Genomic DNA, 57,671 nt, shown 5'->3' with positions numbered 1-57,671 from the left:
GGTCGCGCAAATGGCGGATCAGGTTCAGCACCTCGGCGACCTGGCGCACCGAGATCGCCGCCGTCGGTTCGTCCATCAGCACGATCTTGGCCTGGGACAGCATGGTGCGGGCAATCGCCACTGCCTGGCGCTGGCCACCCGACATCTGCTTGACGAGGTCGCGCGGCCGGGTCTCGGACTTCAATTCGGCGAAGAGCCGGCCTGCGCGTTTATACATCGTCGCATAATCGAGGATGCGGAGCGGCCCCAGGCCGCGGCGCAATTCGCGGCCGAGATAGACATTCGCCGCCGCGGTCAGATTGTTGCAGAGCGCCAGATCCTGGTGGACGATCTCGATGCCGTGCTGGCGGGCTTCCGCCGGCTTGTGCAGGATCAACTCCTTGCCGTCCATTCGCATGGTGCCATGGCTCGGGCGGAAATTGCCCGCGATCATCTTGACCAGCGTCGACTTGCCGGCGCCGTTGTCGCCCATCAGGCCGACCACCTGTCCGGGCTCGATCGACAGCGAAACGTCGTTGACCGCCTGGATGGCGCCGAAATGCCTTGAGATGTTGGTGAGTTCGAGAACCGCCACCAGCCTTTACCTCCCCGTGCCTTGCCTGCTTTTCCGGTGGACCGGGCGCAGCTTTCGCCACGCTTTTCCAGCTCCTCCCGGAAACAGCGCTGACCTGCATCTACGCGAATGCCCGCGCAGGCGTCAATTGTCAGACGAATAAGAATTGCCAATAGTCGGGGAAATGCGGCCGGGGGCTGTTGCGGGACGGAGTTGAATCTTTCGAAAAATCAGTTTTGTAGGACAAATGGCATTGACGTTGGCCGCGAGCCGAGATTAGCTGAGCATCGGAGGACTAAATCAATATACCGATCCCATGCCGGCCTGCCGCGCGGGATCATCAGAGAATTGTCGGTCGTTGCCAGTCAGTTTTCGATCTGGCTGACCGAAATGAAAATACTTATCGGCCTGGCGTATGACATGAGCGCTCGCACAACGACCCTCTGTCATCACGCATCCGGTCGATCTGTGTGGCGGACACGCCGTGTCCGTCTGTTTCCAAGGGAGGACTGACATGAGGAAAACACTTTTGCTCGCCGCCGTCGCCGCCATGGCGCTTGGCGCCGGGCCGGCTTTGGCCAAGAAACAGCTTGTCATTGTCGTGAAAGGTCTCGACAATCCGTTCTTCGAAGCCATTCACCAGGGCTGCGAGAAATGGAACAAGGAAAACGCCAGCTCGGAATATGAGTGCTTCTACACCGGTCCGGCGTCGACTTCCGATGAAGCCGGCGAGGCGCAGATCGTCCAGGACATGCTGAGCAAGGCCGACACGGTGGCGATGGCGATTTCGCCGTCCAACGCGCCACTGATCGCGCAGACGATCAAGACCGCCAATCCGACGATCCCGATCATGACCGTCGATGCGGACCTCAGCAAGGAAGATGCAGGGCTTCGCAAGACCTATCTCGGCACCGACAACTATCTGATGGGCAAGAAGATCGGCGAGTACATCAAGAAGGGTAAGCCGAATGGCGGCACGATCTGTACCATTGAAGGCAACCCGGCCGCCGACAACATCCTGCGCCGTGCCCAGGGCATGCGTGATGCGCTTTCGGGCAAGGACGGCCTCGCCGCACTTGCCGGTGAAGGTGGCTGGACCGAAGTTGCAGGCTGCCCGGTGTTCACCAATGACGACGGCGCCAAGGGCGTACAGGCGATGACCGACATCCTCGCCGCCAACCCCAAGCTCGACGCCTTCGGCATCATGGGCGGCTGGCCGCTGTTCGGCGCGCCGCAGCCCTATCGCGATCTGTTCGGACCGCTCAAGGACCGGATTGCCAGCAACGACTTCGTCATCGGTGCCGCCGACACGATCGGCGACGAGGTGGCGATCGCCCGTGACGGCCTCGTGACCGCGCTGGTCGGTCAGCGGCCGTTCGAAATGGGCTACAAGGCGCCGTCGGTGATGATCGACCTCATCGAAGGCAAGCCCGTCGCCGATCCGGTGTTCACCGGCCTCGACGAATGCACCAAGGATACTGTCGACACCTGCATCCAAAAGTAGGTTGTCGATTTCGGGACGCCCGGCAACGGGCGTCCCGTCACTCCTGAACGGGACGCAATGCTCGGGGCGACAGGCTCCGGCTTTGGCGCGTCCATGGTCTGGATTTTTCGGCAACGAGATCGGCGCACCGTGCAGGTTCGGGCCAGCCCGGACGACAGACGGCCGACGCATTGGAACGTGAATGCCGGACGAGAAGTCAAAAGAGCGAGCCGATCGGACCAAGGCACAAGCCAGCCGCCGTCCGGCCGTCATGCGTACTGGTGCGGCGCACTTCGCGGGAGCGAGCGTGCATGTCTCGCTGGCCGGTGAGATTGGCTTGCGGATCGTGCGCGGCGACTATCCGCCCGGCACTATCCTGCCCAATGAGGCCAAATGGGCCGAGATGTTCAACGTCAGCCGTTCGGCGGTGCGCGAAGCCATCAAGATGCTGATGGCGAAAAGCCTGTTGGCATCGCGCCCCAAGATCGGCAGCTGGGTCGAGCCGAAGGAGCGCTGGAACCTGCTCGACCGCGACGTGCTGGCCTGGTACGCGACCGCGCCTGACCGCGAGGCTTTTCTGCGCACCGTACAGGAGTTCCGCCACATCATCGAGCCCGAGGCGTCGGCCTTTGCCGCCCTGCGTCGCAGCGACCAGCAGATGGAGGAGATCAGCCAGGCCTGCCGCGATATGAACGAGGCCCTGAACCTGCAGGACCGTATCCGCGCCGACACGCGCTTTCATCTCGCTATCCTGCGCGCCTCCGGCAACGATCTTTTGGTGCCGCTCGGCGTTCTGATCGAGTCGGCGCTCGACCATCTCTTCGCGTTCACGACGCAGCAGGTCGGCGATCAGCGGCAGGCACAGAAACTGCATGAGGCGATCGAGAAGAACATCCGCCTGCGGCGTCCGGTAGCCGCGCGCAGTGCCGTGCACAAACTGCTTGAAAACACCGACGATGGGATCGGGCGGTCAAGGCGGTGATCGGCGCCTCCGTCTGGCTCAGATCGTCTGCTTCTTGCCGTCCCTGGTCGGCATCAGGTCGACGCCGTTGACCTTGCCGATATGTGTCGCCAGCATCGGCACGAATTGCTCGGCCGGGCCGGTGGCATGGGCGCCGGCGAAGGAGTTCTTGGTGGCGTTGCCGAGCGGGTTGGCGATGCCGGCCGCACCCGCCATCGATTCCAGATAGGTCAGGTCCTTGAAGGCATTGGCGATCGAGAATTTGTGGGCGTCGCGGTCGCCCTCCAGCGTCCAGCGCATGAAGGTCTGGTAGAAGCCGCAATCCATGCGGCCGTTGCGGATGACGCTGTCGAAGCGCGGCGGCGAGATGCCGACCTTCTGTGCAAGCGCCAATGCCTCGGAATAGATAGCGGCGTAGCCGAGCGAGATGAAATTGTTGAGCAGCTTCATGCGGTGGCCGTCGCCGGTGTCGCCAATATGGACGATGCGGCCGGCCCAGGTTTCGATCACCGGTTTCACCCTGGCAAAGAGGGCGTCCGGCGCGCCGACCATGGCGTCGAGCGTGCCTTCCCAGGCTTCCTTCGGCGTGCGGCTCAGTGGCGCGTCGACAAAATCGATGCCGAGCGCCTTCAGTTCCGCTGCCAGCGCCACCGTCGAGACCGGATCGGAGGTCGAGCAATCGATCACGACCGAGCCTTTCTTCAAACCCTCCTTGAGGCCGCCGGGGCCGCGAATGATGGCTTCAACCTCGCGTGAGCCGGTGACGCAGATGAAGACGATTGTCGATGCCGCCGCCACATCGCGCGGGGTCGATGCTTCCTTCGCACCTCGACCGAGCAGGTCTTCCGCCGGCTTGCGGTTCTTGCGGCCAAGAAAGGTCAGGGCGTAGCCCTTGTCGACGATGTTCTTGGCGATCCCGTGTCCCATAAGGCCAAGGCCGATAAAGCCGATCTTTTCGCTCGCGGCGGTCGTATTCATGTCTTCAAGTCCTGTTGCAATGATTGATGATCGGCGCTGCCGTTTTGCAGGCGAAATGGTTGCGGATCGCGATATTGTCTGACAATACACATAAATCCCAGAGGATGTGGAGAGCAAAATGGCGAAGCGGATCATGTTCACCGGCGGCAGCGGCAAGGCCGGACGCCATGTCGTGCAGTATCTGGTGGAGCAAGGCTGTCAGGTGCTCAACATCGACACCAAGCCGCTCGACAACCCCAAAGTGCGCACGCTGATCACCGACATCACCGACAGCGGACAGGTGTTCAACGCGCTATCGAGCTACATGGGCCTGCATGAATTCGACCCATCGCTGCGCCCCCAGCCGGTCGATGCCGTGGTCCATTTCGCCGCCATTCCGCGCATCATGATCACCACCGACAACGAGGTATTCCGCATCAATGCGCTCGGCACCTACAATGTCATCGAGGCGGCGGTGAAGCTCGGCATCCGCAAAGTTATCATCGCCTCCAGCGAGACGACCTATGGGCTGGTGTTCGCCAACGAGCCGCGCGATCCCCAATATTTCCCGCTCGACGAGGAGTACGATGTCGATCCGATGGACAGCTATGCCCTGTCCAAGGTCGTCAACGAGAAGACAGCTCGCGCCTTTGCGCAGCGCAACGGCACCGACATCTATGCCCTGCGCATCGGCAACGTCATCGAGCCGCATGAATATTCGCTGTTTCCGAAATGGTTCGCCGATCCTGGTTTCCGCAAGCGCATCGCCTGGAGCTATGTCGATGCGCGCGACCTCGGCCAGATCACGTTGCGCGCCATCGAGAAGGATGGCCTCGGCTATCAGGTGTTCAATGCCGCCAATGACGACACATCGTCCGACCTGCCGACCGCCGAACTCTTGAAGCGGTTCTATCCCGGCGTGCCGGTCAAGGCCGAACTCGGCGAATACGAGACGCTGCTCTCCAATCGCAAGGCGCGTGACGTGCTCGGTTTCCGCCCGGAGCACAGCTGGCGCAAATACGTCAAGCAGGCCTGAGCCGCGGGAGCATCCGGGCTGATCTGTGCACAGCGGCCGGCTTTGCGGCCCAAGCCGCTTGCCGCGCTTGACAGCACCCTCAATCCGGACTTTCTGGAGCCTATGCGGGACGCGAAGCCGAACAAGGAAAAATCGCCGTCGAAAGCGGCCTCCACCGAGCGTCCCGCCGGCGCTCGCCGACCTGATGCGGCGCGCATTCCAGGGTCGAGCGTCCATGCCTCTCTGGCCAGCGAGATCGGCCTCAGGATCGTGCGCGGCGATTATCCGCCCGGCACCATCCTGCCCAACGAAGCGAAATGGTCGGAGACCTTCAGCGTGAGCCGCTCGGCGGTGCGCGAAGCCATCAAGATGCTGATGGCCAAGAGCCTCTTGGCCTCACGTCCCAAGATCGGCAGCTGGGTCGAGCCGAAGGAGCGATGGAACCTGCTCGACCGCGACGTGCTGGCCTGGTACGCGACGTCGCCGGATCGCGAAGTGTTTTTGAAGACCGTGCAGGAGTTCCGCCACATCATCGAGCCGGAAGCGACCGCCTTTGCCGCCATGCGGCGCACCGACGAACAGATGGCCGAGATCAGCCAGGCGTGCCGGGAGATGGGCGCGGCAACCAGCCTGCAGGAGCGTACCCGCGCCGACACCCGTTTTCACCTCGCTATCCTGCGCGCCTCGGGCAACGACCTTCTGGTGCCGCTCGGCGTGCTCATCGAATCCGCCTTCGATCATCTCTTTGCCTATACGACGCGGGAAATCGATGATCTCAATCATGCGCAGAAGCTGCACGAGGCGATCGAGAAGAACATTCGGCTGCAACGCCCGGATGCGGCGCGCAACGCGGTGCGAAAACTGCTCGCCAATACAGACGGCGTCATCCGCGCCCGGTAGACTTATCGATCGCAGCTAATCGTCTTTCTCACGCCCGAAGGCGGTGCGCAGCTCGTCCTTGGCGTCCTCGAGCACTTGCCTGCGCGCTGCAGGTAGGTTCTTGCCGGCGCGGTTGATGTAGAAGTTGAGCATCGACATGGCTGACTGGAACGGCTCGGCCTTGCGCCGGTGGCTGTGTTCGGCAGATCGCTTGAGCGAGGCAGCGATCTTCTTGGCGTCGTCGGATTCGAAGACGTGGTCCTCGAGATCCAACGCGTCGCTGTGCTCGGTCACGTTGGCCGACCATTTTTCCTTGGTGGCGGTCATGGTGGACTCCTTCGCCGGTTTGCTTGTTGGGAAACTCCGCATATTGGCATCGGTTCCTGCATTCGCCTTTAGGTCTGGAGCCACGGATTTGCCCGCTGTGGCGCTGCTGCGGCCCGAGAATGCGCCGATAGTGGCGAGAACGGCAGCCCATTTCGAGACCGCCGACAGGAAACCCCTTGACCCGAACCGAATTGAGCCGGCCGAGCCCCGGCATCGACAGCTCCTATGCCTGGATGCGGCTTGCCATCTCGATGCTGCTGGCGACGATCGGCGCCGTCGGCATGTGGGCGGTTGTCGTGGTGCTGCCCGCCGTGCAGGCCGAGTTCGGTGTCGACCGCGCCGCCGCGTCCATGCCCTACACCGCGACCATGGTCGGCTTTGCCGCCGGCAACGTGCTGATCGGGCGCGCTATCGACCGAATGGGCTACTGGATCCCGGCGTTGCTCTCTTCGATTGGGCTCTCCGCCGGCCTTCTGCTCGCGGCGCTGTCGACCTCGATCCTGCAATTCACCCTTGCCCAAGGGTTGCTGATCGGTGTCGGCACATCGGTGATCTTCGGGCCGCTGATCGCCGACATCTCGCACTGGTTCAACCGCCGGCGCGGTGTCGCGGTGACCGCGGCCGCGGCCGGCAATTACCTTGCCGGAGCGATCTGGCCGACCATCATGCCGACGCTGATGAAGGCAGAAGGCTGGCGCTTCACCTATGCGGCCATCGGCATCTTCTGCCTGGTGACCATGGTGCCGCTGGTGCTGATGCTGCGGCGCGATGCCCCGGCGGCGGCCGCCGCCGGCTCGCCGGGAAGCCGGCCGGTGCAGCCGATCTCGCTGTCGCCGGCGGCCTTGCAGGTGCTGCTGGTTGTCGCCGGCCTCGGCTGCTGCGTGGCGATGTCGATGCCGCAGGTGCACATCGTCGCCTATTGCATGGACCTCGGCTACGGCGTGGCGCATGGCGCCGACATGCTGTCGATCATGATGGCGGGCGGCGTCGTCAGCCGGTTGGCGTCGGGCTTTGTTGCCGATCGCATCGGCGGCATGAAAACGCTCCTGATCGGTTCGGTGCTGCAGTCTCTTTCGCTGCTGTTCTACATCCCGTTCGACGGACTTGCCTCGCTCTATGTGGTGTCGCTGGTGTTCGGCCTGTCGCAAGGCGGCATCGTGCCTTGCTACGCCATCATCGTGCGCGATTACATGCCCGCCAAAGAGGCTGGCCAGCGTATCGGCATCGTCATGATGGCGACCATCTTCGGCATGGCGATCGGTGGCTGGATGTCGGGCTGGATCTACGACCTGACCGGTTCCTATGCCGCAGCGTTTCTGAATGGCATCGCCTGGAATTTGCTGAACATACTGGCGATCGGACTGTTATTCTGGAAGGCACGGCGCAGCACCGCCGTGATGGCTTGAAGGCGAGCAGGATTGTTGCCGTTGCTTGACAAGGACAACAGGCCGCGCGACGCCAGAAGGCGAGTGGGTGCGGCAAAGCGGGCCGGTGGGATGGCGACAGCAAAAACGATCGTATCGCGACCGCGCCCTGCCAGGTGCATTCCCGAGCGAGCGCGTCCGTGATCAAGCCACGCTCACGCCGTGGCGGCGGCCGCCCGACCATATCAGATGTCGCGCGCAAGGCCGGTGTCGGCGCCATCACAGTGTCGCGCGCCTTGCGCGAGCCGGAGCGTGTCTCGGAAGAGCTGCGTCGCCAGATCCAGGCCGCCGTCGACGAACTCGGCTATATGCCGGACCCGAATGCGCGGGCGCTGGCTTCGGCGCGCGCCGAGGTGTTCGGCGTTCTGGTGCCGTCGCTCACCAACAACGTCTTCGCGGAGGTGGTGCGCGGCATCTATGACAGCTTGTCGGACAGCCCGTTCCGCATCCAACTCGGCAACACCCATTATTCCGGCCTCGAGGAAGAGCGGCTGCTGCAGGTGTTCGGCTCGCAGCGGCCGGCAGCGCTGATCGTCGCCGGCATCGACCAGACACCGGTCTCGCGAAAGCTGCTGGAAAGCGCCGGCTGCCCTGTGGTGCAGGTCATGGAGACCGGTCCCGATCCAGTCGACATGATGGTCGGCTTCTCGCATCTCGACGGCGGCAGGACGGCAACCGAACATCTGATCGAAGCGGGCTACCGCCGCATCGGCTTCATCGGCGCGCGCATGGACCCGCGCTCGCAGCGGCGCCTGGCAGGCTACCGCGCGGCGATGGAGGCCGCCGGCCTGTTCGACCCGCGCCTTGTCACCACCACGCCGGTGCCATCCAGCGTGTCGCTCGGTCGCGAAATGTTCCGCGACGCACTGGCCAAGGTGCCGACACTCGACGGTGTCTTCTGCAACAATGACGACATCGCGCTCGGCGTGTTGTTCGAGTGTCATCGCGCCTCGATCGCGGTGCCGAAGACGATCGGCATCGTCGGTTTCAACGACCTCGACATGATGCAGGTGGCGTTCCCGTCGATCACCAGCATCCGCACCCACCGCTATGAGATCGGCCGACGCGCGGTCGCCATGGCGCTGGCGGCGATCGCCGGCAACAGGCCGGAGCAACGGATCGTCGATCTCGGTTTCGAGCTCAAGCGCCGCGAGAGCACCGCCCGTTGAATACACAGAGGCGACTGTGCGAATGCCGGTTTACACGCCAATTTGGTAGCGCTACCATTCCTTCTGAACAGGTGGACGAGCAGCGGGGTCGCGCCTGTTTATTATACATAAGCGACAACTAAAACTTGTTTATTATGGATAATATGATAGTTTTCGCCCGGCTGGCGGTGACGAGGGGAGGAACCAGGTCGGCCGTCACGGGCGACTAAACGCGTATGCCATGGCAAGGAGGTGCCGGGCCCATCGCGTCAAAAACTTCGCAAAGCGAAACCATAATCAAGAACTGCAACTGGGAGGAATATCGATGATCAAGTCACTTGTTGGTGGCATCGTTGCCGCCACTGCATTCGTCATGTTGAGCTCGTCGGCAATTGCCGCGGGCCCTGAAGTCGTCAAAGGCCCGGCAGCGGAGCCGGATTGCTTCGTACCCTGGGCCGCGGATACGCAGTTCTTCAAGTTCCCCAAAAAGGCGGGCCCATACCGCATTGCGCTCGCCAACGGCTATATTGCCAATACGTGGCGCATCCAGATGGTGCAGACCGCGAAAGCCTATGCGGCACAGAAGGACGTCGCCGCGAAGCTGAAGGAATTCAAGGTCGTCTCGACCGGCGAAGACGTGCCGGCGCAGATTTCGGCGATCAACAACTTCATAGATTCCGGCTATGACGCGATCGTCGTCAACGCGCAGAACCCGACTGCCTTCGGGCCGGTGATCAAGCGTGCCAAGGAAGCCGGCGTCGTGCTGGTTGCTTTTGACAACATCCTCGACACCAAGGACGCGATCAACGTCAACGTCGACCAGAAAGGTCTTGGCGAGCTGTGGGGCAAATGGCTGGTCTCGCATGTGCCGAATGGCGGCAAGATCCTCGAAGTGCGCGGCGTTGCCGGAACATCCGTCGACACCGACCGCCACAATGGCATCCATGAGGCTCTCGACGCCTCCGGCAAGAAATGGGCCGTCACGGAGGTTGTCGGCAAGTGGGATGACGGCGTTGCGCAAAAGGCTTCGGCCGACGCAATCGCCACCAACGGCCCCTTTGACGGCGTCACTGGACAGGGCGGCGACACCGGCATCGTGCAGGCGATGATCGATGCCAAGCATCCGTTCGTGCCGTTCGGTGGCGAGACCGAAAACGGCTTCCGCAAGTTCTGCGCGGCCCATGCAGCCGACGGGTTGAAATGTTCGTCGGCCGGTACCGGGCCGGCGCAGGTGGCTGTTGCCATCAAGACGGCGATCGCAGCGCTTGAAGGCAATGTCGTCCCCCAGTCAATCAAGCTGCCGCTTGCCGTCGTCGAGGATCCGAACTTCAAGGCTGGTCAGGATTTCTTCCCCGACCAATCCGACAATTTCTTCGTCGGCAATTCTTTCCCGACCTGCGGCATCAATTTCACCGCACAGGAAATCATGGGGCAGACCAAGGAAAACCAGTAGGCCGCACACCCGGCGCCGTGAGATTGCTCATTGCGCCGGGAGTTCGATATCTTGGTGATCAAAGCGCCCCGGGAGGGCCGATGGACATTGCTGTTCCGCTCTTTCGTATGGAAGGCATATCCAAGCGCTATGGTGGCGTGCGAGCTCTGGAAAACGCCGAGCTTTCGGTCACATCCGGCAGCATTCACGCCATCCTTGGCGAAAACGGTGCCGGCAAATCAACGCTGATCAAGGTCATGGCCGGCGTCGTCGCGGCCGACGAGGGCCGAATGACGCTGGATGGCCGCGAGGTGACCTTCGCCTCGCCTGCTGCTGCCAACCAGGCAGGCATCGTCTGCATCTTCCAGGAGCTGTCGCTGGTTCCCGAACTCAGCGTCGCCGACAACATCGTCATTTCCGATCCGCCCAAACGCTTCGGCATGATCGACCGCAAGGCGCAGCGCCGCATCGCGGAAGAGGCGCTGGCGCGTGCTGGTGCCGCCGATATTCATCCGCTGGCACTGGTCAAGGACCTGCCCTTGTCGCGGCGGCAGATGGTGGAAATCGCCAAGGCGCTCGCCAGAAAGCCGCGCATCCTGATCCTCGACGAGGCGACGTCGGCGCTGACGGCGGCGGACGTCTCGAAGATCTTCTCGGTGCTGAAGCGGCTGCGCTCGGAAGGGTTGTCGCTGCTCTACATCTCGCACCGCATGAACGAGATCGCGGAGCTGGCCGACCAGTGCACGGTGTTCCGCAATGGCCGTAACGTCGCCAGCTATCCGGCCGGCTCGAAGAGCGACAATGAAGTGGTCGAGCTGATGATCGGCCGTGAGTACAGCCACATCTTTCCGCCGAAGCCCGCGGCCGTGCCTGCCACCGCCGCCCCCAGGCTCGAAGCCCGCAAGCTCTCGTGGACTAACCGGCTGCACGACATCTCGCTGACCGTCAGGGCAGGCGAGGTGGTCGGCCTCGGCGGCCTTGACGGCCAAGGCCAGCGCGAATTGCTGCTCGCCTTCTTCGGCGTGCTGCGGGGCCTCAGCGGCCAGATCCTGATCGACGGCAAGCCGGTGACGATCGCCAGTCCTTCTGCTGCCCGAAAGGACGGCATCGGCATGGCGCTCATACCGGAGGACCGCAAGACCGAAGGCCTGATGCTGCCGATGACTGTGCGCGAGAACCTGTCCTTCGCCGCGCTGGACCGGCTGTCCAAGGGCGGCATCATCGACCGCGCCGCCGAGCAGCGGCTGATTGACGATATGGTCGGCCTTCTGGCGATCAAGACGGCCGGTCTCGACATTCCGGTCGCGGCACTTTCGGGCGGCAATCAGCAGAAGGTGGTCATCGCCAAATGGATGATGCGCCAGCCGCGCATCATCCTGCTCAACGATCCGACACGTGGCATCGATGTCGGCACCAAGCAGGAGCTCTACCAGCTGATGCGCAAGCTGGCGGATGCCGGGGCGGCGATCCTGTTCTATTCGACCGACTATGACGAGTTGATCGGCTGCTGCGACCGAGTGCTGGTGCTCTATGACGGGGCAGTCAAGCGCGAGCTGGTCGGCGCCGAGATCACCGAGCGGGCGCTGATATCGAGCGCGCTCAACATCCATGGCGAGGACAGCCCCGTGAGCCTGGGAGCGGACGCATGAAGGATTGGCGCTACTGGCTTGCCGAGCAGCGCGGAACGCTGCTGGCGCTCGGCATCTTCGTTGTCATGTTCGTCATCTACACGTCTAACCATCCGGCGGGCTTCACCGCAAATGTCGTGCAGACGGCCTCGAACAAGGGCGTTCTGCTCGCCTTCGTCGCGATGGCGCAGACGCTGGTGGTGATCACCGCCGGCATTGATCTCTCCGTCGGCATGATCTTCCTGCTCACCAACTGTCTGGCCTCCTGGCTGGTTGTGGGCACACCGATGCAGACGACGTTCGGCGTCATCGCGGTGCTGGCGGTTGGTCTGCTCTGCGGCGCCATCAACGGCGCCATCGTCATCTATGGACGGCTGCAGCCGATCGTCGCCACCATTGCCACAGGGGCCGTCTATTACGGCATCGGCCTGTTGCTGCGGCCATTCCCGGGCGGTTCGGTCAATGAGGATCTGGCCGATGCGCTGACGGGCCGCGTGTTCGGCGTGGTGCCGGCAAGCCTCGTCGCGCTGTTGGCAATCGTGCTGGTGATCTGGGTGCCGTTCAGCCGCTCGGTGCTAGGCCGCGCCGCTTATGCGGCAGGGTCGTCGGAGACGGCGGCCTACATGTCCGGCGTGCCGATCCGGCGCGGCAAGTTTGCCGCCTACACGCTAGCCGGGCTGCTGGCCGCGATCGGCGGCTTGTTCCTGACCTTCTTCACCTATACGGGCGACGCGGCCTATGCCAGCGGCAATGCCTACACGCTGTTTTCGATCGCCGCCGTTGTGCTCGGTGGCGTCTCGCTGTTCGGCGGCAAGGGCAGTGCCATCGGCGCGATCTTCGGCGCGCTCGCCTTCCGCACCATCGGCGACCTGTTGTTTGTGTTCGATTTCGATCCGCTCTGGCAGCCGCTGTTCCAGGGCGTTATCCTGCTGGTCGCCGTCAGCCTCGGCGCCTTCGCCCTGTTTCGGGTCCGCAACCGGCTGGAGTGGTTCCTGTGAGCGAAACGACGCTTGGCGGCATTGCCGGCCGCATGCCCAGCTTCATCCGCCGCGCCGATCCAGCGGTGCTGACCGCCTTTGCCTGCATTGCGCTGTTGCTGTGTCTTGGCAGCCTTTATTCGCGCAGCTTCCTGTCGCCGGAGTACCTGCTGCAGCAGCTCAAGGTCGCCTCGTTCCTCGGCGTCATCGCCACCGGCATGATGCTGGTCATCCTGCTTGGCCAGATCGACCTGTCGGTGCCCTGGTGCGTGGCGGCGGGCGCGATGATGGCCTGCGCGGCGGCCGCCTATGGTCCGGCCGGGGTGGTGCTGGCGATCCCGTTTGGCATTCTCTGCGGTGTGCTGATCGGTATCGTCAACGGAATCGGCGTCGCCTATCTGCGCATCCCCTCGATGATCATCACGCTGGCCACCAACGCCGTCGCGCAGGGGCTGATGGTCGTCTATACCGGCGGCTTCTCGCCACAGGATTCGGCGACGGGCGCGATGCGCTACCTGGCGACCGGCTTTGGCATTCCGGGCGTCCCCAACGCCGTCATCATCTGGGCGCTGATCGGCGCTGCAATGGTGTTCGTGCTGACCCGCACCAGCTTCGGCCGCACCGTCTACGGCATCGGCAACCGCGAGCGCGCCGCCTATCTTTCCGGCATCGACACACGACGCGTGGTTATGATCGCCTTCGCGGCGTCGGGCGGTCTCTCCGCTTTCGGGGGCGTGCTGCTCGCCGGCTATGCCTCCAAGGCGGCGCAGTCGATGGGTGATGCCTATCTGTTGCCGTCGATCGCGGCTGTCGTGCTTGGCGGCACCTCGATCCTGGGCGGCCGCGGCTCGTATCTCGGCACCGTCGCCGGTGTCATCCTGATCACCCTGCTGCAATCCATCCTGTCGGTCATGCAGATGCCGGAAGCGGGGCGGCAGATCATCTACGGCGTCGTCATCGTCGCCATGCTGCTGCTCTACGGCCGCGCGCCGGCAAGCCGCTGACAATGGACGAAAAGGCAGCACAGGCGCCAACGGGCGCTCCCGGCTCGATGCCTCCGGCCATCGTGGTGATGGGCGTCGCCGGCTGCGGCAAGTCGGCCGTCGGTATTGCACTGGCGGCCGCGCTGGGCGTTACCTTTATCGAGGGCGACAGGCTGCACCCGCCGGAAAACGTCGCACGCATGGCTAGCGGCGAGCCGCTCACCGATCAACTGCGTGAAGGTTGGCTTGACGCGATCGGCGAGCGCATCGCGGGATCGGTGGGGCAGGGCGAAGGCGTGGTTGCCGCCTGCTCGGCGCTGAAGCGCGGCTATCGCGCGCGCTTGAGCGGCTTCTGCCCGGAGATCGTCTTCCTCTATCTGGAGATCGACCCTGCCACGGCCAGGCGGCGTGTCGGCAGCCGCAAGGGCCATTTCATGCCGGCAAGCCTCGTCGACAGCCAGTTCGCCATCCTCGAGCCGCCGACAGCGGATGAGAAGGCCTTGACGCTCGATGCGACCCGCTCGGTCAGCGAACTCGTCGCTGCCGGCGTCCACCGGCTACGCCGGTCATGAACCTTCATCATCAGTGCCGATACCGGTGCTGTCCTGAGCCTCGGTCAGCCGCTGCCGACGGGACCATTTCAGCATCTGCTCGGGGTAGAGCTTCAGCGCCTCCAGCAAGCGGTCGCGCTTGAGCAGGATGTAGTGTGCCTGCACGGCCATGTTCTTGGCTCCAGCCCTGATCGTATCCGTTGCCGGGGTGACGGACGCCTCCGGCGCCAGCGCAGGGCTGAGCACGGCCCGGTATTGCCTGAAGGGAACCACTTCGAAGGTCGACATGGCAAACAGGGCGGTCCTGCCCCTGGCCGCGAAATTCGCCGGCGCCGAGGCGAGGTGGGTCCAGCCGGTCTCGCCCATGGCGGCCTCCGTGAAGGTGGAGCCGGCATGGACGGTGTTGGTCATCGTCACCACGCCATTCTGCTTCAGGATCTTCTGGATGCGGATGGTGACTTGATAGGCATCGTCGCGATCAAAGGCGACCCGGCTTTTCAGGAACCGGTTCTCGACATTGACCAGCGGCGGGTTGAGGAAACGCAGGCCGAAGGCGCTTTCGGAAATACCGTGGGTGTTGACGCTCACCTGATGCGCCTCGATACCGGCCTCGTACAAAGCACGCTTGCCGATGATGGTCTGGGCGATGAATTGATCGCACCAGAGGATGGCGCCGTGGCCGCGCTGCAAAGCCGACCGCAGCCCGTCCAACCCCTCCAGCCGGATCGTCGGCGACCAGCGGCCAGCCACTAGATGCGCGGCGAGCTGCAGGCGGCGGCGATGGCGGGCCGCCAGCAACCCCTCGAATAGCTGGCGCGCATCGATGCCTTCGCCAAGCACAGCGCGCGTGGCGGCAGCGTAAGCGGGAAATTCCTTGCGCATATGGCGCTTCAGGCGAAACCTCGACACGCGGCCGCAGATCGGTGCCCACCAGCGCACCGGCAGTGCCGCTGCCACCATGAGATAGAAGACGGACAGCAGGCTTTCGCGAAGGTCCCTGTTCGAAAAGCGGCGAAGCCTGCCGGGGTGAACTGGCTTGCGGCTGAAGAAGCGCACATCCTCGGCTCGTTCCGGAACGAAGATGTCGGCGATGATTTCAGTGCGAAAGCTTGCGGCCGATGGCAGCTTATGGGCGGCCTTGCGGGATTTCGCGAACCACCACAGCCTCATCGGTCCAGCCCGTTCTTCGACCCCGCTTTACTGCGTCGGCATGGGCCGCGCAAGCTTACGATAGCGAGCGGCAGCCGGTGGTTTAGATCTGCGACGTCAGTTCGACCGGGAAATCGTCATTGTCGGCATCGCGCATGGCGGCGAGGCTGCGATTGTCCAGCACTTCGGCGATCGCCTGCCGCACCTCGAGCATCATGTGCCGGACCTGGCAGGTCGCCTCGTCGCAGTCGTCACAGCGCTGATACTGCGTGCGGCTGGCGCAGGGGATCGGCGCCAGCGGCCCGTCAAGCACGCGCACGACATGGCCGATCTTGATTTCGGAGGCCGGCCGGGCGAGGCGATAGCCGCCTTCCTTACCCTTGCGGCTCTGGACGAAGCCGGCATTGCGCAACTCGCCCAGGATGGCATCGAGGAATTTCTTCGGGATGTTGTTGGCCACCGCGATGTCGTTGACGAAGGCCAACTGGCCGACCGGCAGGCCGGACAGATGCACGAGGGCCTTGAGGCCGTATTTGCCTTTTTTTGTCAGCATGCCCAGATCAACCCATTGAAGCCCCAACCATTCGCATCTGGCGACTGTTTGTGTGCAAATAATGACGTTTTCGCCGCGCGATGATATTTCGCGAAAACAGGCCGCCGAATGGCACGTTAGGCACAAACGCGTTGATTCTTTGTAACGTTTTGCACGGATGCTGCCGATATTCCGCTGAAAACCGGGTTGCCGGCGCACAAAACGAAAAAGCCGGCAAAAGCGCCGGCTTTTTCGTCTGCTCTGGATGTTGCTGCCGTCAGCGGCTGCCGTAGGTCTGGTCGAGCAGGCCGCCGGCGGCGAAATGCTCCTTCTGCACCTTGTCCCAGCCGCCAAAGACATCTTCGACCGTCAGCAGGCGGACATCGGGAAACTGGGCTTTGTATTTGGCTTCCACTGCCGCATCGCGAACCCGCGTGCCGTTCTGGGCGAGGATGTCCTGGCCCTCCGGCGTGTAGAGGAAGTCGAGATAGGTCTTGGCCAGATCGCGCGTGCCATGCTCGTCGGCGACCTTGTCGACGATCGCGACCGGGAATTCGGCCAGCAGGCTGACCGAGGGCGTGACCTGCTCGAACTTGTCGTCGCCATACTCCTTGCGGATGCCGCGCGTCTCCGATTCGAAGGTGATCAGCACGTCACCGATCTCGCGCTGCACGAAGGTGGTGGTAGCGGCACGGCCGCCGGTGTCGAAGATCGGCACGTTGTTGAACAGCTTGGTGATGAACTCCTTCACCTTGGCGTCGTCGCCCTTGAAGGCTTCCTTGGCGTAGGCGGTGGCCGCCAGATAGGTGTAGCGCGCATTGCCTGATGTTTTAGGGTTGGGGAAGATCACCTGCACGTCGTCGCGCACGAGATCGTTCCAGTCCTTGATGTGCTTGGGGTTGCCGGCGCGCACCAGGAAGGACGGCAGCGAATAGAAGGGGGAGGCGTTGTCGGGAAAATCCTTCTGCCAGTCGCCCGAGACGAGGCCCTTCTTGACCAGGAAGTCGATGTCGGTGACCTGGTTGAAGGTGACGACATCGGCGCCAAGGCCTTCGGCGATGGCGCGCGCCTGCGCCGAAGTGCCGGCATGCGACTGGTCGACCGTGACGCCCGGATGCCGCGCGATGAAGGCCTTGTTGACCTGCACGAATAGTTCGCGACCGACATCATAGGACGCGTTGAGCAATTTGTCGGCCGACCAAGCTTGGGAGGATGCCAGGAGCAGGCCGGCGACGGTAGCGACGCCCAGGAAAAAACGCTTCATGAAAACAGCTCCGGATGCAATGAGTTTATGGTCGAACCATAGCTGCGGCGCAGGGCGCGCGACGAGGCACGTCTTGTAGCCGCGTGACCTTTCGGTGAGAAAATGTATCATCGAAATGGACGATTCTTGGAATCTCGTTCCACGTCGAGTCCCCTTATGCCTTGGTTTTTCCGATGCTTGCGTCGTAGCATTTTTTGACATATACAAATGGCATATACAATGAGTTGCGATCATGCCCCGGAACCGCCATTCAACGACACCGCCGAAAGAAGCAAAGCTGTTTCGCAACAACCGCAGCCAGGCGGTGCGCATTCCTGTCGAGTTCGAGCTTCCCGGCGAAAAGGTCTTGATCAGCCGTGAAGGCGATCGCTTGGTCATCGAGCCGGTCCGCAAAGCCGGCCTCACCGCGCTGCTCGCCCAGTGGGCGAAAGAGCCGCCGCTCGCTCCTGAGGACGACTTCCCCGAGATCGACGACACGCCGGTCAAATCGGAGGACATTTTCTAGATGCGGTTCATGCTGGATACGAACATTATCAGCGACATGATCCGAAACCCGGCTGGCAAGGCCGCGAGTGCAATGGTGCGCGAGGGAGACGCCGCCGTGTGCACCAGCATCGTGGTCGCCTCGGAATTGCGATATGGCTGCGCCAAAAAGGGATCGGCCAAGTTGCTCAAGAAGGTCGAGCAATTGCTGGCCGAGATTCCTATCCTGCCGCTCGATGTGCCGGTGGATGTCGAATACGGCGCTCTTCGTGCCGAGCTTGAAGCCGCGGGCCAGACCATTGGCCACAACGATCTTTTTATTGCCGCTCATGCCTGTGCATTGGGCACCACGCTAGTGACCGCCAACACGGGAGAGTTCACCCGGATCAGGAACCTGAAGGTCGAAAACTGGCTGGCTTGAAGCGCATCGCGCTTTAAACCGTGGTTTTGCACATGTCGTTATCCCAAAACCGCGGCGCACTTTGGGCGACATGCATTAGGGCCCGATCTCGGATCAGGCAGCTGGGAAAAGCTTCCAGCGGCCGGGGCGGAACGCCACCCGGCTCTTCTGCGCCGCTGGGTGATTGACTGGCAGTTCGATTTCGACCCGCTGGCGCTCGCCACCGATCTCGAGTTCCACGCGACGCGTGCCGGCGACGCGACGGCTGGCGGCGACCGTGCCGGCGATGCAGCCGCTGCAGCCGTCCAGCAATTCGACATCGTGCGGGCGGAAGTAAAGCGTCGCATCGCCCGAGGGCTCGTTGGGCGCGGCAAGCCCGATCGGGCGGTCGGCGAGCCAGATCTCGCCATTTTCGACCTTGACGGGAAGTGAGCTCGATTCACCGATGAAGCCGTAGACGAAGGGCGAGTTCGGCGTGTCGTAGATGTCGTCGGCGGTGCCGACCTGCTCTATGCGGCCCTGGCTCATCACCACGACGCGGTCGGCAAGCTCCAGTGCCTCTTCCTGGTCGTGGGTGACGAAGACGGTTGTGTGGCCGGTGGCGTCGTGGATTTCGCGCAGCCAGCGGCGCAACTCCCGGCGCACCTGCGCATCGAGGGCGCCGAACGGCTCGTCGAGCAGCAGCACCTTGGGTTCGATGGCCATGGCGCGGGCCAGTGCCACGCGCTGGCGCTGGCCGCCGGAGAGCTGTGCCGGATAGCGCTTCTCCAGGCCCGAAAGCTGGACGAGATCGAGAAGCTCGGAGGCACGGCGGCGGATCTCCTGCGCCGGCGGGCGCGACGGCCCGTGCCGGACCTTCAGGCCGAAGCCGATATTGTCGGCCACCGTCATGTGCCGGAACAGCGCATAGTGCTGGAAGACGAAGCCGACATTGCGGTCCTGGATCGACTTTTGCGAGGCGTCCTCGTCGCCGAAGAAGATATTTCCCCGCGTCGGCCGCTCCAGCCCTGCGATCAGCCTGAGCAGCGTCGTCTTGCCGGACCCGGACGGACCCAGCAACGCGATCAGCTCGCCCGACTTGATGTCGAGCGATACGTCGTGAAGCGCCGGAAACCGGTCAAATTCCTTGCGCACGTTGGCAACGCGGACTTCCATCTACTGAACCCTCTAGTGTCCGCGCGTGGCGGCGATCTCGGCGCCGTAGCGCATCTCGAGAATTGTTTTCAAGACCAGCGTCACGAGCGCCAGGCCCGCAAGCAATGAAGCGACGGCGAAGGCGCCGACGGCGTTGTACTCGTTATAGAGGATTTCGACATGCAGCGGCATTGTGTTGGTCAGGCCGCGTATGTGGCCCGACACCACCGACACCGCGCCGAACTCGCCCATGGCCCGCGCATTGCACAAAAGCACGCCATAGAGCAGCCCCCATTTGACATTGGGCAAGGTCACGTACCAGAAGGTCTGCCAGCCATTCGCGCCAAGCGAAAGGGCTGCTTCCTCGTCGCCATTGCCCTGTTCCTGCATCAGCGGGATCAACTCGCGGGCGACGAAGGGAAAGGTGACAAAGACGGTGGCCAGCACGATGCCCGGCACGGCAAACAGGATGACGATGCCATGCGCTTTCAGCCAGCCGCCGAGCAGACCCTGGGCGCCGAACAAAAGCACATAGACAAGGCCCGATATGACCGGCGAGACCGAGAAAGGCAGGTCGATCAGCGTGGTCAGGAAGGCCTTGCCCTTGAACTCGAACTTGGCAATCGCCCAGGCGGCGGAGATGCCGAAGACGATGTTGAGCGGCACCGAAATCGCCGCCACCAGCAGGGTCAGCCGGATCGCCGAGCGCGTGTCGGCGTCACTCAGCGATTGCGTATAGGCACTGACGCCTTTTGCCAGCGCCTCGTGGAAGAGGACGATCAGCGGCAGGAGCAGAAAGATGCCAAGGAAAGCGAAGACGAAAGCCATCAGGATGGCTTGCGCCGGCCGGCTCTCGGTCACCGCCGCCGAGCGGCTCTCATGATAGGGTTGGTAGGATTTGATCTCGGGATCAGCCATAGCGCTTGCGACTCCATGACTGTGCGAGATTGACGATCAAAAGCATCAAGAACGACAAAAACAGCATGACCGCCGCGATCGCGGTCGCTGCCGGATAATTGTATTCCTCCAGGCGGATGACGATCAGAAGCGGCGCGATCTCGGATTTGTAAGGCAAATTGCCGGCGATGAAGATGACCGAGCCGTATTCGCCAACGCCGCGCGCGAAGGCCAGCGAAAAGCCGGTGATGATGGCCGGCGCCAGGCCCGGAAACAGGATGCGGGTGATGATCTGGAAGCGGCTGGCGCCAAGCGTGGCGGCGGCTTCCTCCACCTCCTTGTCAATCTCCTCCATGATCGGCTGCACCGTGCGCACGACGAAGGGCAGGCCGATGAAGACCAGCGCAATGACGATGCCAAGTGGCGTGTAGGCGACCTTGATGCCAAGCGGCATCAGCAATTTGCCGATCCAGCCGTTCGGCGCGTAGAGCGTGGTCAGCGCAATGCCGGCTACTGCCGTCGGCAAGGCGAAGGGAAGGTCGACCATGGCATCGACGATGCGGCGGCCGGGAAAGCGATAGCGCACCAGCACCCAGGCGACGAGCGTGCCGAAGACGACGTTGACGGCAGCCGCGATGAAGGCGGTGCCGAAGCTGATTTCCAGCGCGTTGACGGTGCGACGGTCGGTTGCGATTGCCCAGAACTCGGGCCAGCCAAGGGCGGCCGAGCGCCAGATCAGCCCGGACAGCGGGATGAGGATGATGAGGGTGAGGTAGGCAAGCGAGAAGCCGAGCGTCAATCCGAAACCCGGAATGACACTCGGCTGTCTGAACCGCCACCCCGCCTGCGCGGGTGCTGTGGTCATAGCGTCCTGATCTAGATTTAGCTCACTGGGCCGGCTTGTAGATCTGGTCGAATATACCACCATCGCCGAAATGATAAGGCTGCGCCTTCTTCCAGCCGCCAAAAAGCGGATCGTCGATGGAGATCAGCTTGATATCAGGTGTCTTGGGCAGATCCGCCGGCGCCACAAGTTCGGGCTTGGCCGGACGATAGTGGTTCTTGGCGATGATCGTCTGCGCTTCCTTGGAATAGAGCCAGCCCAGATAGGCTTCGGCGACCTTGCGCGTGCCCTTGGCGTCGACATTGGCGTCGACAATCGCCACCGGCGGCTCGGCCAGGATCGATGTCGGCGGGTAGACTATGTCGAAATTGTCGGCGCCGAATTCGTCGAGTGCCAGATAGGCATCGTTTTCCCAGCCGATCAGCACATCGCCGATGCCCTTTTGCGCGAAGGTCACGGTCGAGCCGCGCGCGCCGGTGTCGAGCACCGGGGCATTGGCGTAAAGCTTGCCGACGAATTCCTTGTTCTTGGCCTCGTCACCGCCATCATGGGCGTTGGCGTAGGCCCAGGCGGCGAGATAGTTCCAGCGTGCGCCGCCGGAGGTCTTGGGATTGGGCGTGATCACCTGGACGCCGTCCCTGACGAGGTCGCTCCAGTCGTGGATGCCCTTGGGATTGCCCTTGCGGACAAGGAAGATGATGGTCGAGGTGTAAGGTGCTGAATTGTTTTCGAATTCGGTGCGCCAGTCAGGGTTGATCTTCTTCGATTTCGAGACGATGGCGTTGATGTCGCCTTCGAGCGCCAGTGTCACCACGTCGGCGTCGAGGCCGTCGATCACGGCGCGGGCCTGGGCGCCCGATCCGCCATGCGACTGCTGGACGGTGACCGTCTCGCCGGTCTCGGCTTTCCAATGGGCGACGAAGGCTTCGTCATAGGCCCTGTAGAGCTCGCGTGTCGGATCGTAGGACACGTTGAGAATGGTGGTGTCGGCAAACGCGAAACCGAGCGTGCCGAACTGGACAGATGTGGCGACCAGTGCGCCGAGCAGTTTCCTGAAATGAGGTTTGGTCATTTCTGCCTCCGTTGAACCCACGGCAAATCTACCGAATTGGTAGAAATTAGATGCATTGAATGTTGCCTTTTTTGCCCCTCTGGAGAAAATAGTCGACGATCCTTCGCGGCATGGAGAAATATTTTCCTCCTGTGTCTCCGGGAGAAATCCTGCCGGCCATCCAACCTATTTAGAGATGAGCAGTGCCGAGGCAAGGCCGTGTGGAATTTAGTCCGGCGCCTCAATCGGCGGTGATGGGAAAATCGAAACGCTCCTTGGCGAACGGTTCGTTCGCCAGCGTGAAGTGCCACCATTCGCGTGCATAGTTCTTGAAACCGCCGGTGCGCATGGCGTCGACAAGCATCTTGCGGTTTGACACTGCTTCACCGGCGAGGCCGCGGTGGGCGGTTTCGCTCGTCGGGTCAAAGCAGTCGAAACCGGTGCCGAAATCGAGCGTATCGGCATTGACTGCGCCACAGGCTGGGTTCGGGCTGGCCCTGCGATCCGTCCGGGCGATGGCGACGTCGACGGTTGAACCACGCGAATGGGTCGATTGTTCTCCGACATAGCCCTTGGCGATCAGATCGCCTCGCTGGACCTTCGGATGCCATTGCGGATCGGGTGGCCCGCCTTGTCTCGTCCATTCGCCCATGTCGGCGACGGCGCGGGCAGGGCGGTAGCAGTCGAACACGACCAGCGTCAGGCTTTTGACGGCGATCGCCTTCTGGACACGGCTGAGTGCCTCTGCCGCCTGCTCGGTGAGGATGCAGGCCGGCGCGTCATAGCCGATCACCTTCCGATGCAGGAAATTGTCCGATCCGGCGTATCGGATGTCCTGGCGGATCGAGGGGTCGATATCGGCGAGCCGGACGAAGCCGGCGGGCAGGGTGTCGGCCGAAGCGGGTAGAGGGATTGCCACGACAAGAATCATTGCTGCCAGCGCTGAGGCTATCAACGATCGATTGCGCCTCGGAACAGGCATAGGTGAGTATCCTGCTATCTGCCGAGCGCCCGGAAAGCCAATTCGATGAATCGCTTGGCTCGGTCTATTCGACAAAAACCTTCACGCTCGCCGCGCGTCCCGCGGCGTCGATCACGGTCAGCGTCGAATAGCCGGCGCCATCGGGTTGCCAGGTCGCGGTGCGGCGACGATCGATGCCGGCGAGCGGTTTGCCGTTGGCCAGCCAGCGGAACGGCGCGCGGCCGCCTTGCAGCTTCAGCACCAGCGGCGAGGTCTCGGCAGAGCTGGTGCCGAGATCGACGCGGGCGCCGTCGGGCGGGAAGACGATTGTCGGCGCGGGTTCGGTCACTGTTGCCTGCACCAGGCCGTCGGCCCCGGCACCGAAGCGAGCGAGCGTCACCGGCAGATCCTCGCGCCTGGGGCTGAACACGCCGGGCGGCTTGCCCGGCAACGGCACGATGGCCAGGCCCGAGCGGACAAAACCCTCGAAGAGGATGGGAGCGGCCGAGACATAGCCGGACAGGCCCGGCACCGCTCCGGCGTCGGGGCGGCCGACCCAGACACCCAGCACATAGCGGCCGTCGAAGCCGACCGACCAGGCGTCGCGATAGCCGTAGGAGGTGCCGGTCTTGTAGGCGATGCCGCGCTGCGAGGCCCCCTCGGGCGGCTTGACGCCCGACAGAATGTCGATGATCTGCCAGTTGGCCTGACCGTCGAGAATGGTGGCGGTGGTGCGCTCGGCATTGGCAGGCTCGGTGCCGTCATGCAGCGTGTGCGTCTTGCCGCCATTCGCGAGCCCTGTGTAGAGCTGGACGAGGTCGCGTAGTGTTATCCCGACGCCACCGAGGCCGATGGCCAGGCCCGGCGCCTCGTTGACCGGCAGCACGGGGACGACGCCAGCCTGGCGGAAGCGCGCCATCAGGCGCGTTGGTCCGACCGCGTCGAGCACGCGGATCGCCGGCACGTTGAGCGACAGTTGCAGCGCTTGCCGGATGCTGACGTCGCCCTGATAGCCCATGTCGAAATTCTTCGGCCGGTAGCCGGAGAAATCGACAGGGCTGTCATCGATCAGCGTTTCCTGCGCCACCAGCCCCTGTTCGAAGGCAAGACCGTAGATGAACGGCTTCAGCGTCGATCCGGGCGAGCGGACGATCTTGGTCATGTCGATCCAGCCGGAGCGGCTGGCGTCGAAAAAATTGGCCGAGCCGACTTCGCCGAGAATGTCGCCGGTGCGGGAGTCGGCCAGCACCATGGCGACCGATAGGCGAGGCCCGAGCTTGGCGGCCGCATCCCTCGCCACCTGCTCCAGCCCTTCCTGGACGCTCTTGCGGATCGTCAGCTGCAAGGGCTGGCCGGGGACGGCCTTGGGCAGCATCGCATAGGCGGCGTGCGCGGCGAGCGTCGGCAGCGTGCGGCGCAGGCCCGCCACATCGTCGAGGGCGGCGCGTGCGGCCTCATGCTCGCCGAGCAGGCCGGAGGACACCATGCGGGTCAGCACCCGGTCGCGGGCGGCGTGGGCGATTTTCAGGTTGCGGTCGGGCCGGCGCTTTTCCGGCAGCTGCGGCAAAGCGACGAGCAGGGCGGCCTCGGAGACTGTGAGCCGCTTCGGCTCCTTGCCGAAATAGGCGAGGGACGCTGCGCGGACGCCTTCCAGATTGCCGCCATAAGGGGCCAGCGTCAGGTAGCGCTCGAGGATCTCGCGCTTGGACAGCCGCCGCTCGATTTGGATGGCGCGCAGCATCTGCTTGATCTTGGAGCCGAGGCTGCGGCTTTCGCGCGGCTCCATCAGCCGGGCAAGCTGCATCGACAGGGTCGAGCCGCCGGAGACGATGTGGCCGCTGGTGGCGAACTGGCCGGCAGCACGGGCCAGCGCCAGCACGTCGACGCCTTCATGATCCCAGAAACGCTTGTCCTCGTAGGTGACCAGCATGTCGACGAATTGCATGTCGACCTGGTCGAGCCGGGTTTCCAGCCGCCAGTAACCGTCCGGCGTGGCGAAGGCGCGCAGCAGCTGGCCGTCGCGGTCCTGGACTTCGGTGGAGACCGTGAGTTCGGCCGGCAGCGGGGGCGGGAAGGCGCGGTCGAATTCCCAGAGAGTAGCGGCAGAGAGAGCGAGAATGCCAGTGCAGGAAGCTGCGGCAATGGCGGCGCGACGGAGGTGTTTTCTTGAAAGCATGGCGCTGCCCTCATTGCCCTGCCGGGCATTTCTCCCCGTATAGAGACGGGGAGAAAGGGGCCTGCATTGAGGCTTTCGCCGACTTGCCACGTTTCAGAACGGGTGCCGACGATCGCGACAGCACCCTTCTCCCCGTCTCTATACGAGGAGAAGGTGCCGGCAGGCGGATGAGGGGCAGCGCCATCGTCCTAATCATGATCGTCACCAAGGCGCCTTACGGCGCCTTGATCTCCATCATGCCGGTGGCGGTGCGGGCCGAATATTGCGGCCGGTACATGTCTTCCACCGTTGCCGCCGGATGCGCATAGGTGCCAGGTGTCACCGCGCGCACGACATAGGCGAGGGTCAAATTGTGGTCGTGGTCGCCGTCGGCCGGGTTGAACGCCGCGACGAAACGGTCGTCGCGGAATTCGAGATGGGCCGCATCGGTCTGCGCCAGCCACGAGAAGTTCGTCAACTGGGCGCTGGAGACCAGGCCGGGGTTGTCGATCTCGAAGCCGGCTGGCAACAGGTCGGTGATCAGCAGGCGCGACGGCCATTTGTTCTGCTCGTTGACCTTGAGCACAACGACATAGCGTTCGTTCTGCGTCGCCTCGGTGACATTGGCTTCGGTGCCATCGAGCTTGTAGTAGGTGCGAGCGATGGTGAAGCCGTCGCCGCCGGCCGGCAAGGGCTGGATCGGCGACGCCACGGCGGTGACGACGGCCTGCAGCGGAGTCTTGCCGGTGTTAGCGATGGTCAGCGGGCTGTCTATCAGGTCACTGCCGTCGACCTGATTGGAATAGCCGCCGGAGTGCGCGGCGCCATTGACGGCCAGCGTGATCGAATCATTGCCTTCCTTCAGCGCGCGGGCCGCCAGCAGCATCCAGGATTCGTCCTGGGTGCTGGTCCAGCGGGCTTCGGCGCGTTCCCTAGTCACCAGCTTGATCAGTTCCGGCACGATCGTCGGCACCGGCTTCGATTCCGCCGCAAGCGCCAGCATCGACGCACCGTCACGCAGCCGCGAGCCGTAGTCGGAGCGGTAGTAGTCGTAGTCGGTGGTCGACTTGGCGAGTTGCAGGGCGGTCTTGAACGTCGCTTCGGCGCGCGGCGTATCGCCGTAGAGCGCCAGGCTCGCCGCCAGCTGGGCAACGGCCATCGGGCTCGAGAAAGCTTCGAGCTGGGTGTCCGCGTAGTAGCGCAGATCGCCGATCGAGGCCTTCTTGTTGCGGGCCAGCACATAGAGGGCATAGGCAATCTCGCTGCCACGGTCCTGTACGCTCTGGTCGTAGCCGAGCGAGTTCTGCAAATTGCTCAACGCCTGGTTCATGGCCAGGCTCGGCACGTCGTATTTCTGCTCGCGCGCCCTGGTCAGGAAGTCGGTGACATAGGCATCGAGCCATAGATCGCCGGAGCCCGGACCCCATAGGCCGAAGCTGCCGGCCGAGGCCTGGTAGCTCAGAACCTTGTAGATGGCGTCCTGGATGCGGCCGTGGATATCGGGATCGCTGGCCATGCCGATGCCGGATGCCAGCTCATTGACGTAGAGAAGCGGCATGGCGCGGCTGGTGGTCTGCTCGGCGCAACCATAGGGGTAGCGGTCGAGCGTCATCAGCAGCGACGGCACGTCGAAGGCGGCAGCTTGGGTAACGCCGACGCTTACGGAAGCGCCATCGAGCAGGCTTGCCGCCAGCAGTTCCTTGTCGACGCGCAGCGCGCCGCCATTGCCTTTGAGGTCGACCACCAGGCGGGTGGTGACCGGCAATTGCGCCGGACGCACCGGCACATAGAGCGTCTGCTCGACCTTGGTGCCATCGGCATGGGCGAGCTTGATGGTAAGCGAGGCATTGCCGGCCGTCCGTGCGATCAGCGGCACGGTCAGTGTCTGCCGCTTGCCCTGGGCGAGCGTCAGCTTCTGGGGCAGGGGCTTGTCGCCCGTCGACAGGTCGCCCGTCGTTTCGATCGACAGCGCATAGTCGCCGGCGGGGCCATCGGTGTCGGCGACATCGAGGCGCATGACGGCGGCGTCACCAGGCGCCAGGAAGCGCGGCAGGCCGGCGGTGATCACGACGGGATCGCGCACGATGACGTCGGACTGGGAATGGCCGACCGCATCCTTGGTCCAGGCGACAGCCATGACGCGCACGGTGCCGTTGAACTGCGGAATGTCGAAGTCGATCCGTGCCTTGCCGTCGGCGTCAAGCTCGACGGGACCGGAGAAGAAGGCGACCAGCTTTTCTGTCGGCGGGCTGCCCTGCGCCTGCATGTTGGCGCCGTCGCCGCCGGTCCTGAGCTTGCCGGTGTTGCCTAGCGAGCCGTCGATCAGGCGACCGTAGATGTCGCGGATTTCCATACCCAGCATGCGCTGGCCGAAGAACCAGTTCTCCGGATCCGGCGCCTTGTAGTTGGTCAGGTTGAGGATGCCGACATCGACGGCGGCAACCATGACATAGGCATTGCTGCCCGCCTGCACGCCGGCCACGGAAACCGGGATCGACAGCTGCTGGCGCGGCATGGTCTTGTCCGGCGGCGTCAGGGTGATGGCGAGCTTCTTCGAGCCCGGATCGACCTTCAGCCATTTCACGCCGATAGCGCGGGCTGGCATGCGCGTTTCCTGCGCCTCGCCCGGCCGGAACAGGGTTGCCGTGACATAGGCGCCGGCGCCCCAGTCGTCGCCGACCGGAATATCGATGGTGCTGCCGCCAGCGGGCACTGACGCCGTGACGGTCTTCAACAGCTTGTCGGAACCGATGTTGATGAGAAGTTCGCCGGCAAAATGCGGCGACACTTTCAGCTTGGCCACTTCGCCGGCGGCATAGCTGTCCTTGTCGAGGGCGATCTCGAGGCCATCAGGCGTTTCGGTGGTGGTCGACGAGACATACCAGCCGGCATCGAACTCGTAGCTGGTCGCCGGTCCTTCTGGATCGGCGGTTTCAACCTCGAGCCGGTATTGGCCCCAGTCGACCGGCACGGAGACGGTTGCATCGCCATCGGCGCTGAGGTCGATCTGGCCGTTGGCGATCGACTTGGTGAAGGTGACCGGCTCGTAGTTCCAGGAATTGTTGGAGCGGTACCACTGGTAATTGCGTTCGACCTTGACCAGCGTCCATTGCGCGCCTTTCAGCGCCTCACGCTTGCCGTCGGGATCGACGGCAATCAGGCTGAACTTCGCCGTGCCGCCTTGCGGCACTTCATTGTCGGCGAAGTCAGGGCGGATGCCGATCATATGGCCTTGCGGGCGGATGCCGATGTTGAGCGAACGTTCGATGGCACGGCCGCCGGTTTCACGCATCCTGACCGTCACCTTGGCGTCGACCAGCTTGGTGGTCGAGGGCAGCTGCTCGACGGAGACCGGGAAGGTCACCTTGCCGTCATCGCCAACCACCGGCAGATCGGCGAAAGGGGTGACCGTGGGTTCCGCCGACTGCTCGTCGGCAAGGCCGAAGGAAAAGCCCTGGAAACGGTCCCAATCGCGCGAGGTCGACAGCGTCAACTCGCCTTCCAGCGCCAGGCCCGCCGCCGGCGCGCCGTAGAGGAAGCGGCCGTCAATGTTGATGTTGGCGGTTTCGCCCTGCGCGATCTCCTGCTTGTCGGCCTTCATGTCGAATTCGATGCGATCCGGCACGAAATCCTCGACCAGGAACATCTGGCTGGCCACCGCCGCCTGCTTGGGATCGGTATGGATCGACACCGACCAGGTGCCGCGCATGGCGTTGGGTTCGAGCGGCAGGTCGACGGCATGGCCGCCGGCAGAGGCGCCGTCGCTGACGATGCGGCGGTCCTCGACGCCGTCTGGACGCGAGAAGATGAAGGTCAGCGGCAGGTTTTCGACCGCCTTGGCGGCGCCGTCGCGGGCAAGGGCCGCGACATGAACATACTCGCCAGCGCGGTAAATACCACGTTCGGTCCAGGCATAGACGTCGAGCGCGCCTGGCGCCGCGCGCCCGGTGACGCCGCGGTCGGACAGGTCGAAGCCGGCCCGGCCCATGTCGAGGAAGACGAAATCATCGTCGCCCTGCTTGGCCATCAGCACGGCCGGCACCATGCCGCCGTCGCCGCGCGTCAGGCCGGGGTTGAAGACGGCGTGGCCATCGGCATCCGATGTCGCCGTGCCGAGAACCTCGTTGTTCCTGGCAACCAGGGTCAGTTCGGCGCCTGCTATCGGCTTGGCACTGCGCAGCGAACGGGCAAAGACATTGAGCCCGTCCTGGCCGGTATAAGTCGACAGGCCGATGTCGGAGACGACGAACCATTGCGTGGCCATGGAATTATAGTCGTCGCTGTTGTCGTTGACGGCCTGGGCGGTCAGCACATAGACGCCGGGCTTGCGCTGCGGCAGCGCTTCGTCGACCGGGAAGGAGGTGGTGACCTCCTTGTTGAGATCGTTGGCGATGTCGAGCTGGCCTTGCCAGACCGGCGCGCCCATCTGCTCGGAAATGTTGGAGATGTCATAGCCGTCGAGCTGGTGCAGGAACTGGTAGCCCGACAGAAGCTGCGCCAACGAACGGTCGCCGATGCGATAGAGCTTCATCTCGGCGGCGTTCATGTTGACGGTGACGACCGGAATGCCGCGGCGCGCGCCGGCCGGCAGTACGAAGCTGTCACCGGTGAAGCGGGCGGACGGTGCGCGGTCCTGGACATAGATCGACAGCACCACGGGGGCCGCGGTCACTTCACCAATGGCCGCCGGGAGGCCGGCGCGGAAGGTGACGTCGTAATGCTGGCCGTGCTCCAGCCCTTCGACGCAGATCTGTTTGTCCTTGGCCTCGACGCCCTTGGGCGGCGCGTTGTCGACGGTGACGAACTGCGCATAGTCGACGCCGGTCTTGACCAGATCCTCGGAGAACTGCGCGCAGATGCGCGGCGCGCTGGTGTCGGCATCGACGGTGTGGTCGATGACGCGGAAACCCTTGCGGGCTTTGAGATCGGCATAATCGGCCTGGACGGCCGGCGAAGGGTTCAAGGCAAGGCTTGACTCATATGCCTGCAGGGCCGGCCGGTAGAGGTCGCGCTTGTCGAGGCCGTTGCCGAGCAGCGCGAGCACTTCGGCGCGCGTCTTGGTGGTGCGCAGCAACTTGTAGGCATTGAAAGCGGCAGAGGTGCCGTTTGCCGGCAAAGTGGAGGCATCTGAGGTGTTGGCGGCGGGCTGCACTGCCAGCGTTTCACGCGCCAGGTTGAGCCAAAGCTGGCCATCGTCGGGCAGCACCGAGACCGCGGCCTCGTATTTCAGCATGGCGGAGCGATGATCGCCGGTCAGCACGGCCTGTTCGGCGGCGTTCATCAGGGCCGCCATGCCCTCGGTCGGTTTGTCATAGGCCGGGCCGAGCAACTTGTTGCGGTATTGCTGGGCCTGATCGGCCATCCAGTTGGGGAAGAAGGCGAGTTCAGGCGGCGCGCCGATATCGGGATCGCCATCGATGTTGACGACCTTGCCGGCGACCGCGCCGCTGAACGATTTCAGCTGGTTGTAGTCGGATTTGAGGAAGCACCATTTGGCTTTTTTGTTGTAGGTGAAGGCGCGGCAGGCTGGATCGCCCAGACATGTCGTCTTGCACTGGTCGAGCGTGACGTTCTGGTCGGATCTGAGATCAAAGCCGAAATAATCGGAATTGTCCGTCGTCGCTATTCGTCGGGACTCAGTCGCTTGCGCGATACCGCTCCAGGCTAAGACATTGGCCAAGGCAAAAAACAGAAGAATCAGGACCGATAGACCACGAGCCGCGCGCATTGCCATAGCACCCCTCCAGACACAGCTAACGTCCAGGCATGATCAAGCTTCAGTCGGGCTTGTCAACACAAGGACGCGGCAGGTTCCGCCTGCCAACGGTTTCCTTTCCGGCCGATGGCCGGTAGTACCTCCATAGGACAGGGGATCACGCTTTCTTGCGGCAACGCAAAAGGTGTGAATTCCAAGCCCGTCCTATTTCAGACAATTGGATTGTGGCCCCTTTACGAGCGCTTCAGAACTTCATTCCAATTTTAGTTTTATAACCTAGGTTGTCTTAATGCCGGCGCATGAAGAGCAGATGTCAGGAGGTGGCACGCCAGGGCGTGTGCTTCCGCGCGCCCTGCTCTTGGCCATGATGTGCTTGGGCGCGCTTGTCGCCGAATCGCGGCCGGCGGCGGCTTTCGAGCTTTTCGGCATCAAGCTGTGGGGATCGTCCAGCGACGAGGATGCCGACATCGTCGATCCCATGCGCTACGCCGTCACCATCAATGCCCCCGACGCCGACAAGGATCTCGTCAAGAAGCTCGAAAACACCTCGACACTGAAAAGTGACGAGGAACGTCCGGTTTCCGGTTCGCTCGGGCTGATGGCCAAGGCGCGCGGCGATCGCGAACAGCTTGTCGCCGCGCTCTATGCCGATGCTCGCTACGAAGGCGTCGTCACCGTCACCATCGAGGGCAAGCCGCTCGACGATTTGCCGCCGGACGCCGAATTCAAGGGGCCGCAGCCGGTCCCGGTGGTCATCGATATCGCCAGCGGGCCGAAATTCACATTGGGCAATATCAAGCTGGAAGGCGACGCGGCTGGGCTGATGAGCGCCGATTATGGCCTGATATCAGGCGGCGACGCCGGGTCCGGCGCGGTGCTCAAGGCGGAGGCGCTGATCGTGCGGACGCTGAAAGAGCAAGGCAGGCCGCTGGCCAAGGTTACGGACCGCCAGATTGTCGCCGACCATGCGACTTCGACGCTGGACGTGACGCTGACGGTCGCGGCCGGGCCGGTCGCCGGCTACGGCCCCACCACGGTGGAAGGTACCGAGAAGGTCGACCGCGACTTCACCGAATACATGACCGGCCTCAAGCGCGGCCGGCAATACTCGCCGCAAGAGATCGACGACGCGCGCGACCGGCTGCTGGCGCTCGAGGTCTTCAACAGCGTGACGTTCAAGGAAGCCGACACGCTCGACGCCGACGGCAACATTCCGATCGGCGTTCAGGTCAGCGAGCGCAAACCACGCTATTTCGGGGTCGGCGGCACCTTTTCCAACACCGAGGGGCTGGGCCTGGAAGGCTATTGGGGCCACCGCAACCTGTTTGGCCGGGCCGAAAAGCTGCGCATCGACGGCAAGATCAGCGGCATCGGCAGCAACGATCTCGGCGAACTCAACTATAATGCCGGCATCATGTTCGAGAAGCCCGGCGTGATCGGGCCGGCATCGAAGTTCTTCGCCAGCGTCAAGACCGTGCTAGAACATCCTGATGCCTATGACCATTTCTCGGTCAAGGGCAGCACCGGCCTGTCCTACGAACTGACCAAGAAGCAGACGGTTTCAGCCGAGGTGGCGCTCGACTATTCCCGCATCCACGACGCTTTCGGCAAGCACAAATATCTGATCGCCAGCATTCCGCTGCAATATGTCTATGACAACAGGGACAACCGGCTGAATCCGACCAGCGGCTTCCGCGTGCTGGCCTATGCGGAGCCCAGCTACGACATTTTGAGCGGCGCGGCTTTCCTCAAGCTGAAGGGCGAGGGATCGGCCTATCAGTCGCTGGATTCGGCCTCGAAATTCGTGCTGGCCGAACGTGTCGCCATTGGTTCGATCGTCGGCACCAGCCTTGAAAATGTTCCGGCCGACCGGCGCTTCTATTCCGGCGGCGGCGGTTCGGTGCGCGGCTATGCCTATCAGGGCATCGGCCCCAAGGATTTCACCGGCCAGCCGATCGGCGGTCTGTCCTTCTTCGAGACCTCGGTCGAAATGCGCATCGCCGTCACCGACACGATCGGCATCGTGCCATTTGTCGATGCCGGCACCGTGTCGACCAAATCGTTCCCCGATTTTGCCGACGTCAAGGTCGGCGCCGGCGTCGGCCTGCGCTATGTGACGCCGTTCGGGCCACTGCGCATCGATGCGGCCGTGCCGCTCAACCGCGATCCGAGCGATCCGCATTTCGGCATCTATGCCGGCATCGGACAGGCGTTTTGACGATGAAGACGGTCTGGCGCATCTTCCGCATTGTCCTTTACACGCTGCTGATCGTGGTCGCGGGTGCGATCGGCGCCCTGGTCGTGCTGACCAAGACCGAACGCGGACGCGACAATCTCGCTGGCATCATCTCGCGCCTGGCATCGAGCGACGACCGCAAGATCACCGTCAACGGCATAGACGGCATCTGGTCCGGGGCTCTCAGCGTCGACCATGTCGTGCTGGAAGACCGCGAAGGCGCCTGGCTGGTGGCGCGCAAGGTGGCCGTCGATTGGTCGCCGCTGGCGCTGCTGTCGAAAAATTTCAGCGCCGACCGCATCGCGGCCGAGCGCATCGAACTCGCCCGGTTGCCGGTGGCCAGCACGCAGCCGGCGCGGAGCGGCGGCACGACGACGCTGCCGGGTTCGCTCGACATCCAGCAGATCGACCTGCCCGAGATCGCGCTGGGGCAAGACCTAGCCGGCAGCGGCATCGCCGAACTTGCCGCCAAGGGGATGCTCAAGGCCGACGCCGCGCCGCTGGCGTTCGAGACGACGCTCAACGTCACCCGCCATGATGGCAAGCAGGGCAATGTCGATGCCAAAATCCACTTTGCGCCGGCAGACAACAGGCTCGATCTCGACCTCAAGGCCTCGGAACCGGCAGGCGGCATCATCGCCAATCTGCTTAAATTGCCCGATACGCCGCCCGTCGACATAATCGTCTCGGGTACAGGACCGCTCGCCAACTGGAACGGCATCGGCACGTTCGCGGTCGACGGCAAGATCGTCACTCAGCTGACGGGCCGCCACCAGCTGACCGACAAGGGAAATTACATAGAGGCCGAGGGGGATGGCGATTTCGCCCGCTTCCTGCCGGAAAATTTGAAGCCGCTGTTTGCCGGCAAGACCAGCTTCGATGTCGCGGGCACCGCCACATCGGCCGGCGGTGTCAGTGTCGACCGCGCCAACATCGACAGCGATGCGGTGCATGGCACCGCCACCGGCATCGTCGATCCCGCCGGCGCCAGCGATCTTTCGGTCGAACTCGCCGCCAAGGGCCCGCCCGTGGTGATCAGCGTCGGCAGTAAGGCGCAGCCGATCACGCTGGCGATCAGCAACGCCACCGCCCGCGCGTTCGGTGACGGCAAGGCGCCGATCATCGATATCGGCGCCTCCTTCGTTTCCATCGTCGCCGGTGGTACGCGCCTGGACGATCTGGCGGCGCAGATCCATTCCGACGGTTTCGACATCCAGAACCGCGCCGGGCCGGTCACCGTCAAGCTGGGGGCGGGCGGCCTCAAGACCGACGTGGCGACACTTGCGCCCTTGATCACCGGCAAGGTCGGTGTCGATCTGGCCGGATCGATCAGCAAGGATGCCATTGCCATCGACCAGGGCACGCTGCGCTCCGACGCGCTCAACGCTTCGCTGACGGCCACCGTGGCGCTCGCCGATCTGTCGATGCAGCTCAAGATGAACGCGGATGCCGTGGCGACGGCCTTGCCGCCGCAGATTGCATCGGTGCTCGGTGCCCGCGTGAAATTCTCGGCCACCGCGACGCGCGATCCGCAAGGATCCTTCGCCGCAAACTCGATCGAATTCACCTCCGGTACACTCAGCGCCGCCGGTACGGCCAGCATGCAAGGCACCGACATCCAGGCCGACATCAAGGGCAAACTGGGCGACGTTTCCGTGCTGTCGCCGACGGTCGGCGTGCCGGTTGCCGGCGGCGTCGATTTCGCACTGTCTGCAAGCGGCGCCATGACGGCGCCGGATTTCACCGTCTCGGCCGACAGCGACAGCCTGACGGCCTCGGGCCGCACGGTGAAGAGCATCAAGCTGACGGCCAGCGGCAAGGCCGACATCACCAGCCCCGCCGCCGATGTCTCGCTGACCGGCTCCGTCAACGACCAGCCGCTCGACATCAAGGCGGCGCTGGTGACGAGCGAAGGCAAGCGTTCGATCAATGGCTTCCTGGTGTCGCTGGGCGACAACAAGGTCTCGGGCGATCTCGCGCTGGACGACAAATTCATGCCGCTCGGCACGCTGACGCTCGCGGCACCCGCTATCGACCAGTTGGCCGCGCTTGCCGGCCAGGCGGTGACGGGCGACATCGACGGCACCATCCGTTTTGCCAAGGAGGGCGACGCGCCGTCGGTCGCCATTGACGCGAAGAGCACGTCGATCGCGCGCGGCGAGGTGACGGCCAAGGCGATCACCGTCAATGCACTGATTGCCAACTATCTCAAGGCGCCGGCGATCGCTGGTTCGATCAAGGCCGACAGCGTCACCTCGGGAGCCACCGAAATCGGCGCCATCGGCGTCGACCTGAAGCGCGACGGCGACTGGACCAATTTCACCGGCGGCGCCACCATATCAGGGATTCCGGCGACCGCTGCCGGCCGGGTGAAGATCGCCGATGGCAAGACCAGCGTCGAGATCTCCTCGGGCGAAGCCACCGTTCGCGGCATCAAAGCGGCAATCGCTCAAGCCTCGACGCTGAGCATCGCCAACGGCACGACCCGCATCGAAAGACTGGCGCTCGATGTCGGGGGCGGCTCGGTGACCTTGTCCGGTACCGCTGGCCAGACGCTGGACCTCGCGGCGCAATTTTCGGCACTGCCGGCAGCGCTCGCCAATGATTTTTCGCCCGGTCTCGATGCGGTGGGCACGCTCGACGGCACGGCGCAGGTGACCGGATCGGCGGCCGCCCCCGACGTCCGTTTCAACGCGCGGCTTGCTGGCGTCGAAACCAGCCAGACCCGCCAGGCCGGGCTAGGGCCGCTCGCTGTCGACGCGGCCGGCAGCTACACCATGGCCGGCGGTGTTGTTCTCGACCATGCGACGCTGACCGGCGACAAGATTTCCGGCAAGGCGGCCGGCACCCTCAACCCGAACGGCGCCAGCGATTTCGCCCTCGACCTCGCCTCGTCCGGACCGAGCCTGCCGCTGACGCTGGGCAGCGCTGAAAGCCCGATCAAGCTCGAGCTGCAGGCGCTTTTGGTGAAGGCAGCGGGGCAGGGCACGCAGCCCCGGCTCGACATTTCGGCGACGCTGCCTTCGGTTGCCACAAAGCTGGCCAAGGTCGAAGGCGTAGCGGTCGCCCTGCATTCCGATGCCTTTGACTTGAAGACCCGCACGGGGCCGATCTCCGGCACGGTGTCGGCGGAAAAGATCGGTCTCGACAATGCGACCATCGCGCCGCTCATCGCCGGCAAGGTCACGGCCAAGGTTGCCGGCAGCCTGGCCGCGGACGCCGTCACCATCGACAGCGGCTCGGTGACGAGCGATGCGCTGAACAGTGGCTTCAACGGGCGGGTATCGCTGGCCGACGGCGCCATCGATCTCAATTTGAAAGCCGATGCCGCCTCGACGGCGCTGCCGGCGGCGGTGCGCGGCCTGCTTGCCGAACGCGCGCAACTGAGCGCTGCGCTGAAGCGTGATGCGTCGGGCAATGTCAATGTCGATGGATTGAAGCTGGCCTCGGGCGCGCTGACCGCGCAAGGGCAAGCCAGCCTTGCCGACAACAAACTCGCCGCCGACATCAAGGGTGCGCTGAGCGACATCTCGCTGCTGTCGAAAGATGCCAAGGGCGCCGTAGCCTTCGCGTTGAATGCACAGGGGTCAGCCACCGCGCCGGATTTGTCGCTGACGGTCGACAGCGACAGGCTGCTGGTGGCATCGCGCGACATCACCGCTCTGAAGCTGACCGCCACCGGCAAGGCCGATGCCGCCAATCCGGCGGCGAATGTGCAACTGACCGGCAATGTCGCCGGCCAGGCGCTGCAAGGCAGCGCGGTGCTGGCGACGGCGGACGGCAAGAGCGCCATCAACGGCCTGCTGCTGTCGCTGGGTAAGAACAGGATTTCGGGCGATCTGGCGCTGGACGAGAAGTTCGTGCCGGTCGGCACTATCGCGCTCGACCTGCCCGATATCGGGCCGCTGGCGGCACTGGCGCTGGAAAAGGCCGAAGGCGACGTGCGCGGCACGATTGCTTTTTCGAAGAATGGCCCCGCACCGCAAGTCGCGATCAAGGCGGCGACGGCATCGATTTCGCGGGGCGACCTTCAGGCGAAAGCCGTCTCTATCGATGCGCTGGTCACCAACTATCTGGCAGTACCCGTGATCTCCGGAAAGATCCGCGCCGACACCGTCACTTCAGGCGGCACCGTGATTAGCGGCATCGATGTCGACTTGAAGCGCGACGGTGACTGGACCGGCTTTTCCGGCGGCGCAACCGTCAAGGGCATTCCGGCGCGGGCCGCTGGCCGCGTGAAAGTGGCCAACGGCACGACGACCATCGAGCTTGCGTCCGGCCAGGCGACCGTCCAGGGCATCAAGGCGGCCATCGCCCAGGCCTCGACAGTCAGCATTGCCAATGGCACGACGACGCTGGACCGGCTGGTGCTCAACCTTGGCGGCGGCACCGCGACGGTGACGGGCAAGGTCGGCGCGGCGCTCGACATCAACGCGACGCTGGCGCGGGTGCCGATGTCGCTCGCCAACAGTTTCTCGGCCGGTCTCGACGCCGCCGGTTCGATTTCGGGCACGGTGAAGGTGACGGGTGCGCCGGCGAACCCCACTGTTGCCTTCAACATCGACGCGGCCGGCGTGCAGACATCGCAGACCCGAGGTGCCGGTGTCGGTGCCGTGAGCATCTCCTCGTCCGGCACTTTTGCGGCCAATAAGCTGACCTTCAATGCCAATGTCAGCGATGGCGCCGGCCTTGGCCTCAAGGGCGGCGGCACCGTGACGACGGCCGGCACGCCGGCGCTGGTGCTCGACTTCAATGGCGCCGTGCCGTTCGGCCTGCTCAGCCAGAAGCTCGCCGCGCAGGGCTTGGCGCTGTCTGGAACCGCCAATGTCAACGTGCAGGTGCGCGGTCCCGCGACGTCGCCTGTCATCGGCGGCAGCGTCAGCACCTCTGGTGCGCGCCTGGTCGATGCGCGCTCGGGCCTCGCCGTCAACGATCTCGCCGCCGATATCTCGATTTCCGGCGGCATCGCCAGGATCAACCGGCTGACCGGGACGCTGTCGACGCGCGGCAGCCTGTCGGCCAGCGGCACGGTCGGCATCAAGCCGGCGCAGGGTTTCCCGGCCGACCTGTCGATCAAGCTGGTCGACGGCCGCTATACGGATGGAAGGGTCGTGACCGCCAATCTCGGCGGCGACCTGACGGTAAAGGGACCGCTGACGTCGGCTCCGGTGATCGCCGGCACCGTCAACCTCGCCAAGACGGTGATCACGGTTCCGGACAAATTGCCGGGTTCGCTGACGGCGCTCGACGTCAAGCACAAGAACGCGCCAGGTACCGTACGGGCGCAGGACAAGGCGCTGCGGCCGCCGACGACAAGCGGCAAGGGCGGCGGCGCTGGCCTTACCCTTGATGTCACGGTCAATGCGCCGAACCAGATATTCATCCAGGGCAGGGGCGTCGATGCCGAACTCGGCGGCTCGCTCAGGCTGACCGGCCCGGCCTCGTCGCCGCAAGCGGTAGGCACCTTCACCTTGCAGCGCGGCCGGCTGACGATCCTCGGCAAGCGGCTGACCTTCACCGAAGGCACGGTTGGCTTCTCGGGCTCGCTGGTGCCCTATCTCAACCTGACGGCGACAACGACGACGACCAGCGCCACCGTCACCATAGTGGTGTCGGGCGAGGCGACCAATCCGAAATTCATCTTCTCCTCGGTGCCTGCATTGCCCGAGGACGAGGTGCTGGCGCAATTGATCTTCGGCCGCTCGATGTCGAACCTGTCGCCGCTGCAGATCGCCCAGCTTGCCGAAGCGGCAGGGCAACTGGCCGGGGTCGGCGGCTCGACGTCACTGCTGGAAAACCTGCGCAGCGCCATCGGCGTCGACGATCTCGACGTCACCACGGACGAGCAGGGCGGCACGGCGGTTTCGGCCGGCAAATACCTCAACGACCGCACCTATGTGACGATCCAGAAGGGTGACAAGCCGGGCTCGGGCAAGGCGACGATCGACCTCAATGTCGGGCGCGGCGTCAAGCTGCGCGGCGAGGCCAACGATGCCGGCGAAGCCAAGGGCGGCATCTTTTACGAAAAGGAATACTGATCTTTCGACTGGACTTTTGGCCCCACGGTGGCTCGAAAGTGGCGCTGTCCGGCCCCCGGTAAATGTCTCGGTTTAATCGACTATCGAGATTTCAGAGGAATCCGTCGTGCAATAGCAATTTTGCGCCAAGACTGTCGTTATCACGCGAACCGCTCCCTTTCCAAAGTTGCACATTCCCTAACATGTTCCCAATCCATGCCGTCTTTGACATCATGGCCCGGATGCGGAATGTTAAAAGGCGGAAAGCCAACAATGGGAGTTAAGTCATGACGATTTATAAGAGTAATGGCGATCGCGTTCCAGATCACATCCTGGCCATGGCCGAAGACGCCAAGGCAGGCAAGGTGGATCGCCGCGAATTCCTGGCCATGGCCAGTGTCTTCGGTGCATCGACGGCAATGGCTTACGGCTTGCTCGGCCTCGCCGACCCGACGCCGGCAAAAGCCGAAGAGGTAAAAGGCAAGAAGGGCGGCACGCTGAAGATCGCCCAGTGGATCAAGGATCCGAAGGATCCGCGCAAGTCCGACTGGTCGGAAATTGCCAATGCCGAGCGCCAGGCGCTCGAGCCGCTGGTCAAGTACACACCCGAATACACATTCCGCCCCTATCTGCTGGAAAGCTGGGACGTCAACGACGATGCCACGCAGTACACGCTGCATGTGCGCAAGGGCGTCACCTGGTCGAATGGCGATGCCTTCACCGCCGCCGACGTCGTCTTCAACCTCAAGCGTTGGGCCGACAAGAAAGCCGAAGGCAATTCGATGCCCGGCCGTCTCGGTTCGCTGGTCAAGGACGACAAGCTCGACGAAAGCGCCGTGACCATGCCTGACGACCATACGGTCGTGCTCAAGCTCGGCAAGCCTGACATCGCGCTCATTCCCAACATGTGCGACTATCCCGGCCTGATCGTCCACAAGAGCTTCGACGAGAAGGGCGGCGACTTCAAGGCCTGCCCGATCGGCACCGGCCCGTTCGAGCTCGTCTCCTACGATGTCGGCCAGAAAGTGGTCTACAAGCGCCGCACCGACGACAAGTGGTGGGACGGCGAAGTGTTCCTCGATGGCCTGGAATTCATCGACTACGGCACCGATCCGGCCGCCATGGTCAGTGCTTTCGAAGCCGGCGAGGTGCACACCAATTTCGAGACCTCGGCCGACTACGTGTCGATCCTCGACGGCATGGACCTGGTGAAGTCGGAAATCGTCACGGCGTCGACCATCGTCTGCCGCACCAACGTCAACAACAAGCCTTATGGCGACCAGAAGGTGCGCAACGCGCTGCAACTCGCGGTCGACAACAATGTCGTTCTTCAGCTTGGCTATGGCAATGCCGGCACGGTCGCCGAAAACCACCATGTCTGCCAGATCCATCCGGAATATTATGAGCTTGCGAAGGTCGCGCGCGATCCGGCCAAGGCAAAGGCGCTGATGGCGGAAGCCGGCCAGGCCGACTTCGAACACGAGCTGATCACCGTCGACGAGGACTGGCACAAGAACACCGGCGATGCGATCGCCGCCCAGATGCGCGACGCCGGTCTCAAGGTGAAGCGCACCGTGCTGCCGGGCTCGACGTTCTGGAACGATTGGACCAAGTATCCGCTGTCCATGACCAACTGGAACATGCGGCCGCTTGGCGTCCAGGTGCTTGCGATCGGCTATCGCACGGGCGAAGCCTGGAACGAGACGGGCTATTCGAATCCCGATTGGGATGCCAAGCTCAATGCGGCGCTCGCCGTTGCCGACGCCGCGAAGCGCAAGGAGATGATGAAGGACATCGAGCAGATCCTGCAAGATTCAGGCATCATCATCCAGCCGTACTGGCGCAAGCTCTACAGCCACTCGGTCAAGGCGGTGCAGAACTACAAGATGCACCCGACCTTCGAGCGCGACTACGGCAAGGTCTGGCTCGAACAGGCTTGATCGCGCCGACAAGGGGAAGGGGCGTCGCCCCTTTCCCTCGCTCTTTGCATCGTCTGCCCCTGTGGGTCCGCGCTTCTCAAAAAAGTTGCGGGACTCCGGGGCAAGGTCGTGCAACAAAAACAAGGTTGATCGCATCCGAAGGCCTGTTTGACAGTCAGCCCCGCCGGTCACGGCAGGGTTGGCTTTCATAGCCGGCTCAAACCCCAACCCATCGGCAGGGGGCAGCCATGCTTTCTTTCGTTATCAGGCGTCTTGGCACCATGGCATTGACGATGCTGTGCCTGACCATGGTTGTCTTCTTCCTGATCAACCTCGAACCCAATCTGAAGAAGCTGGCGATCAGCCAGACCGAAATGCATACATCGGCCGAGCAGCTCGAGAATTGGCTGGTCAACCATGGCTACCGGCAGAACTTCTTCGTGCGTTATGGCCAGTGGCTGGGCGTCGTGCCCAAGCAGCCTGTGAGCGACCCGGCGACCGGCAAGCCCGCGCAGCGTTTCTCCTTCTGCAACGATCCGCTCGAGCCGACCTTTGCCGGCGTTTTCGAGGGCGATTTCGGCTGCTCGACCAAGTTCAAGGCAACCGTCGCCTCGAAACTGTTCCCGGCGCTCGGCGCCACCGGTATCCTGATGTTCTGGGTGCTGGCGGTGATGGTGCCGATCTCGCTGCTGATCGGCATTCTGGCCGGCATGCGTGAGGGCTCGCGAACCGACCGCGTGCTTTCGGTGGCCTCGATCGCTTCGACCGCGACGCCCGAATATGTGTCCGGCGTCATCTTCACCGTCATCTTCGCCTCATGGCTTGGCTGGCTGAATGGTTCAGCCGCGTCGGCGAGCCAAGGCATCACCTTCTACAATTTCACCTTGCCGGTGATGACGCTGGCGATCTACGGCATCGGCTACATCGCCCGCATGACGCGCGCTTCGATGGTTGAGGTGATGACGCAGCAATATATCCGCACCGCCCGATTGAAGGGTCTCTCCTTCGGCAGCGTGGTGGTCAAACATGCGCTGCGCAACGCGCTGATCGCGCCGTTCACCGTCATCATGCTGCAGTTTCCCTGGCTGCTCACCGGCGTCGTCATCGTCGAGGTGATGTTCCGCTACCAAGGCTTCGGCTACACGCTGGTCGAGGCGGCCGGCAACAACGACATCGACCTTTTGCTAGGCTGCTCGCTGGTTTCGGTGTTCATCGTCTTGATCACGCAGCTCATTTCCGATGTCGGCTACGCGTTTCTCAATCCGCGTATCAGAGTTCAGTAGGGAGCCAAGCGGATGCCGGTTCAATATATCAGTGGCTTCACCGTCGTTCTCGAAGTGCTGTCGCGCTTCTGGCCGGTCTGGATCGCGCTCGTCATCGTCATGGGCGCGAGCTTCGCCTACAAGAAGAAGCTGGCGCTCTATGGCCAGTTGTTCGACAGCGGTGTCGGCGTCGTCGGCGTCGGCATCTGTCTGTTCTGGCTGTTCACGGCGATCTTCGCCGCGACCATCTCGCCGTTCGATCCGCTGGCCCAGGTCCCCATCATGAAGGACGTGCTGCCGGGCGCCATCGAACCGCAATCGGGGCTGACCTATCTGTTCGGCGGCGACAAGCTGGCGCGCGACGTGTTCTCGCGCATGGTCCATGGCAGCCAGATCGTGCTGATCATCGCGCCTGCCGCAACCGGCTTCGCGCTGATGGTCGGCATCACGCTCGGCCTGCCCGCGGGCTATTACGGCGGCAAGATCGACACGGTGCTGTCGTTCCTGGCCAATTTGGTGCTCGCCTTCCCGGTCATCCTGCTGTTCTACCTGCTGGTGACGCCGGGCATCATGGATACGCCGATCCCCTATGCGATGGCCGGCGTGTTCTTCCTGTTCCCGATCATCTTCTTCAGCGTGCTGTTCTGGACGCGCTACAAGAACCGGCCCGACCGGCTCTACATCCTGCTCGGCATCACCTTGATCGTCGGCGGCTGGATCTATCTCGGCCTTGTGTTCGACAAGGACCCGCTGAGGATCGTTCACATCGATCCCAACCAGCTCAACATCTTCGTGGCGGTGGTGTTCGCCTCCAGCCCCGGCGTGTTCCGCATCGTGCGCGGCCTTGTGATGGACATCAAGACACGCGACTATGTGGCGGCGGCGCAGACGCGCGGTGAATCGCCCTGGTACATCATGCTGTGGGAGATCCTGCCCAATGCGCGCGGGCCGCTGATCGTCGATGCTTGCCTGCGCATCGGCTACACCACGATCCTGCTCGGCACGTTGGGGTATTTCGGCCTCGGCCTGGCGCCGGAAAGCCCGGACTGGGGCACCGCGATCAAGGACGCCAGCCGGTTGCTGCGCTCCTTCATCCACCCGGCGCTGCCACCAACGATCGCGCTGATGTCGTTCGTGCTGGGCTTGAACCTGCTCGCCGACTCGTTGCGCGAACAATCGATGAAAGACTGATCTGCGGGTTTCGACCCGATGCGCCTAAGAGAATTAGGCCTGAAAGAACCAGGATTGGAGCGACCCATGAACGAGGCAGTTCGAAATCCCGCCAAGCCGACCCCTGGGCCGACCAATGGGCCGATCATCGAGATCGAGAACCTGTCGATCTCCTTCTTCACCCGCAAGGGCGAGATACCGGCCGTCATGGATTTTTCCTGCACTGTCATGCCGGGCGAGGCGATGGGCATCGTCGGCGAATCCGGCTGCGGCAAGTCGACCGTGTCGCTCGGCATCATGCGCGACCTCTCCAACATCGGGAAGATCGTCGGCGGCAAGATCAAGTTCCAGGGCAAGGACATGGGCGAGCTTTCCGATGAGGAGCTGCGCGCCATCCGCGGCAACAAGATCGCGATGATCTACCAGGAGCCGATGGCCAGCCTCAACCCGGCGATGAAGGTCGGACAGCAGTTGATGGAAGTGCCGCTGATCCACGACAAGGTCTCGAAGGAAGAGGCGTATAAACGCGCGCTCGAAATGGTGCGCTCGGTCAAGCTGCCCGATCCCGAGCGCATGATGCGTTCCTATCCGCACCAGCTCTCCGGCGGCCAGCAACAGCGTATCGTCATCGCCATGGCACTCCTGTCGAAGCCGGCGCTTCTGTTGCTCGACGAGCCGACGACGGCGCTCGACGTGACGGTGGAAGCGGGCATCGTCGACCTGGTCAAGGGGCTCGGCGAGAAGTTCGGCACATCGATGATCTTCGTCTCGCACAATCTCGGCCTGATCCTCGAGACCTGCGACCGCATCACGGTGATGTATTCTGGCGAGGCGGTGGAGACCGGCAAGATCAAGGACGTGTTCGACCGGATGCGCCATCCCTACACGCAAGGGCTGTTCCGCTCGATCCCGCTGCCCGGCGCCGACAAGAACTCACGGCCGTTGATTTCGATTCCCGGACAGCTGCCGCTGCCACATGAGCGCCCCAAGGGCTGCAATTTCGGCCCGCGCTGCCACCATTTCGTCGAGGGCGTCTGCAACGCCGCCGAAATCCCGATGATCGAGGTCGCGGGACATGAAGGCCATTTCTCGCGCTGCGTACGCTTCAATGAGATCGACTGGGAGGCGCTGCCGCCCGGCGCCAAGAAGGTCAATGAGCGCGTCGTGCCCGGTGCGCCGGTGCTCAAGATCGAGGACCTGAGAAAATACTACAGAGTCGGCGGCAGCGAGGTGTTCGGCTCGAGCGAGGGCCGCGTCGTCAAGGCCAACGAGACGATCTCGTTCATGGCGCGTGAATCCGAGACGGTCGCCATCGTCGGCGAATCCGGCTGCGGAAAGTCGACGCTGGCCAAGGTGCTGCTCGGGCTGGAGACGGCAAGTGCCGGCACGGTGACGCTGGGCAACAAGGAAATCCAGTCGACCGGCATCGAGAGCCGTAGCGTCGAAACCGTATCGTCGATCCAGATGGTGTTCCAGAACCCGTTCGACACGCTCAATCCCAGCCATTCGGTTGGCTCGCAGATCATCCGCACCCTAGAGAAGTTCAATGTCGGCAAGACGGTTGCCGACCGCCGCAAGCGCATGCTGGAACTGCTCGATCTGGTGAAGCTGCCGCGGGCCTTCGAGACCCGCAAGCCGCGCCAGCTATCCGGCGGCCAGAAGCAGCGCATCGGCGTGGCGCGGGCCTTTGCCGGCGACGCCAAGGTGGTGGTGGCCGACGAGCCGGTCTCGGCACTGGACGTGTCCGTGCAGGCAGCTGTGACCGAACTTTTGATGGACATCCAGCGCAAGAACAAGACGACGATGCTGTTCATCAGCCACGATCTGTCCGTCGTGCGCTACATCGCCGACCGCGTCGTCGTCATGTATCTCGGCTATATCGTCGAGCAGGGTACGACCGACCAGATCTTCGCGCCGCCCTATCACCCCTATACCGAGGCACTGCTGTCGGCGATCCCGATCGCCGACACCAGCGTGGTCAAGCGCCACATCGTGCTGGAAGGCGATATCCCGTCGGCGATGAACCCGCCGTCGGGCTGTCCGTTCCAGACGCGCTGCGGCTACAAGAAGCTGGTGCCGGACAATCTGTGCGAGACCAAGGTGCCGCTGGTCAAGCATCTCGGCGACGGCCATATGAGCCTGTGCTGGCTCTCCGACGATGTGCTGGCCAAGATGGAACCGGTGATCAAGTTCGACAAGGAACATGCCGCGCATGAGGGCGTGCCCGAGGACTCGCCGCATGGCGATGGCCCGGGCTTTGCCGGCCCGCCGCCGAAGCGTCCGCGTGGCAAGAAGCCGAAGCCGAGCTGATCAAGGCGCTGCCGCTGTCGCGGCAGCCCTTTTAGGTGCCGCACTGGCTCAACTGCTGCGCATAGTCGCGGGCCATCTTGTCGGTCGCCCTCGCATAGCCCTGGACGCCGGCATCGCCCCGGTTGCCGCGGCCATAGGCGGTCCAGCCGAGATAGTAGGCGAGATAGAGATTGTAGGTGTCGTTGCGAGCGACGCCATAGGTGTCAGCGGTCTTGGAGTGATACCAGCCGACGAAATCGACCGCATCGGCGAACTTCGTGCGCCGCGCCGCCCAGTTGCCGGTCTCGCTCTGATATTGCGACCAAGTGCCGTCCAGCGCCTGTGAGAAGCCGGTGGCCGATGAGACATGCTTCCACGGAATGAAGCCGAGGAGCTTGGTGCGTGGCGGCCTTGCGTTGCTCTTGAAGCCGGATTCCTTGCGCACCGTCGCCATGAGCACGGGAACCGGCACGCCGTATTTCTGTTGCGCGCGCTCGGCGGCCGACTGCCAGTTGTCGAACCAACCGTCATTCTGGTCGAAGACGGCACAGACGTTGTTGATGTGGTTGGGCGGTGTCGCGCAGGCAGAAAGTGCCAACAGCACGCAAACGGCACCAATTTTACTAAAACTCGAACTACGCATTGGCAGAGCAATAGGCTGAAATCATAAAGGGAATCTTGCAGCGTTCGTTAACGCCTCGTCGCACACCCCCTTGAAAAAAATCCAGTACCTGTAAATCGACGTGTTTCGTCGCTTTTTCTAAATTGATGCCGCAGAAATGCCGCCGTGGCTAAAATCACGCCCGCAAACGGCGCATTTCTGACAGCTTGCCTCGTTTGCCGGGGCTTTGATGCCAGGCATGAACGAACCGAGACGCAAACGCGGCGCCGAGCGCACCAGCAACAGGGGGCCGTCGGCCATTCCGCAACTGCCGCTCAGGCGGGTGACCAATCCATATCCGCCAATGGCCATGCTGTCGCCTGACCAGATCGAGCAGATCCACCAGGCGTCGATGCACATATTGGAGAATTTCGGCATCGAGGTGATGAGCCCGCGCGCACTGTCGCTGTTCGAGAAGGCCGGCGCCAAGGTCGATCATGCCTCAGCGAATGTCCGCATCGATAGGGGGTTGGTCGCCGAGGCGTTGAAGACCGCGCAATCCAGCTATGTGTTGACGCCGCGCAATCCGGCCAACGCCGTTCATCTCGGCGGCAACACCATCAATTTCACCCTCGTTGCCGGACCGCCCAATGTACACGACATGGAGCGCGGCCGCCGCGCCGGCAATCTGCGCGACTATTCGGATCTGACCCGGCTGGCGCAGCATTTCAACTGCATACATATGCTCGGCAACCAGGTCTGCGCGCCGGTCGAGCTGCCGGCCAATTCCCGCCATCTCGACACCTATTTCACCAATCTGACGCTGACCGACAAGAGTTTCCATGTCTCGGCGATCGGCCGAGGCAGGGCGCTCGACGGCATCGAGATGATGGCGATCGCCCGTGGCTTGAGCCTCGACCAGATGCGCGACGACCCCGGCGTCACCACCATAATCTCGGTCAACTCGCCGCGCCGCTTCGACGAGATGATGGCCGAGGGGCTGATGACCATGGCCGAGTTCGGCCAGTCGGTGGCGGTGACGCCGTTCACGCTGATGGGGGCGATGAGCCCGGTGACGCTGGCCGGCGCGCTGGCGCAGCTGAACGCCGAGGCGCTGTTCGGTGTGGTGCTGACTCAGCTGGTGCGTCCGGGCGCGCCTGTCATGTATGGCGCCTTCACCTCCAATGTCGACATGAAGTCGGGCGCGCCGGCCTTCGGCACGCCGGAGAACACCAAGGCCAACATCGCGTCGGGACAGCTGGCGCGGCGTTACGGGTTGCCGTACCGCACGACGCCGGGCTCGGCCTCCAACGCCGCCGACGCGCAAGGCGCCTATGAGACGCTGATGGCACTGTGGGGCGCGGTGCTCGGCCATGGCAATCTCGTCTATCATGCCGCCGGCTGGCAGGAGGGCGGGCTGACGGCGTCGTTCGAGAAGCTCATCATCGATGTCGAGATGATCCAGCACATGATGGAATTCCTGCGCCCGATCGAGGTCAACGAGGCCGAGCTTGCCGTCGAGGCTTTGGGCGCGGTGCCGACCGGCGGTCATTTCTTCGGCGAGCCGCACACGCTGGAGCGCTACGCCACCGCCTTCTACCAGCCGATGCTGTCCAACTGGCAGAATTACGAGGCCTGGCAAGAGGCCGGTGGCCTCGACGCCACGGCACGCGCGACGCGGCTGTGGAAGAAGGCATTGGAAGACTATGTCGAGCCGGTGATGGATATCGCCGTGCGCGAGGCGCTGGAGGCTTACATGGCCAGGCGCAAGGAAGCGATCGGGCAGGGCGAGCCGTGACGCTTCCCCGCTCGAATCCAATCACCCATCCAACTCACTGATATCAGAGAAAAATCCATGAAATCGCATGCAAAGGTCGTGGTCATTGGCGGTGGCGTCGTCGGGTGCTCCGTGCTGTTCCATCTCGCTCGCCACGGCTGGACCGACGTGGTGCTGCTGGAGAGAGACGAGCTGACGTCCGGCTCGACCTGGCATGCGGCCGGCGGCATGCACACCATCAATGGCGACCCCAATGTCGCCAAGCTGCAGAAATACACCATCAACCTCTACAAGGAGATCGAGGAGCTTTCCGGCCAGGCCACCGGCGTGCATCTGACCGGTGGCGTGCTTCTGGCGGCGACCGAGGCGCGGCTCGACTGGCTGCGCGGCGTCGTCGCCAAGGGCCGCTATCTCGGCATCGAGCTTGAGGAAATCTCCCCCAACGAGGCGGCCGAGCTGATGCCGCTGCTCGACCCCAAGCAGTTCGTCGGCGCCGTCAGGAACAAGGAGGACGGCCATCTCGATCCCTCCGGCGTCACCCATGCCTATGCCAAGGCGGCGCGGAAACTGGGCGCGGAGGTCGAGCGCTTCACCAAGGTCGAGGACATCGTGCGGCGTCCCGACGGGATGTGGCGCGTCATCACCAACAAGGGCGACGTGGTGGCCGAGCATGTCGTCAACGCCGGCGGCCTGTGGGCGCGCGAGGTCGGCCGCATGGTTGGCCTTGAGCTTCCGGTGCTGGCGATGGAGCACATGTACCTGATCACCGAGGACATGCCGGAAGTCGCCGCCTGGAACGCCAAGACCGGCACCGAGATCATCCACGCGGTCGACTTCGATGGCGAGCTCTATCTGCGCCAGGAGCGTGGCGGCATGCTGATGGGCACCTATGAGAAGGCCAACAAGCCGTGGTCCGAGTTCCAGACGCCGTGGAATTTCGGCCATGAATTGCTGGCGCCCGATATCGATCGCATCGCGCCGTCGCTGGAGGTCGGGTTCCGGCACTTCCCGGCCTTCCAGAACACCGGCATCAAGCAGATCATCAACGGACCCTTCACCTTCGCGCCGGACGGCAATCCGCTGGTCGGGCCGGTGCGCGGGCTGCCGGGCTTCTGGGTCGCCTGCGGCGTCATGGCTGGTTTTTCACAGGGCGGCGGCGTCGGGCTGGCACTGTCCAACTGGATGATCGAGGGCGATCCCGGCGCCGACATCTGGGCGATGGACGTCGCGCGCTATGGCGACTGGGCGACGATGGCCTACACCAACGCCAAGGTGCGCGAGAATTATTCCAGGCGATTTTCGATCCGCTTTCCCAATGAGGAACTGCCCGCCGGGCGGCCGCTGAAGACGACACCGGTCTATGATTTGCTGTCGGCCAGGGGTGCGCAGTGGGGCGTTGCCTATGGGCTGGAGGTGCCGCTCTGGTACGCGCCGGAGGGCGTCAAGGACGAGTTCTCGTGGCGCCGCTCGAGCGACTTCACGCAGGTGGCCAAGGAGGTCGCGACCGTCCGCGACGGTGTCGGCCTGTCCGAGATTTCGAGCTTCGCCAAATACGAGGTGACGGGCGAGGGCGCGGCCGCATGGCTCGACCGGATGCTTGCCTGCAAACTGCCGAAGCCCGGCCGCATGACGCTGGCGCCGATGCTGAAGGACGACGGCAAACTGATCGGCGATTTCACGCTGGCCAATCTGGGGGAGGACGGCTGGTTCCTCGCCGGGTCCGGCATCGCCGAGCAATATCACATGCGCTGGTTCGAGAAGCATCTGCCTGATGACGGCTCGGTTCGCATCGATGCGATTGGCCAGAAGCTCACCGGCCTGTCGATTGCCGGCCCGAAAGCGCGGGATGTGCTGGCAAAAGCCACGCGCTCCGATGTGTCCAATACGGCGGTTCCGTTCATGGCGATGGACCGGATGGATATCGGCATGGCGCCGTGCCTGGTCGGCCGCGTCAGCTACACCGGCGATCTCGGCTACGAGGTCTGGGTAGCGCCGGAATACCAGCGCGCCGCCTATCAGACGTTGATGGCGGCCGGCGAGGAATTCGGCATTGGCCTGTTCGGCTCGCGCGCGCTCAACGCGCTGCGGCTGGAGAAGAATTACGGCTCGTGGGGACGCGAGTACCGGCCGATCTACGGGCCGCTCGAGGCCGGGCTCGACCGTTTCGTCGCCTATGGCAAGGACGCCGACTTCGTCGGCAAGGCTGCGGCACTCGCCGAGCGCAAGCAGGGCGGCAAATTGCGCCTGCGTGCCTTCATCGTCGACGCCGACGACGCCGACGTCATCGGCGACGAGCCGATCTGGTTCGGCGGCGCCGTGCGCGGCTGGGTCACCTCGGGCGGCTACGCGCATCACTCGAAAAAATCCGTTGCCGTCGGCTATGTGCCAAAAGAGATCGCCGATGAGAGCGACGGGTTCGAGATCGAGTTGTTGGGTAAACGCCATGCGGCGCGCATGCAGCCGGCAGCGCTCTTCGACGCCAATTTCGAGCGGATGCGCGCCTGAAATCAGGCGGGTATCGCAAGGGTCAGGCGTTGCGGCGATTGTCCAGCGCGAAGGCGCCGGCGCCGGCGAACACCAGATAAAGGAAGATGAAGCAGAACGAGATCGCCGAATCGCCGCCGTTGTTGACGGGGAAGAAGTCGCGCGGCATGTGCGCCATGAAATAGGCGATCGCCATTTCGCCCGCCAGAAGGAACGCGACCGGTCGGGTGAACAGGCCCAGCGCCAGGAGGATGCCGCCGGCGAATTCAAGGATGCCGGCTGTGAGTGTCAGTCCAGTCAAGGCGCCGGCATGTTCGCCGATCGGGAAATTGAATAGCTTCTGCGAGCCATGCTCGATGAACTGCAGGGCCGTGACGATGCGCAAAACACCGAGTGCCTGCGGCTGATATCTGGCAAGGCCGTCGAAAAGCTTCATCCAAAACTCCCTTTACCCTCCCGGACCGGGCATAGATTACCGCCCGGCAATGGACCATTCACTTCACATGACCTGCCATCAACAACCGGTGATTGGAAATGTTCCCCAGCCCTTTCATATCATTCACGCTAGGGTTGCATTCTTGCCGCTATGGTTGTATTGGTGTGTGGATACTCCAACCGGGTGGGTTCCCTTTGCCATCAAAAGTCGTCATCAGCCTATTCGCATTCCTTGCGGGCACCAGCTTCGCCATGGCCGAGGAGGCAGGCTGCGAGGCCTTCAAATGGTCGGTGACGCGGGAACAGGCCCTGTTTGCCGCAGCGCCTTCAACTTCGTCGGAAACGACGCTGGCGGTCGGTGCGGCCGCGGACCTGGCGCTGGTGCCGGTCGAGAAAGCCGGCTTCGCGATACCGCCCGAACGTGCTCCTGTGGCAGGCACGTTCGGCGCTGTTACCAGCGTGGAGGTGCCACCCGAGGGTGCTATACAGATAAGTCTCTCGGGTGAGGCCTGGATCGATGTCATTCAGGACGGCCACGCCATCAAGTCGGCGGGCTATAGCGGCGTGAAAACCTGCCCCGGCATCCGCAAGAGCGTGCGCTTCAAGCTTGCATCCGGCCCGGCCACCGTCCAGTTCAGCGGCGCGAAAGAGGCTGACTTGAAGGTCGCGGTGCTGGCGCCGGAATAGGTTGGCGCCAAGCTAAGGAATACGGCCCTTCATCGGTGGTGCGATGAAGGGCCGGCGTTTTGTTCCCACGGTGTTTATCGCCGTCAGCGTACCGGCGCCATCAATGCGAAATGCGCGCCTTGCGGGTCCTGGCACTGGACGACCCAGCTGCCGCCGGGGACCTCCATCGGCCCCATCAGGATCTTGCCGCCATTGTCGGTCACGCGTTTGGCCGCCGCGTCGATGGCCGGAACGTTGAAATAGAATTGCCAGACCGGGACCGGAATCTGATCCGGCTTGTTCATGATGCCGCCACCAGATTCGGGGCCGGCGGTGAAAGTCTGGTAGGTGCCCATCGGGCCCATATCGAAATCGCCGGCATCGACCCAGCCGAACTGGTCGGAATAGAAATCGAACGCGGCCTTCCAGTCGCTGGTGTAAAGCTCGTGCCAGCCGATATGGCCTGGCGTGCTGGCCGGCACGACAGGCTGGTCGGGGCCGTTCGGCTGCAGGAACATGAATGTCGCGCCCTGCGGATCGGCGACGACGGCAAAGCGTCCGACGCCCGGAATGTCGTCGGGCTGGCGGTGAACGGTGCCGCCGGCTTTTTCCAGCGATGCCGTCGAGGCATCGACATCTTTTGTATGGATGTAGCCCAGCCAGGCGGGCGGCATGCCCATCTTGGCGGCATCCTCGGGCATCGTCATCAGGCCGGCGACGCCGCGCTCGCCGACGTTCATGACGATATAGCGGGGCATGCCGGGGGCCTTGTCGAAAGGCTGCGCCGTCCAGCCGACCACATTGGGGTAGAACGCTTCGGCGGCGTCGAGATCGGTGGTCATCAATTCGTACCAGAAGAAGGGCATCGGGGCTTTTGGCATTTCGGTCTCCTCACCTTTCATGCATCGATCGTCATTCGATCCATCCTAGGACGATCTTCACGACGGAAATCCGACAGCCCCCGAACAACAATGTCTCCGCATGCCAAGCGTTCCCCGATTGCGCGCCGGGCCGTTTTCGATTTCTCTGCGGTCATGAGGGGTTGTCGTTCATGCGCTTGATGTCGCTCACGCCCGAGCTTATCGCACTGTGCCATCGGCAAGAGGCCGATCCCGGTCCGGACCCGAGCTGGACGGAGTTGAAAGACGAGGATTTCCGGGCGCTTGCCTTGCGGCTGTCCGGTGAAGCCGACGAGGGGCCGCTATGGGTGTTCGCCTACGGATCGCTGATCTGGAAGCCGGAATTCGAGTCGGTCCAGCAACAAACTCGCCACGGCCTTTGGCTGGCACCGCTCCTTCTGCCTCGACATGGTGCGTTGGCGCGGCAGCGCCGAGCAGCCGGGTTTGATGATGGCGCTCGAACGGGGCGGCCGCTGCAACGGCGTGATCTATCGCTTGCCGGAGGGCGAAAAACCGGCGCAGATCGAAAGGCTGCTGCTACGCGAGATCAGCGACCACGAAATCATCGACACGGTCAGGTGGCTGCCGGTGCATACGGCGCAAGGCGCGCTGCGCGCGCTTGGCTTCTGGGTGGGCGTGAAGGGCAGGGGAACGTCGCTGAACCAGCCGCTGGACAAGGTGGCGAGCGTGCTGGCCAGAGCCTGCGGGCATATCGGGTCCGGCGCCGAATATCTCTACAAACACGGTTAGTCATCTCGAAGCATTCGGCATCCACAATCGCAACCTCTGGCGGTTGCAGCAACTGGTCGCGGACGAGGTCAGATCTATCCATGGCCGTGGACTTGAGCCCGGCCATTCGCTCGCGCAGCAAACGCTATCGCAGTCGACATAACATGAGTAAAATAATCATGTTATGTCGAGCCTTTTCAACAGCTTGCGGCGAAAATTGACCAATTGATAAAAAAATAAAACGTGCTAGCCTTTCCCAAAATGAAAAACATGGGGAACTGAGAATGCCAGAAGGCCAGTTCAAAGAAGGCATAGCAGGCGGCAGGCTCTCGGCCGACCAGTACGCGGACAATTTTTCCGACCTGCACCCGCCGCTGGATCACCATGAGGCGCTGGTCGAATCCGACCGCTGCTATTTCTGCTACGACGCGCCGTGCATGAATGCATGCCCGACCTCGATCGATATTCCGCTGTTCATCCGCCAGATCTCGACCGGCAATCCGATCGGTTCGGCCAAGACGATCTTCGACCAGAACATTCTGGGCGGCATGTGCGCCCGCGTCTGTCCGACCGAGACGCTGTGCGAGGAGGTCTGCGTGCGCGAGGTGGCGGAAGGCAAGCCGGTGCAGATTGGCCGCCTGCAGCGCTATGCCACCGATGTCGCGATGGCCGAGAACAAGCAGTTTTATCCGCGCGCCGAGCCGACCGGGAAGACAGTCGCCGTGGTCGGCGCCGGGCCGGCCGGCCTTGCCGCCGCGCACCGGCTCGCACGTCATGGCCATGACGTGACCATCCTGGAGGCGCGCCCGAAGGCCGGCGGCCTCAACGAATATGGCATCGCCGCCTACAAGAGCGTCGACAATTTCGCCCAGGCCGAAGTCGACTACGTGACTGCCATCGGCGGCATCGACATCCAGAACGGCAAGGCGCTTGGCCGCGACTACCAATTGTCCGACCTGATCCGCAATTACGATGCGGTGTTTCTCGGCATGGGGCTTGGCGGCGTCAACGCGCTGCGCGCCGATGGCGAAGAGGCGGACGGCGTCATCAATGCGGTCGAATTCATTGCCGAGCTGCGCCAGGCGAGTGACGTTTCCGGTCTGCCGGTTGGCCGGCGCGTCGTCGTTATCGGCGGCGGCATGACGGCGATCGACGCCGCCGTGCAGTCGAAGCTGCTTGGCGCCGAGGAGGTGACGATCTGCTACCGGCGCGGCCAGGAACACATGAACGCTTCCGAGTTCGAGCAGGATCTGGCCGCCGCCAACGGCGTCACCATCCGCCACTGGCTGCAGCCGAAGCGGGTCATTGTCGAAGGCGGCAAGGTGTCGGGCGTCGAACTCGAATACACCGCCCTGAACGGCGACAAGCTTGCCGGCACCGGCGAGAGGCTGACGCTCGTTGCCGACCAGGTGTTCAAGGCCATCGGCCAGAGCTTTGTGCCGGCCGCACTCAACGGCAGCGGTGCGTCGATCGACCTCGAGGCCGGCCGCATCAAGGTCGATGCGGAAGGGCGCACTTCGCTGGCCAGGGTCTGGGCCGGCGGCGACTGCATCTTCGGTGGCGACGACCTGACCGTCTCGGCGGTCGCGCAAGGCCGCGACGCGGCGGAGAGCATCAATCGGGCACTGACCTCGAATGGGAGGGCATGAGCATGGCGGATATCAGAAACAATTTCGTCGGCATCAAATCGCCCAATCCGTTCTGGCTGGCTTCGGCGCCGCCGACCGACAAGGCCTACAACGTCATCCGCGCCTTCAAGGCCGGCTGGGGCGGCGTCGTGTGGAAGACCCTGGGCGAGGAAGGCCCGCCGGTGGTCAACGTCAACGGTCCGCGCTATGGCGCGATCTGGGGCGCCGACCGCCGCCTGCTCGGCCTCAACAACATCGAGCTGATCACCGACCGCGACCTGCAGGTCAATCTGCGCGAGATCAAGCAGGTCAAGAAGGACTGGCCCGACCGCGCCATCGTCGTCTCGCTGATGGTGCCCTGCGTCGAGGAGGCCTGGAAGGCGATCCTGCCAGTGGTCGAGGAGACCGAGGCTGACGGCATCGAGCTCAATTTCGGCTGCCCGCACGGCATGTCGGAACGCGGCATGGGTGCCGCCGTCGGGCAAGTGCCGGAATACATCGAAATGGTGGTTCGCTGGTGCAAGCAGAACACCCGCATGCCCGTCATCACCAAGCTGACGCCCAACATCACCGATGTGCGCAAGCCCGCGCGGGCGGCACATGCCGGCGGCACCGACGCGGTTTCACTGATCAACACCATCAACTCGATCACCGGCGTCGACCTCGACAGCTTCGCGCCGCAGCCGACCATCGACGGCAAGGGCTCGCATGGCGGCTATTGCGGTCCGGCGGTGAAGCCGATCGCCATGAACATGGTGGCCGAAATCGCACGCGATCCCGAAACGCACGGCCTGCCGATCTCCGGCATCGGCGGCATCACCACGTGGCGCGACGCGGCTGAATTCATGGCGCTCGGCGCCGGCAATGTGCAGGTGTGCACGGCGGCGATGACCTATGGCTTCAAGATCGTGCAGGAGATGATCGCCGGCCTGGAAAACTGGATGGACGAGAAGGGCCATGCCACGCTCGACGACATCGTCGGCCGCGCCACGCCCAATGTCACCGACTGGCAGTATCTCAACCTCAACTACGTCGCCAAGGCGCGTATCGACCAGGACGCCTGCATCAAATGCGGCCGCTGCCACATCGCCTGCGAGGACACCTCGCACCAGGCAATCACCAGCATGGTCGACGGCGTCAGGCATTTCGAGGTGATCGAGGCCGAATGCGTCGGCTGCAACCTGTGCGTCAATGTCTGCCCGGTCGAGAACTGCATCACCATGGAGCCGCTGGCCGTCGGCGTGATGGACCAGCGCACCGGCAAGCCGGTGTCGCCGATCTATGCCAATTGGACGACGCACCCGAACAACCCGATGGCCAAGGTGGCGGCGGAGTAGTTTTTGTCATTGCCGATTTAGCGCAATCGCCCCGTGTGTCCGCACGGGGCGATTTTGTATGGTCGCGACAAATTCGATCGCATAAGTTAGCGCTGCCCCTCATTGCCCTGCCGGGCGTTCGTCACTCGAAAAGCCAAGCAATTGGCTTTTCGTCCGCTTCGCGGACCGCTCCTCAACTCCCCGTATAGTGACGGGGAGAAAGACGCCGTCATCGCCGATTTCGCCAATCATCAACGTTGCAAGAAGAGCGCCAAGGGTGCCCGCAGCTTCCCTTCTCCCCGTCACTATACGGGGAGAAGGTGCCGGCAGGCGGATGAGGGGCAGCACAACCCCTGAGATAATCTGCGCATCAGTCGTTCCCGCAGTATCACAAAGCCTCATGCACATTGTCGTTTCGAAAGCAGGAGTTTCTCCATTTTCCCATTGCGGATAAAAGATATCCACGATAAAATATATCCATGATTAGGAGATCCACCCAATGAAGCTGGGCGAGGGCGTTGAAGCAGCCATCCACTGCGCCGCCATGCTGGCCGGTGTCGAGGGCAACAGCGCCATGGCGGCCTCCGCCATGGCGGAGGCGTTCGGCCTGTCGCCGAGCTATCTCCTGAAGCATCTCAATATGCTGAGCGCGGCGCACATTCTGGAATCGGTCTCGGGTCCGGCCGGCGGCTACCGGCTGGCGCGGCCGGCCGAGCGTATAACGCTGCTCGATATCGTGCTGGCCGTCGAAGGGCGCGAGCCGGCCTTCCGTTGTGGCGAGATCCGCCGCAATGGTCCGGTCAGGCTCGACGCATCCGCCTATGTCAAACCCTGCGGCATCAACGCCGCGATGCTGAAGGCCGAAAAGGCCTATCGCGCCGCACTCGCCGAAGCAAAGCTGTCCGACATCGTTTCGGAATACATGACCGATGCCGATCCGCGTTCGGTGGCAGCCGGCTGCGCCTTCGTGGCGCGCCATCAGCGGCCGCAGAAATCCAGTTCAACCAAGCAAGCGTAAAGGACATCAAGATGAAACAGAGGCTGCAATTCTTCGCCAAGGCGCCGGAGATCATGAAGGCGGTGTCGGCGCTCAACAAGGCGGTGGACGAATGCGGGCTCGAGGAAAGCCTGCTGCACCTGATCAAATTGCGGGCGTCGCAGATCAACGGCTGTTCGTATTGCGTCGAGATGCACAGCCGCGAGGCGAGGCGCGACGGCGAGACCGAGCAGCGGCTCTATCTGGTTTCGGCGTGGAAGGAATCGCCGCTGTTTTCCGAGCGCGAACGCGCTGCCTTGGCCTGGACCGAGGCGGTCACCCTGATCTCCAACAGCGGCGTGT

At 63.4% G+C, this 57,671-nt stretch carries 43 protein-coding genes and 1 pseudogene (2 of these 44 running past the window's edge); 27 read left to right on the top strand and 17 right to left on the bottom strand.

Going from position 1 to position 57,671, the window contains the following annotated elements; genetic code table 11:
- On the bottom strand, positions 1-574 hold the 5' portion of the coding sequence (locus NKG99_RS06840) for an ATP-binding cassette domain-containing protein (protein ID WP_352865579.1). It extends 167 nt beyond the left edge of the window; only the first 574 of its 741 coding nucleotides appear in the window; the start codon lies at positions 572-574; the stop codon falls past the left edge of the window.
- Positions 575-1,067: 493 nt separating this feature from the next.
- Between NKG99_RS06840 and NKG99_RS06835 the strand changes: the two genes are divergently transcribed.
- Both NKG99_RS06835 and NKG99_RS06830 read left to right on the top strand, forming a co-directional pair.
- On the top strand, positions 1,068-2,057 hold the full coding sequence (locus NKG99_RS06835; protein ID WP_352865576.1) for a sugar-binding protein: 990 nt from the start codon (positions 1,068-1,070) through the stop codon (positions 2,055-2,057).
- Between the two features lie 181 nt (positions 2,058-2,238).
- Positions 2,239-3,018 carry a FadR/GntR family transcriptional regulator gene (locus NKG99_RS06830; protein ID WP_352865575.1) on the top strand — a complete coding sequence of 260 codons (780 nt, stop codon included), beginning with the start codon at positions 2,239-2,241 and terminating at the stop codon, positions 3,016-3,018.
- Positions 3,019-3,036: 18 nt separating this feature from the next.
- Here NKG99_RS06830 and NKG99_RS06825 read toward each other — a convergent pair whose 3' ends face one another.
- A complete protein-coding gene (locus NKG99_RS06825; protein ID WP_352865572.1) occupies positions 3,037-3,975 on the bottom strand; it encodes an NAD(P)-dependent oxidoreductase in 939 nt (312 codons plus the stop codon).
- A 118-nt stretch (positions 3,976-4,093) separates the two neighbouring features.
- On the opposite strand from NKG99_RS06825, the gene NKG99_RS06820 reads away from it, so the two are divergent.
- Both NKG99_RS06820 and NKG99_RS06815 read left to right on the top strand, forming a co-directional pair.
- A complete protein-coding gene (locus tag NKG99_RS06820) occupies positions 4,094-4,990 on the top strand; it encodes an NAD-dependent epimerase/dehydratase family protein (protein ID WP_352865570.1) in 897 nt (298 codons plus the stop codon).
- A gap of 102 nt (positions 4,991-5,092) precedes the next feature.
- Positions 5,093-5,869 carry a FadR/GntR family transcriptional regulator gene (locus NKG99_RS06815; RefSeq protein ID WP_352865568.1) on the top strand — a complete coding sequence of 259 codons (777 nt, stop codon included), beginning with the start codon at positions 5,093-5,095 and terminating at the stop codon, positions 5,867-5,869.
- Between the two features lie 15 nt (positions 5,870-5,884).
- Here the strand turns inward: NKG99_RS06815 and NKG99_RS06810 are convergent, their stop codons facing one another.
- Positions 5,885-6,175 carry a DUF3175 domain-containing protein gene (locus NKG99_RS06810; protein WP_352865567.1) on the bottom strand — a complete coding sequence of 97 codons (291 nt, stop codon included), beginning with the start codon at positions 6,173-6,175 and terminating at the stop codon, positions 5,885-5,887.
- Between the two features lie 176 nt (positions 6,176-6,351).
- Between NKG99_RS06810 and NKG99_RS06805 the strand changes: the two genes are divergently transcribed.
- From NKG99_RS06805 to NKG99_RS06775, 7 genes are all read left to right on the top strand, one after another.
- Complete coding sequence (locus tag NKG99_RS06805; RefSeq protein WP_352865564.1) at positions 6,352-7,581, top strand: MFS transporter; 1,230 nt, start codon at positions 6,352-6,354, stop codon at positions 7,579-7,581.
- A 158-nt stretch (positions 7,582-7,739) separates the two neighbouring features.
- Positions 7,740-8,768 carry an HTH-type transcriptional regulator GntR gene (gene gntR, locus NKG99_RS06800; protein WP_352865563.1) on the top strand — a complete coding sequence of 343 codons (1,029 nt, stop codon included), beginning with the start codon at positions 7,740-7,742 and terminating at the stop codon, positions 8,766-8,768.
- Positions 8,769-9,072: 304 nt separating this feature from the next.
- A complete protein-coding gene (locus tag NKG99_RS06795) occupies positions 9,073-10,200 on the top strand; it encodes a sugar ABC transporter substrate-binding protein (RefSeq protein ID WP_352865561.1) in 1,128 nt (375 codons plus the stop codon).
- 80 nt (positions 10,201-10,280) lie between these two features.
- Entirely contained in the window at positions 10,281-11,828 is a 1,548-nt protein-coding gene (locus NKG99_RS06790) for a sugar ABC transporter ATP-binding protein (RefSeq protein WP_352865560.1), read from the top strand.
- Positions 11,825-12,805 carry an ABC transporter permease gene (locus tag NKG99_RS06785; protein WP_352865558.1) on the top strand — a complete coding sequence of 327 codons (981 nt, stop codon included), beginning with the start codon at positions 11,825-11,827 and terminating at the stop codon, positions 12,803-12,805. Before NKG99_RS06790 ends, NKG99_RS06785 begins: the two co-directional genes overlap by 4 nt.
- On the top strand, positions 12,802-13,788 hold the full coding sequence (locus tag NKG99_RS06780) for an ABC transporter permease (RefSeq protein ID WP_352865556.1): 987 nt from the start codon (positions 12,802-12,804) through the stop codon (positions 13,786-13,788). The genes NKG99_RS06785 and NKG99_RS06780 overlap by 4 nt, the downstream gene beginning before the upstream one ends.
- A gap of 2 nt (positions 13,789-13,790) precedes the next feature.
- On the top strand, positions 13,791-14,339 hold the full coding sequence (locus NKG99_RS06775) for a gluconokinase (RefSeq protein WP_352865555.1): 549 nt from the start codon (positions 13,791-13,793) through the stop codon (positions 14,337-14,339).
- Here the strand turns inward: NKG99_RS06775 and NKG99_RS06770 are convergent.
- The 3 genes from NKG99_RS06770 to NKG99_RS06760 form a co-directional block, all read right to left on the bottom strand.
- On the bottom strand, positions 14,334-15,488 hold the full coding sequence (locus NKG99_RS06770; protein WP_352865552.1) for a hypothetical protein: 1,155 nt from the start codon (positions 15,486-15,488) through the stop codon (positions 14,334-14,336). The two genes, NKG99_RS06775 and NKG99_RS06770, sit on opposite strands and share 6 nt — an antisense overlap.
- A gap of 82 nt (positions 15,489-15,570) precedes the next feature.
- Positions 15,571-16,020 (bottom strand): RrF2 family transcriptional regulator, encoded by a 450-nt coding sequence (locus NKG99_RS06765; RefSeq protein ID WP_136622569.1) that lies wholly within the window; start codon positions 16,018-16,020, stop codon positions 15,571-15,573.
- Positions 16,021-16,276: 256 nt separating this feature from the next.
- Entirely contained in the window at positions 16,277-17,263 is a 987-nt protein-coding gene (locus NKG99_RS06760) for a sulfate ABC transporter substrate-binding protein (protein ID WP_352865550.1), read from the bottom strand.
- A 232-nt stretch (positions 17,264-17,495) separates the two neighbouring features.
- Between NKG99_RS06760 and NKG99_RS06755 the strand changes: the two genes are divergently transcribed.
- Positions 17,496-17,768, top strand: a complete 273-nt coding sequence (locus NKG99_RS06755; RefSeq protein WP_352865548.1) for an antitoxin — start codon at positions 17,496-17,498, stop codon at positions 17,766-17,768.
- The gene (locus tag NKG99_RS06750) at positions 17,769-18,167 is read left to right on the top strand and encodes a type II toxin-antitoxin system VapC family toxin (protein WP_352865545.1); all 399 of its coding nucleotides are present in this window, start codon (positions 17,769-17,771) and stop codon (positions 18,165-18,167) included.
- A gap of 93 nt (positions 18,168-18,260) precedes the next feature.
- Here NKG99_RS06750 and NKG99_RS06745 read toward each other — a convergent pair whose 3' ends face one another.
- The 7 genes from NKG99_RS06745 to NKG99_RS06715 form a co-directional block, all read right to left on the bottom strand.
- Positions 18,261-19,301 carry a sulfate/molybdate ABC transporter ATP-binding protein gene (locus NKG99_RS06745; protein ID WP_352865544.1) on the bottom strand — a complete coding sequence of 347 codons (1,041 nt, stop codon included), beginning with the start codon at positions 19,299-19,301 and terminating at the stop codon, positions 18,261-18,263.
- A gap of 12 nt (positions 19,302-19,313) precedes the next feature.
- On the bottom strand, positions 19,314-20,198 hold the full coding sequence (cysW, locus tag NKG99_RS06740) for a sulfate ABC transporter permease subunit CysW (RefSeq protein ID WP_352865541.1): 885 nt from the start codon (positions 20,196-20,198) through the stop codon (positions 19,314-19,316).
- The gene (gene cysT / locus NKG99_RS06735) at positions 20,191-21,042 is read right to left on the bottom strand and encodes a sulfate ABC transporter permease subunit CysT (protein ID WP_352865538.1); all 852 of its coding nucleotides are present in this window, start codon (positions 21,040-21,042) and stop codon (positions 20,191-20,193) included. Before cysT ends, cysW begins: the two co-directional genes overlap by 8 nt.
- A 22-nt stretch (positions 21,043-21,064) precedes the next feature.
- Positions 21,065-22,093 carry a sulfate ABC transporter substrate-binding protein gene (locus NKG99_RS06730; protein ID WP_352865536.1) on the bottom strand — a complete coding sequence of 343 codons (1,029 nt, stop codon included), beginning with the start codon at positions 22,091-22,093 and terminating at the stop codon, positions 21,065-21,067.
- Between the two features lie 220 nt (positions 22,094-22,313).
- Positions 22,314-22,991, bottom strand: coding sequence for a M15 family metallopeptidase (locus NKG99_RS06725; protein WP_352865534.1), 678 nt, complete (start codon positions 22,989-22,991; stop codon positions 22,314-22,316).
- Between the two features lie 127 nt (positions 22,992-23,118).
- Positions 23,119-25,209, bottom strand: coding sequence for a penicillin-binding protein 1C (pbpC, locus tag NKG99_RS06720; protein WP_352865532.1), 2,091 nt, complete (start codon positions 25,207-25,209; stop codon positions 23,119-23,121).
- A 214-nt stretch (positions 25,210-25,423) separates the two neighbouring features.
- On the bottom strand, positions 25,424-30,922 hold the full coding sequence (locus NKG99_RS06715; RefSeq protein ID WP_352865530.1) for an alpha-2-macroglobulin family protein: 5,499 nt from the start codon (positions 30,920-30,922) through the stop codon (positions 25,424-25,426).
- A gap of 271 nt (positions 30,923-31,193) precedes the next feature.
- Between NKG99_RS06715 and NKG99_RS06710 the strand changes: the two genes are divergently transcribed.
- The 6 genes from NKG99_RS06710 (at position 31,194) to NKG99_RS06685 (ending at position 45,818) form a co-directional block, all read left to right on the top strand.
- Positions 31,194-33,122, top strand: coding sequence for an autotransporter assembly complex protein TamA (locus NKG99_RS06710; RefSeq protein ID WP_352865528.1), 1,929 nt, complete (start codon positions 31,194-31,196; stop codon positions 33,120-33,122).
- A gap of 2 nt (positions 33,123-33,124) precedes the next feature.
- The gene (locus tag NKG99_RS06705) at positions 33,125-39,178 is read left to right on the top strand and encodes a translocation/assembly module TamB domain-containing protein (protein WP_352865525.1); all 6,054 of its coding nucleotides are present in this window, start codon (positions 33,125-33,127) and stop codon (positions 39,176-39,178) included.
- 266 nt (positions 39,179-39,444) lie between these two features.
- Positions 39,445-41,097 (top strand): ABC transporter substrate-binding protein, encoded by a 1,653-nt coding sequence (locus NKG99_RS06700; RefSeq protein ID WP_352865523.1) that lies wholly within the window; start codon positions 39,445-39,447, stop codon positions 41,095-41,097.
- A 227-nt stretch (positions 41,098-41,324) separates the two neighbouring features.
- Positions 41,325-42,359, top strand: coding sequence for an ABC transporter permease (locus tag NKG99_RS06695; RefSeq protein WP_352865521.1), 1,035 nt, complete (start codon positions 41,325-41,327; stop codon positions 42,357-42,359).
- A 12-nt stretch (positions 42,360-42,371) separates the two neighbouring features.
- On the top strand, positions 42,372-43,529 hold the full coding sequence (locus tag NKG99_RS06690; protein ID WP_352865519.1) for an ABC transporter permease: 1,158 nt from the start codon (positions 42,372-42,374) through the stop codon (positions 43,527-43,529).
- Between the two features lie 66 nt (positions 43,530-43,595).
- Positions 43,596-45,818: a dipeptide ABC transporter ATP-binding protein gene (locus NKG99_RS06685; protein WP_352865517.1), complete on the top strand. Its 2,223-nt coding sequence runs from the start codon at positions 43,596-43,598 to the stop codon at positions 45,816-45,818.
- A 31-nt stretch (positions 45,819-45,849) separates the two neighbouring features.
- Here the strand turns inward: NKG99_RS06685 and NKG99_RS06680 are convergent, their stop codons facing one another.
- The gene (locus tag NKG99_RS06680) at positions 45,850-46,440 is read right to left on the bottom strand and encodes a transglycosylase SLT domain-containing protein (RefSeq protein WP_352865515.1); all 591 of its coding nucleotides are present in this window, start codon (positions 46,438-46,440) and stop codon (positions 45,850-45,852) included.
- A gap of 217 nt (positions 46,441-46,657) precedes the next feature.
- On the opposite strand from NKG99_RS06680, the gene NKG99_RS06675 reads away from it, so the two are divergent.
- On the top strand, positions 46,658-48,196 hold the full coding sequence (locus NKG99_RS06675) for a trimethylamine methyltransferase family protein (RefSeq protein ID WP_352865512.1): 1,539 nt from the start codon (positions 46,658-46,660) through the stop codon (positions 48,194-48,196).
- Between the two features lie 57 nt (positions 48,197-48,253).
- Positions 48,254-50,680 (top strand): GcvT family protein, encoded by a 2,427-nt coding sequence (locus NKG99_RS06670; RefSeq protein WP_352865510.1) that lies wholly within the window; start codon positions 48,254-48,256, stop codon positions 50,678-50,680.
- Between the two features lie 22 nt (positions 50,681-50,702).
- On the opposite strand, the gene NKG99_RS06665 is transcribed toward NKG99_RS06670, so the two are convergent.
- Positions 50,703-51,095 (bottom strand): DoxX family protein, encoded by a 393-nt coding sequence (locus NKG99_RS06665; protein ID WP_352865508.1) that lies wholly within the window; start codon positions 51,093-51,095, stop codon positions 50,703-50,705.
- A 251-nt stretch (positions 51,096-51,346) separates the two neighbouring features.
- Between NKG99_RS06665 and NKG99_RS06660 the strand changes: the two genes are divergently transcribed.
- Positions 51,347-51,781 carry a hypothetical protein gene (locus tag NKG99_RS06660; protein WP_352865506.1) on the top strand — a complete coding sequence of 145 codons (435 nt, stop codon included), beginning with the start codon at positions 51,347-51,349 and terminating at the stop codon, positions 51,779-51,781.
- A gap of 83 nt (positions 51,782-51,864) precedes the next feature.
- On the opposite strand, the gene NKG99_RS06655 is transcribed toward NKG99_RS06660, so the two are convergent.
- The gene (locus NKG99_RS06655) at positions 51,865-52,641 is read right to left on the bottom strand and encodes a VOC family protein (RefSeq protein WP_352865504.1); all 777 of its coding nucleotides are present in this window, start codon (positions 52,639-52,641) and stop codon (positions 51,865-51,867) included.
- 170 nt (positions 52,642-52,811) lie between these two features.
- On the opposite strand from NKG99_RS06655, the pseudogene NKG99_RS06650 reads away from it, so the two are divergent.
- The 3 genes and pseudogenes from NKG99_RS06650 (at position 52,812) to preA (ending at position 56,353) form a co-directional block, all read left to right on the top strand.
- Positions 52,812-53,551 (top strand): annotated as a pseudogene (locus tag NKG99_RS06650) (gamma-glutamylcyclotransferase).
- 121 nt (positions 53,552-53,672) lie between these two features.
- Complete coding sequence (locus NKG99_RS06645; protein ID WP_352865503.1) at positions 53,673-55,037, top strand: NAD(P)-dependent oxidoreductase; 1,365 nt, start codon at positions 53,673-53,675, stop codon at positions 55,035-55,037.
- A gap of 2 nt (positions 55,038-55,039) precedes the next feature.
- Positions 55,040-56,353, top strand: a complete 1,314-nt coding sequence (gene preA, locus NKG99_RS06640; protein WP_352865502.1) for an NAD-dependent dihydropyrimidine dehydrogenase subunit PreA — start codon at positions 55,040-55,042, stop codon at positions 56,351-56,353.
- A 99-nt stretch (positions 56,354-56,452) separates the two neighbouring features.
- Here the strand turns inward: preA and NKG99_RS06635 are convergent, their stop codons facing one another.
- Positions 56,453-56,797 carry a hypothetical protein gene (locus NKG99_RS06635; protein WP_352865500.1) on the bottom strand — a complete coding sequence of 115 codons (345 nt, stop codon included), beginning with the start codon at positions 56,795-56,797 and terminating at the stop codon, positions 56,453-56,455.
- 34 nt (positions 56,798-56,831) lie between these two features.
- Between NKG99_RS06635 and NKG99_RS06630 the strand changes: the two genes are divergently transcribed.
- Positions 56,832-57,350 carry an RrF2 family transcriptional regulator gene (locus tag NKG99_RS06630; RefSeq protein ID WP_352865499.1) on the top strand — a complete coding sequence of 173 codons (519 nt, stop codon included), beginning with the start codon at positions 56,832-56,834 and terminating at the stop codon, positions 57,348-57,350.
- Between the two features lie 11 nt (positions 57,351-57,361).
- Positions 57,362-57,671: the 5' portion of a carboxymuconolactone decarboxylase family protein gene (locus tag NKG99_RS06625; protein ID WP_352865497.1), read on the top strand. It continues 149 nt past the right edge of the window; 310 of the gene's 459 nt are visible here — the first part of the coding sequence; the start codon lies at positions 57,362-57,364; the stop codon falls past the right edge of the window.

This window comes from Mesorhizobium sp. M1409, assembly GCF_040317535.1.
GTDB lineage: Bacteria > Pseudomonadota > Alphaproteobacteria > Rhizobiales > Rhizobiaceae > Mesorhizobium.
This window is presented reverse-complemented; position numbering and strand designations above follow the sequence as displayed.

Bases quoted from the DNA above. Each gene is read 5' to 3' on its own strand.
- NKG99_RS06790 (WP_352865560.1), top strand. From the start codon at position 10,281: ATGGACATTGCTGTTCCGCTCTTTCGTATGGAAGGCATATCCAAGCGC.
- NKG99_RS06750 (WP_352865545.1), top strand. From the start codon at position 17,769: ATGCGGTTCATGCTGGATACGAACATTATCAGCGACATGATCCGAAAC.
- NKG99_RS06785 (WP_352865558.1), top strand. From the start codon at position 11,825: ATGAAGGATTGGCGCTACTGGCTTGCCGAGCAGCGCGGAACGCTGCTG.
- NKG99_RS06760 (WP_352865550.1), bottom strand. From the start codon at position 17,263: ATGAAGCGTTTTTTCCTGGGCGTCGCTACCGTCGCCGGCCTGCTCCTG.
- preA (WP_352865502.1), top strand. From the start codon at position 55,040: ATGGCGGATATCAGAAACAATTTCGTCGGCATCAAATCGCCCAATCCG.
- NKG99_RS06795 (WP_352865561.1), top strand. From the start codon at position 9,073: ATGATCAAGTCACTTGTTGGTGGCATCGTTGCCGCCACTGCATTCGTC.
- NKG99_RS06810 (WP_352865567.1), bottom strand. From the start codon at position 6,175: ATGACCGCCACCAAGGAAAAATGGTCGGCCAACGTGACCGAGCACAGC.
- NKG99_RS06770 (WP_352865552.1), bottom strand. From the start codon at position 15,488: ATGAGGCTGTGGTGGTTCGCGAAATCCCGCAAGGCCGCCCATAAGCTG.
- NKG99_RS06660 (WP_352865506.1), top strand. From the start codon at position 51,347: ATGGCCGAGGAGGCAGGCTGCGAGGCCTTCAAATGGTCGGTGACGCGG.
- NKG99_RS06745 (WP_352865544.1), bottom strand. From the start codon at position 19,301: ATGGAAGTCCGCGTTGCCAACGTGCGCAAGGAATTTGACCGGTTTCCG.
- NKG99_RS06815 (WP_352865568.1), top strand. From the start codon at position 5,093: ATGCGGGACGCGAAGCCGAACAAGGAAAAATCGCCGTCGAAAGCGGCC.
- NKG99_RS06835 (WP_352865576.1), top strand. From the start codon at position 1,068: ATGAGGAAAACACTTTTGCTCGCCGCCGTCGCCGCCATGGCGCTTGGC.
- NKG99_RS06700 (WP_352865523.1), top strand. From the start codon at position 39,445: ATGACGATTTATAAGAGTAATGGCGATCGCGTTCCAGATCACATCCTG.
- NKG99_RS06670 (WP_352865510.1), top strand. From the start codon at position 48,254: ATGAAATCGCATGCAAAGGTCGTGGTCATTGGCGGTGGCGTCGTCGGG.
- NKG99_RS06820 (WP_352865570.1), top strand. From the start codon at position 4,094: ATGGCGAAGCGGATCATGTTCACCGGCGGCAGCGGCAAGGCCGGACGC.
- NKG99_RS06645 (WP_352865503.1), top strand. From the start codon at position 53,673: ATGCCAGAAGGCCAGTTCAAAGAAGGCATAGCAGGCGGCAGGCTCTCG.
- NKG99_RS06675 (WP_352865512.1), top strand. From the start codon at position 46,658: ATGAACGAACCGAGACGCAAACGCGGCGCCGAGCGCACCAGCAACAGG.
- NKG99_RS06710 (WP_352865528.1), top strand. From the start codon at position 31,194: ATGCCGGCGCATGAAGAGCAGATGTCAGGAGGTGGCACGCCAGGGCGT.
- NKG99_RS06830 (WP_352865575.1), top strand. From the start codon at position 2,239: ATGCCGGACGAGAAGTCAAAAGAGCGAGCCGATCGGACCAAGGCACAA.
- pbpC (WP_352865532.1), bottom strand. From the start codon at position 25,209: ATGCTTTCAAGAAAACACCTCCGTCGCGCCGCCATTGCCGCAGCTTCC.
- NKG99_RS06775 (WP_352865555.1), top strand. From the start codon at position 13,791: ATGGACGAAAAGGCAGCACAGGCGCCAACGGGCGCTCCCGGCTCGATG.
- NKG99_RS06655 (WP_352865504.1), bottom strand. From the start codon at position 52,641: ATGCCAAAAGCCCCGATGCCCTTCTTCTGGTACGAATTGATGACCACC.
- NKG99_RS06695 (WP_352865521.1), top strand. From the start codon at position 41,325: ATGCTTTCTTTCGTTATCAGGCGTCTTGGCACCATGGCATTGACGATG.
- NKG99_RS06755 (WP_352865548.1), top strand. From the start codon at position 17,496: ATGCCCCGGAACCGCCATTCAACGACACCGCCGAAAGAAGCAAAGCTG.
- NKG99_RS06685 (WP_352865517.1), top strand. From the start codon at position 43,596: ATGAACGAGGCAGTTCGAAATCCCGCCAAGCCGACCCCTGGGCCGACC.
- NKG99_RS06705 (WP_352865525.1), top strand. From the start codon at position 33,125: ATGAAGACGGTCTGGCGCATCTTCCGCATTGTCCTTTACACGCTGCTG.
- NKG99_RS06680 (WP_352865515.1), bottom strand. From the start codon at position 46,440: ATGCGTAGTTCGAGTTTTAGTAAAATTGGTGCCGTTTGCGTGCTGTTG.
- NKG99_RS06665 (WP_352865508.1), bottom strand. From the start codon at position 51,095: ATGAAGCTTTTCGACGGCCTTGCCAGATATCAGCCGCAGGCACTCGGT.
- NKG99_RS06730 (WP_352865536.1), bottom strand. From the start codon at position 22,093: ATGACCAAACCTCATTTCAGGAAACTGCTCGGCGCACTGGTCGCCACA.
- NKG99_RS06630 (WP_352865499.1), top strand. From the start codon at position 56,832: ATGAAGCTGGGCGAGGGCGTTGAAGCAGCCATCCACTGCGCCGCCATG.
- cysW (WP_352865541.1), bottom strand. From the start codon at position 20,198: ATGGCTGATCCCGAGATCAAATCCTACCAACCCTATCATGAGAGCCGC.
- NKG99_RS06690 (WP_352865519.1), top strand. From the start codon at position 42,372: ATGCCGGTTCAATATATCAGTGGCTTCACCGTCGTTCTCGAAGTGCTG.
- NKG99_RS06765 (WP_136622569.1), bottom strand. From the start codon at position 16,020: ATGCTGACAAAAAAAGGCAAATACGGCCTCAAGGCCCTCGTGCATCTG.
- cysT (WP_352865538.1), bottom strand. From the start codon at position 21,042: ATGACCACAGCACCCGCGCAGGCGGGGTGGCGGTTCAGACAGCCGAGT.
- NKG99_RS06715 (WP_352865530.1), bottom strand. From the start codon at position 30,922: ATGGCAATGCGCGCGGCTCGTGGTCTATCGGTCCTGATTCTTCTGTTT.
- NKG99_RS06825 (WP_352865572.1), bottom strand. From the start codon at position 3,975: ATGAATACGACCGCCGCGAGCGAAAAGATCGGCTTTATCGGCCTTGGC.